Origin of the sequence: Nocardia rhizosphaerihabitans (genome assembly GCF_014646295.1) — a bacterium.
Classification (GTDB): Bacteria; Actinomycetota; Actinomycetes; order Mycobacteriales; family Mycobacteriaceae; genus Nocardia; species Nocardia rhizosphaerihabitans.
Window position 1 is genome coordinate 126754 of sequence record NZ_BMNE01000010.1, and the last position, 56150, is coordinate 182903.

Sequence of the window (56150 nt, forward strand, 5' to 3'; positions counted from 1 at the left end):
ATGCCGAAGAACAAGACCCACAGCGGCGCCAAGAAGCGATTCAAGGTGACCGGCAGTGGCAAGCTGCTTCGCGAGCAGGCGAACCGTCGCCACCTCCTGGAGCACAAGGCCACCCGCCGGACTCGTCGTCTGGAAGGCACGGAGTCCGTCGCTTCCGTCGACGTCCCCCGCGTGAAGCGGCTGCTGGGTCTCTGACCCGCAACCCATCATTGCGCGGCCGGGATATCCGGACGCCGACAACTACCAACCGGGCGCCAGCGCGCCCCAGATGATCAAGGACTGAAAAAGTGGCACGCGTCAAAAGGGCCGTCAACGCTCAGAAGAAGCGCCGTTCCATCCTCGAGGCCTCCAAGGGCTACCGGGGCCAGCGCTCGCGCCTGTACCGCAAGGCCAAGGAACAGCAGCTCCACTCGCTGACCTACGCCTACCGCGACCGCAAGGCGCGCAAGGGTGACTTCCGCAAGCTGTGGATCGCTCGTATCAACGCCGCCGCGCGTCTGAACGACATCACCTACAACCGCTTCATCCAGGGCCTCAAGGCCGCCGGTGTCGAGGTTGACCGCAAGATCCTCGCCGAGCTCGCCGTCTCCGACGCCGAGGCCTTCGCCGGTCTCGTCGCTGTCGCCAAGGCCGCGCTGCCCGCCGACGTCAACGCCCCGGCCACCGCTGCCTGAGCTTGACGACACACAGCGATCTGTCGGAACGACCCGTGGACGCGCTCTCCGAGCGCAATCCGCGGGTCGTTTCCGCTGTCAAGCTCCAGCGCGCCGCGCAGCGCCGCAAATCCGGCCAGTTCCTCGCCGAGGGCACCAACGCCGTGACCGCCGCGCTGGAGACCGGTCGGGTTCGTGAGCTGTTCTATTCGCTCGCCGCGGCCGAACGCGAGACCGCGCTGATCGCCGGTGCCGCCGCCGACGGCGTGCGCACCACGCTGGTCAGCGACCGCGCCGCCGAGCACCTCGGCGAGACCGTCACCGCGCCGGGTCTGGTCGCGGTGTGCGAGCTGCTCGATGTGCCGCTCGGCGAGGTCCTCGACCGCGGCCCGCGCATGCTCGCCGTCCCCGTCGAGATCGCCGAGCCAGGTAATGCGGGCACCCTGATCCGGGTCGCCGACGCGGTCGGCGCCGACGGCGTGATCCTCGCGGGGGAGACCGTCGACCCGCACAACGGCAAATGCGTCCGGGCCAGCGCCGGCAGCGTCTTCCATGTGCCGATCGCGCGCAGCCGCGATATCACCGCCACCCTCGACGCGATCTCCGCGGCGGGTGTCACGATCCTGGCCACCGCCGCGAACGGCGAGGTCGATCTCGACGATGCCGACGAGATCCTCGCGGGCCCGGTCGCCTGGCTGTTCGGCAACGAGGCGCACGGTCTGGATGCCGCCGTCGCCGCGCGCGCCGACCATCGCATCCGCATCCCCATTCACGGCCGCGCCGAAAGCCTGAATCTGGCTGCGGCAGCGGCGATCTGCCTTTACGCCAGCGCCCGCGTCCAGCACGCGAAGTAGCGCGCGGTCAGCACCCCGGCGCGGCGGAGCTCCGCAGATCGTCGAGGATTTCGGTGGCCCAGGGGAGCGGGATCGCCTCGCTCCCGGCGACCTGCATGGCCGTCATGATCGTCAGCAGCATGCCGGTGGCCACGAAACGGCGTGATTCGAGGGTGTCGGCGCCGGTGAGCTCGCCGATCAGGCGATAGATCCGGCCGAACCGCTCGCGCATGGGATCGCCGATCGCGGGATCGGCGCTGGCGGCGGCGCCGTGCAGCAGCATGAGCGGGAGTTCGCGTTCGGCCAGGAAGACGTCGAATCCCTGGCCCAGGGTGCGCAGCGCTTCGGCGGCATCGGCGTCCGGGGCGATCTCGGCCCCGCGGAACACCGCCTCGATCCGCCCGCACACCTCGTGCAAGGCGGCGAGGAACAGTTGCTGCTTGGTGCCGAACAGCCGGATCACATACGGCTGCGAGACACCGGCCAGCCGGGCGATCTCGTCGGTTTTCGTCGCGGCGTAGCCGGATTCGGCGAAGGCGTGCACCGCGGCCTCGAGCACCTGCGCGCTGCGCTCGGATGCGGTCATCCGGGTTCTCGTGCCGCCCATGAGTGTGTTCCTCCTCGAAGTTCCGTCGCCTCTTGACATGTTATCAGTCGATGCATAACCATAGTCGTTATTAGTTATCAGTGAATAACAACAGGGTTGGACATGACTCAGACACTCGAACCCGGCGATGCCGTTCTCGCCGACACGCAGCCTCCCGGCGGCACGAAAACCGCACCGCTCGGCGCGGTGATCGCCGCCGTCGGCATCCCGATGTTCATGGTGACGCTGGACAATCTCGTCGTGACGAACGCCCTGCCGGTGATCAAAACCGAACTGGGAGCGTCCCTTTCGGATCTGCAGTGGTTCATCAACGCCTACACGCTGTCGTTCGCCTCGCTGCTGCTGACCGCATCGGCCCTCGGCGACCGCATCGGCCGCCGCCGGGTGTTCCTCGCCGGCATCGCCGTTTTCGTCGCCGCGTCGGCTGCCTGCGCGCTCGCGACCGAACCGTGGATGCTGATCCTGGCCCGCGCGATCCAGGGTGCGGGCGGCGCCGCGGTGATGCCGCTGTCGCTGACCCTGCTCGCCGCGGCGGTCCCCGCACGGATGCGCAGCGCCGCGATCGGTATCTGGGGCGGTCTGGCCGGGCTGGGTGTCGCGGTCGGTCCGGTGGTCGGCGGCGCGGTCGTCGACGGGCTGAACTGGCAGTGGATCTTCTGGCTCAATGTCCCGATCGGCCTGCTGGCGCTGCCGTTCGCCGCGCGCGTTCTCGCCGAATCACGCGGCACCGCACGGCGATTGGATCTGATCGGGCTGGTGCTCTCGGCCGGTGGCGTGCTCGCGCTGGTGTGGGGTGTCATCCACGGCGCCGACGACGGCTGGACCGCACCGCGCGTGCTCACCGCGCTGCTCGGTGGCGGCGCGCTGCTCGTGGCGTTCGTCGTCTGGGAACGCTATGTCACCGACCCGATGCTCCCGCTGCGCATGTTCGCCTCGCGCGGGCTGAGCCTGAGCTACCTCGTCTCCTTCGGTTTCTCCGCCGGTGTCTTCGGCGCGATCTTCCTGCTCGCCCAGTTCTTCCAGGTCGTGCAGGGCTATTCGCCGCTGGAATCCGGCATCCGCACCATGCCGTGGACCATGGTCCCGATGGTCGTCGCGCCGCTGGCCGGGCTGGTCGTCGACCGCGTCGGACCGCGCGTCCTCATCGCCACCGGACAGGTCTTGCTGGCAGTCTCGCTGGCCTGGATGGCGTCGATCACCTCCACCGACGTCGCCTATGTCGCCTTCGTAGCCCCCTTCGTTCTCGGTGGCATCGGTATGGGCCTGACCTTCGCCCCGTCCTCCACCATCGTCATGGCCAGCGCCTCCCCGGCCGACCAGGGCATGGCCTCGGGCATCAACAGCACCGTGCGCGAAGTGGGCGTGGCCATGGGCATCGCCGTGCTCGCCTCGGTCTTCGCCTCGCACGGCTCCTACACCGACCCCCAGGCCTACGTCGACGGCCTCGTCCCCGCGGTCTGGGTGGGCGCGGCACTGGTCGCCGTCGCGGCGGTGGTGGCGGCGTTCCTGCCGCGCCACACCCGGCAGTCCGTCTGATCCGCATGGTCCGCGTGCCCGCCTCGGCACGCGGACCATCGATCTCCTACGAGCCCACCGCGGCGATCATCTCGGGCAGGGCGACGATCTGCTGCGGATCCTCGTACAGGATGACCCCCGGCTCATCGGAATCCAGCCGCTCCCAGGCGATCTCGTGCGTATCGAGGATCTCGAGGTAGCCACTGACCCGATCGATCATCGGCAGCGCCGTCGACTTGAACCACGCCGCCGCACCCGGATACCGCTCGCGGTCGTAGACCCGTCGATCCACCTCGTACGGATTCACCAGATGGTCGGCGAACCAGTCGTTGCCGCTGCGGCGGAACCGCTCCTGCTCGACGGTCAGCCGACCCTCCGACGACAGACCGTTGACCAGGGCGAACACGCCGGGAAACCGCCCGTGCCGGTTGGGCTGCGCGGCCTGGAACCGCACATACAACCGCCGCACCGGGGGCTCGGACCGACGATCCGGAAGTCGTCTCATACAAGGCCCTCCGATCGGCCGGGCCCAGGCTCGGGAGCACTCTCCGGCCGTCCGCACAACCCCGCCACCCGCGAAAAGGGGCGGCGCCCGGTGGTCCGGATACCGAGTCCACACAACGCCAAACCAATCCCTGGAGTCGTCCGCCGGGTGCGTCCGCCTTGCGGCGAGATCGAATCGCACATCTGTTCAGCCATCGAGTCATCCTGTTCTCGCGTCGAACACGCTGGTGTGTTCGAACAGTTGGACGTGGCGCGACCCCATTCGGTTCCCTCGAATCTCCACGGCGTCAGCGAAACACCGGGTCGCCGACGGATCTCCGCGCTGCGTGACCGTCCGATCAATCGGTCTCGTTGCCGTCGGTTGTCGTGCCGGAGTCCGGAGTGCTCTCGTCGGGTCGACTCTCCGGTCCTGGCGAGCACAACCCGGCCGCGCGCGGGAAGGGGCGGCCGCCGGTGGGCCGGATGCCAAGCCCGCACAGAGCCAGGCCGCTGCCCGGGGTGGTCAAGCGGGATCGCCGGCCCTGGGGTGGTGTCGAATCGCAAGTCTGTTCAGGCATCGAGTGGTCCTGTTCTCGAGTCGAACACGCGGGTGTGTTTGAACGGTTGGACGGAACCCGTGCCGATTCGGTTCCCTCGGGTTCCGGTTCGCCGCCGATCGTGATGCGAACCCTGCGAAGACCGGCCTGACCTGGACTTGTCGGTCCGCACCACGACCTTCCGGCGAGTGTTAGCACGGTTGCGGCCGCGTCGCCGGTAATCCGGATGAATCGCGCGAACCCGATCCCATAGGATTTATGCAGCACCGATACGGGTAGGCAATGACGCACCCGTGAACCGATCCCCAGGGGAGAGTCGAACGATCGTGGCCGACGACAACAGTGGAGTCGAGCAGAACGCCTTGCTGACCGAGGAGGCACTCGCGGCAGCGGCAGCGGAGGCCGAGAAGGCGTTCGCCGCTGCGGCTGATCTGGATGCGCTGGCGGTCGCCAAGACCGACTACATCGGCGGCAAGTCGCCGATCGCGCTCGCACAGCGCGGGCTGGGCGCGCTGCCCAAGGAGCAGAAGGCCGACGCGGGCAAGCGGGTCAACGTCGCCCGCAAGCGCGTGTCCGACGCGTTCGAGGCGCGCCGCGCGGCGCTGCTGGAAGAGCGCGATCAGGCCGTGCTGGTGGCGGAGAAGATCGACGTCACCCTCCCGGCCCGCCGTCAGCCGGTCGGCGCCCGTCACCCCATCACCGTCATCTCCGAGCAGATCGCCGACGTGTTCGTCGGCATGGGCTGGGAGGTCGCCGAGGGTCCCGAGGTCGAGACCGAGCACTTCAACTTCGACGCGCTGAACTTCCTGCCCGATCACCCGGCGCGCACCATGCAGGACACCTTCCACATCGCCCCGGAGGGTTCGCGCCAGGTGCTGCGCACGCACACTTCCCCGGTGCAGGTGCGCTCGATGCTGGAACGCGAGCTGCCGATCTACGTCGTGTGCCCGGGCCGCACCTTCCGCACCGACGAGCTCGACGCCACCCACACCCCGGTGTTCTCCCAGGTGGAGGGTCTGGCGATCGACAAGGGCCTGACCATGGCCCACCTGCGCGGCACCCTGGACGCGTTCGCGCGCGCCCTGTTCGGCCCCGACACCCGAACCCGCATGCGCCCCAACTACTTCCCCTTCACCGAGCCGTCCGCCGAGGTCGACGTGTGGTTCCCGGACAAGAAGGGCGGCGCGGGCTGGGTCGAGTGGGGCGGCTGCGGCATGGTCAACCCGAAGGTGCTGATCGCCAGCGGCATCGATCCCGAGGTGTACTCCGGGTTCGCGTTCGGCATGGGTATGGAGCGCACGCTGCAGTTCCGCAACGGCATCCCCGACATGCGCGACATCGTCGAGGGTGACGTGCGGTTCACCCTGCCCTTCGGTATCCGGTCCTGAGAGAGAGCGAAAAGTCACGTGCGAGTAGCGCAGTCCTGGCTGACCGAGATCCTGCAGCGCACCACCCCCGAATGGTCGGTGTCCTCGGCCGAGCTCGATGCCGGTTTCGTCCGCGTCGGCCTGGAGGTCGAAGAGGTCGACGAGCTCCAGCCGATCGGTGGTGACATCGACAAGCCGCTGGTCGTCGGCCGGGTCGCCGAGATCACCGAGCTCACCGAGTTCAAGAAGCCGATCCGCTTCTGCAAGGTCGATGTCGGCAACCCCGAGCTGCAGGAGATCGTCTGCGGCGCCCGCAATTTCGCGGTCGGCGACCTCGTCGTCGTCGTGCTGCCCGGTGGCGAGCTGCCCGGTGGGTTCAAGATCTCCTCGCGGAAGACCTATGGGCACACCTCCAACGGCATGATCTGCTCGGTCGCCGAACTCGGCATCGGCAAGGATCACGACGGCATTTTGGTGCTCGAGCCCGGCTCGGCGCAGCCCGGTGACGACGCGAACGTGCTGCTCGGCACCGACGACACGATCATCGAACTCAACATCACCCCCGACCGCGGCTACTGCTTCTCGGTCCGCGGCCTGGCCCGTGAACTGGCCTGCGGCTTCGATCTCGAATACGCCGACCCGGCCGTACGGACCCTGGCCGACGGCGACGGTGAGGCGTGGCCCGTTCGGCTGGAAGCCGACTCGGAGTGCACCCGTTTCGGCGTGCGCCGGGTCACCGGGATGAACCCGGACGCGGTGAGCCCGCTGTGGCTGCAGCGCAGGCTGATGCTGTCGGGCATGCGCCCGATCTCGCCCGCCGTCGACGTCACCAACTACGTGATGCTCGAACTGGGCCAGCCGCTGCACGCCTTCGACGCCGCGAAACTCCACGGCGGCTTGGTCGTTCGCTCAGCCAACACCGGTGAGACCCTGCGCACCCTCGACGATGTCGAGCGCACCCTCGACGCCGAGGACGTGGTGATCGCCGACGACTCCGGCGTCATCTCGCTGGCCGGTGTGATGGGCGGTGACAGCACCGAGGTCGGCGCAGGGACCACCGACGTGGTGCTCGAGGCCGCGACCTGGAACCCGTTGCGGGTGTACCGGACCGCGCGCAGGCACAAGCTGGTCTCGGAGGCGGGCAAGCGCTACGAGCGCGTCGTCGACCCGGAGATCAACATTGTCGCTCTCGACCGGGCGGCCACCCTGCTGGCCGAGATCACCGGCGGCACCATCGAATCCACGCTCACCGACATCCGCGTTCCGCTCGAGCCGGTCGCGCCGATCGCGATGGACATCGACCTGCCCGACCGCGTCGCCGGCGTCACCTACCCGGCGGGCACCGCCGTGCGCAGGCTCGCCCAGATCGGCGCCGGGGTCGAGATCGAGGTCAACGACGCGGGCAAGACCCAGCTGCTGGTGACCCCGCCGAGCTGGCGCCCCGACCTGTCCCAGCCCGCCGACCTGGTCGAAGAGGTGCTGCGGCTGGAGGGTCTCGAGCAGATCCCGTCGGTCCTGCCGTCGGCGCCTGCCGGTCGCGGCCTGACCGCCACCCAGAAGCGGCGCCGTGCGGTGAGCCGGGCGCTGGCGTTCGCCGGCGGCGTCGAGGTGCCCGCGCCGGTGTTCCTGCCCGCCGGTGTGTTCGACGTGTGGGGTCTCGACGTCGACGACCCGCGCCGCAACACCACCCGCGTGCTGAACCCGCTCGACACCGAGCGTCCCGAGCTGGCGACCACGCTGCTGCCCGGTCTGCTGGAAGTGGCCACCCGCAATATCTCGCGCGGCGCCCGCGACCTCACGATCTACGGCATCGCACAGGTCGTGCAGCCCGGCGCCGAGACCCACGCGGTCGCGGCGCTGCCGGTGGATCGTCGGCCCACCGACGAGCAGATCGCCGAGCTGGACGCCTCGCTGCCCGCGCAGCCGGTGCACGTGGCCGCGGTGCTCAGCGGCAAGCGTGACCCGCGCGGTCCATGGGGTCCCGGCCGTCAGGCCGAGGCCGCCGACGCGTTCGCGCTGGTCGACGCCATCGCCGACGCGGCGGGTGTCACCATCGAACGCCGCGCCGCCGCCTACCTGCCGTGGCATCCCGGCCGCTGCGCCGAACTGGTCGTCGACGGTGTCGTGGTCGGTCACGCGGGTGAGCTGCACCCGGCCGTGCTGGAGCGCGCCGGTCTGCCGCCGCGCACCTGCGCGCTGGAACTGGACCTCGATGCCCTGCCGCTGACCGAGGCCCGTCCCGCGCCCACGGTGTCGGCGTTCCCCGCCGTCCTGCAGGACGTGTCGATCAGCGTCGAGAAGGCTGTTCCCGCCGCGAGCGTCGAATCGGCGCTGCGCACCGGTGGAGGCGACCTGCTCGAGGACATTGCCCTGTTCGACGTCTACGAGGGCGCGCAGGCCGGTGAGGGCCGCAAGTCCCTGACCTACGCCCTGCGTTTCCGCGCCACCGATCGCACCCTCACCGAGGACGAGGCCAGTGCCGCGCGCGACGCGGCCGTCGCCTCGGCAGCCACCGCGGTAGGCGCCGAACTGCGCGGCTGACCCGCATCGCGAAGGCCGCCCGGGTATCCCACCGGGCGGTCTTCGTCGTCTTCCGCTGTCACTCAGGTCAGGAAACCAGGTTCTTCCGCAGTTTCATCAGGGTCCAGCCGTCGAGTCCGAGTCCGTCGGTGAGGTACTTGCCGAAGTCCCCGTACTTCTCCTCGATCTGCCCGAGCGCCACGTCGAGGTAGGCGACCCGCACTTCCTGCAGGGGAATCAGCAGGTCCGGATTCTGCATGATGCCTGCCTGCTTCAGCTGGGCCCGCAGTGCGGCATCCGCCGCCGCCCGATACTGATTCGACAGCAGGTAGTCCTGCCGAGCCACCGACTCCGGCACGCCGACGGCCCGCAGTGTCACGTAGGACAGCCATCCCGTCCGGTCCTTACCGGCCGTGCAGTGATACAGCGTGGCGTTCGCGGTATTCGCCAGATCCTTGACCGACTGTCCGAACTTCCCCAGCGCATCGGCGGTGAAGAAGTTGAGATACACGTTCTGCATGATCTGCTCGGCTTTGCCGTCACCCAGCATTTCCTGTTGCTGCACCGGATCTTTCGACGAGATTGCCTGGAACATCTTCGTGAACATGCCGCCGTCGTCGATCGGACGGGCCACCAGCGGAACTCCTGCGGGCAACTTGTCCGCCCCCATCGCCTGCACCTCGGCCGGCGTCCTGAGGTCGATCACAGTCTGGAGCTTCAACGCCGCCAGCTTCTGCACATCGGCATCGGTCAGCTTGGCGAGCGCGTCGGCCCGAACAAGCTTGCCCGTCTTGACCTTGGCTCCGTCGTAGGTGATGTACCCACCCAGGTCCCGAACATTGGCAGCACCCTGCAGTTCGATCTTGGTCGGACCCCCGGCAGGGGCTGCGCCGGCGGTACCAGCCAACCCCGCAGCCACCAACCCGACAGCCAGCAGCGGCACGGACACCAACGACAACCATGACTTCCGCTTCCGCGAAACAGATGAATTACTCATCCGCGAGACGTTATTGACGGCCTACGGCCCGGCCGCCGATTCCCGAATGTGGCACCGCCCAGCAGGACTCGCAACTCGGTCACCGAGACCGGTCGTTTCAGCGGGCCACGCGGCGGGGCGGGAGTGGGACGCGGTCCAGGTCGTGGGCGAGCACGGCGCCGGGGAAGTCCGCCTGCTCCAGGAACAGCGGGTCGTCGGCTTCGGCGTAGCGCTCGGAGAAGTGTGTCAGAACCAGGGTCCGCACCCCGCAGGCCCTGGCCACTTCGCCCGCCTGCCGCGCCGTCAGGTGACCCCGCTCGGCGGCCTGATCGGTCTCGGAGTCGAGGAACGTGGACTCGATGATGAGCATGTCCACGCCCTCGGCCAGGGCGAAGACGTTGTCGCACAGGCGGGTATCCATGACGAAGGCCACCTTCTGCCCCGGCCTCGGCACCGTGCATTCCTCCAGGAGCGCCCCCGACAGTTCCCGGACGGCCGCACCCGAGATGCCGTGCGCGCGTAGCCGTTCGGGCAGAAACGTGCGGCCGTCCGGCTCGGCGATCCGGTAGCCGTAGGTCGGGATGCTGTGGTCCAAGGGCAGCGCGGTGAGCGTGAAGCCGTCGCCCTGCAATGTCTCGCCCGGGCCGCTGACAGGGTGCTCGACGAGCGTGGGCGAACCGTAGTAGCTGGTCGCGAACTTCAGACGCTCCCAGTACTCGGCGCCCTCGGCGGGAAAGACCGCGTGGACATCGTGCGGCACCCCGTCGCGACCCAGCCGCTGCACGATGCCCGGCACACCCAAGGCGTGATCCCCGTGAAAATGAGTGACGCAGACCCAGTGCAGCTCGGTCGCGGAAGCCCCCGCGTGCGCCATCTGACGCTGCGTGCCTTCGCCCGGGTCGAACAGAATGCCCTGCCCGCCCCAACGCAACAGATATCCGTTGTGATTGCGGCGGCGCGTGGGCACAGCCCCAGCCGTACCCAGCACGATGAGCTCCCGTGTCGACATGGACCCATCCTCGCGGCTCGCGGCAAGGGTGTCAGGTCTATTTCGGGTCGAGCAGGGGTGACGGGTTGGGTCCGGTGAGGGGGCGGGATAGGTTGGCTGGTGTGTCGATGATGAAAGGCGCCAATGTCGCGGTGCCTGCTTCCGTGGTTCGCGTCGAAGTGGGTTGGCAGCCGGGTGCGGGGGTGCCCGATGCCGATGCTTCCGCGCTGCTCCTCGCCGGGGCGAAGGTGCGTTCCGACGACGACTTCGTCTTCTACAACCAGGCGGTGCACCCCTCGGGCGCGGTCCGCCACGAGGGAAAACAGCAGGGGCCCACCGTCATCGACGCGCTGTCGGTGAACCTGGCCCAGGTCGAGCCGCAGATCGAGACGATCGTGCTCGCCGCCTCCGCCGACGGCGGCACCTTCGGCCAGTTCCGCGGCCTCTACGTTCGGGTGATCGATGCGGTCGGCGGCGGCGAGGTCGCCCGCTTCGACAGCACGGGCGCCACCACCGAGACCGCGTTCGTCCTGGGCGAGCTGTACCGCCGCCAGGGTGCGTGGAAGTTCCGTGCCGTCGGTCAGGGTTACGACTCCGGATTGGCCGGTCTGGCAACAGATTTCGGCATCTCGGTCGACGACGCGCCTGCCACCCCGCCCGCACCGGCGCCGTTCACCCCACCGACCCCGCCGCCGTACGTCCCCGCACCCCAGCCGTACGCCTCGGCCGCGCAGCCGAGCCCGCCCCAGCCGTTCTCCCCGCCCCACCAGGGCCCACCTCCCGTCGCCCCGCCTGCCGCACCCCCGGTGAACCTCGCCAAGGTCTCGCTGACCAAGGAATCACCCTCGGTCTCGCTCACCAAGCACGGCGCGACCGGCGGCGTCCTGCGGGTGAACCTGAACTGGACGTCGATGGCCGCGACCGGCCGCCTGTTCGGCAAGCTGCGGGGTAGGAACATCGACCTCGACCTGTGCTGCTTCTTCGAACTGGTCAACGGCGCGATCGGTTCGGTCCGCGCCCTCGACCGCCGTTTCGGCGCACTGTACGAGCCGCCGTTCATCCACCTCGACCAGGACGACCGCACCGGCGCCAGCATCACCGGCGAGAACCTCTCGATCAACCTGGACTACACCCAGTTCTTCCGTCGGATCCTCGTCTTCGCCTCGATCTACGACGGCGCGAGCGACTTCCGCGGCGTGCACGCCACCGTCACCCTGAACCCGGTGAACTCCCCACCGATCGAGATGACCCTCGACGGCTGCACCGACAATTCCCGCGACGCGGTGCTCGCCGTGCTGGAGAACGTCGACGGCGAGCTGGTGGTCCGGCGCGAGGGCGCCTTCGTCCGGCCGCCCGCCGGTCAGCCGGGCGGGGGTGTCATGGAGATCGCCCGGTTGTACAACTGGGACTTCGGCTTCCAGGCGGGCCGCGGCAAGTGATACGACACCCCGCGACCAGGGCGCTGAACGCGCTGGTCTACCACCCGGACAAGCACGTCGCACAGACCCCGGCCGCCTACGGCCTCGACTACCGCGACCTGCACCCGCGGACCGCCGACGGCGTCGACCTGCACGGCTGGTTCGTGCGCGCCGACCGCCCCCGCGGCCACATCCTCTACGCGCACGGCAACGCGGGCACCATCGGCGACCGCGTGCCGATCATCGCGCTGCTGGTCCGGGCCGGTTTCGACGTCCTCGCCTTCGACTATCGCGGTTTCGGCCACAGCACGGGATCGCCGGGGGAGCAGGGCACCTATCTCGACGCCAGGGCGGTCCGCGCCGCCCTGCTCGACCAGCCCGGCGTCGACCCGGACCGGGTGCTGTATCTCGGCAAGTCGCTCGGCGGCGGTGTCCTGCTCGAGCTGGCCACCGAGCACCCGCCCGCGGGCATGATCCTGATGTCGACCTTCAGCAGCATGCGCGCCGCCGCCCGCTCGGTCTACCCGTTCCTGCCCGCGCCGCTGATCCCGAACGCCTACCCGAGCCTGCGCCGGATCGCCGCCCTGCGCGTCCCGGTGTTGATGTTCCACGGCGACCGCGACGAACTGCTCCCGCTGCGCCATGCCGAACGCCTCTTCGCGGCGGCGCGGGAACCGAAGGAGCTGGTCGTGGTGCCCGGTGCGGGCCACAACGACGTCATCGACGCGCTCGGCCCGCGCTGGCCGCAGCGCATCACGGAGTGGTCGGAGACCTTCCTGCCTGCGTAGCCTGGCGGTATGAGCGAAACGAGCGAGATCCTCGGCCGTCTGGCCGCGCTGCCCGACGCCGAGCTGGTGTCGGTGCTGCGGGCCGCGGTCGCCGGCCGGCCCGGGCTCGGCCCCGTCGCCGCCGCACTCGCCCAGGTCGCGGCCGGTCATGCGGAAACCGGATCACCTGTGACTCTGGACACGGACGTGGTGGACGCCGATGTGGTGTCCGTCGCATCGGACCAGGTAGGAGGCGCCATGCCGGTACCGCCGGTACCGCATGGCCTGCCCGGCACCGCCGCACCCACTGTGACCGGCGGCTATTCCACTTCCGGAGTGCCGACATTCGACGCGGTTCGCGATAAGGTCGAGCAGCGCTTCGGCACCGCGCAGGGAATGGGTGAGCTCGACCAGCAGACCCCGGCGGGTCGCAGCGTCGACGAACAGTGGGAGGCGCGGGAGAAAGCCGCGCGCGAGCGTCTGGCTCAGATTCGGAAATCGATGCAGGGCAACGATTCCGGCGCCGACGACAAGTAGCCGCAAGGCCTCCCGTCCGAGCAACGACCGTGATGGGTGGACCCAGATGACACAGGCGCGCCAGATCGCCGAACGACTGCTCGACGCGCAGGTGGACTTCCTGCTCGCCGAGGTGACCGGTGACCGGTTCGCCGAGGTGATCGCGCGGGACGTGGCCGCCGTGCTGGCCGTCGGCGACACCATCGTCTTCGGTGACGTCGTTTCGCTCGCACAGGGCGAGGAAACCGTGGCCACGGTGTTCGACCGCATCGGCGGCAGCCCCGTCATCGCCGACACCGTCGGCATCTTCTCCGACGCGATCTACGACCACATCGCGTCCAACACCGAGTACACCCTCGGCGATGTGGTCGACCGCGAGCCGGTGGAAGCGTTGCTGGAGAAGATCTTCGGCATGCACCAGGCCCAGGAGCGCATCCTGGACCGGCTCACCGAGAGCCCGCTCGTCGCCACCGTCGCCGCCCGCTTCGTCGACAAGCTGATCGGCGACTTCATGCAGGCCAACCGGGAACGCGCCGAGAAGATCCCCGGTGTCTCCTCGCTGATGTCGCTGGGCCAGTCGGCCGCGAACCGCGCCAAGAAGGTCGCCGACAGCACCTTCGTCGGCGATCTCGCCGGCAAGGGCGCGCTGTTCGCGCTCAAGCGCACCAACAACGCCATCCGCGACATGCTGCGCGACGCCCCCGTGCACTCGGCGGCGATGGAGTTCTGGGATCTGCACGCCGACGAGCCCGTGGCGGGCCTGCGCGAGTACCTCACGCAGAAGGATCTCAACGAACTGGTCCAGATCTGCTACGAGATCGCGGTGACGACCAGGGAGAAGGAATACTTCGGGATGCTGGTGCGCGAATGCGTCGAGGTGTTCTACACCAGGTACAGCAAGCACACGCTCTCGGCGATGCTGCCCGAGCTCGGGCTGACCGCCGACGACATCGGCGCCGAGATCCTGCGCTACGGTCCCGCCGTCATCGAGTCGGCCAAGGCCAACGGTGTGCTGGCCGGGCTGATCCGGGAACGCCTCGAGCCGTTCTTCTTCTCCGAGCAGGTGCTCGGCATTCTCGGCGGCAAGTAATCACCGTCGGGTCTCGAATTTCCGGAATACGCCGGGAATGTGTGGTTCGGGTCGCTATCGTTCATTTCTGATCGGTTGACCCGCCCACTTTTACAGCGTTGTCCTTCGCGCTGCCGGAAATTGTGGGCGGCATCACGTCGCTATTTCTCGGCTATGTATCGCGCATCGAACGGGCCGGTCACGCAATTGCCGTGCGGGCTGTGAGGTTTCGGATACAGAAACCCCCGTTGATTTCCGGCATGTTGAGATCACTGCACGAAACCCGTTCTTACACCGTCCCGGATTGACCGCGTGGACCGGGCAGTGCAAGTTGACACCTGACTTTCGTTGAGCCGCCGGAAAATTCACCCGGCGGTGTTACAGAGGAGCAGGTGGTGCGTTCACATTCCCGTCGGCAGCCCGCGGGTGGCAGGCTGATCCGGCCGCGCACCATCTCCGGGCAGCTCGCCCGGATCCTGGCGGTGTCGCTGGTGCTGGTGCTCGCGCTGCTCGGGCTGACGATGTCCACGCAGATCGGCGCCTTCCGCCGCAGTGGTGAGACGGTGGACGCGGTCGCGGTGGCACTGGCCGCCCAGGATCTGGTGCACCAGGTGCAGCGCGAACGCGGCCTGAGCAACGGCCTGCTCGGCGGCGACCAGCGCCTGCTGCAGCCCGTCACCGATCAGCGGGCGGGCACCGACGCGGCACTGCGGAATCTGGCCGCGATCGTGGCGGCCGACCCGCCGGGTGCGGGCGAGGTGCGCTCGGCGCTGGGCCAGCTGGCCGGTCTGCCGAGCTTTCGTTCGCAGATCGACACCCGCACCGTCTCGCGGCAGGCGGCCTTCCAGTTCTATTCCGACAGCATCGACGCGGTGAACCGCCTGGTCCTCGGTCTCGACCAGGCCCGCGACCCCGCGGTGCGCCACGGCCTGCAAGCCCTCTACGCCCTCGGCGACGCGAAGGAGTTCACGGCACGGGAACGTGGTTTCCTCAACGGTGTGTTCGCCGCCGGGGAGTTCGCGCCCGGGGAGTACGTGCAGTTCCTCGACATCCGCGCCGCCCGCAATGCCGCGCTCACCCAGTTCGACCGCGACGCCACCGCCGCCCAGCAGGATCGCCTCGACGCCGTCCTCGTCGGCGAGAGTGCTACGCGAGCAACCGAATCGGAGAACATCGCGATCGCGTCGACGGCCGGTCCGCTGGTCCGCGCGGTGGACCCCGCGGTCTGGTGGGCGCAGATGACCGACGTGATCGACGCCCAGCGCACCGTGCAGCAGGCCGTCGGCGACGATGTCCGCGCCCGTGCCGCCGACCTGCGCCGCACCGCCGCGCTGATCCTCGCCGGGTTCGCCCTGGCCGCCCTGCTCGCGATCGCCGCCGAGGTGGCGCTGGTGTTCGCGAGTATCAGGGCCATCGTGCGGCCGCTGGCCCGGCTCGCCGCCGAGGCCGACGATGTCGCCTCCAGCAGGCTGCCCGAGGTGATCGCCGCCTGGCGCGGCGCCGCCGACACCCAGCCGGAACCGCCCGCGCCCGTGCGCACCCCGCCCGGCGCGAGTGCCGAGATCGGCGCCGTCGCCGGCGCGCTGGACCGGGTCCAGACCACCGCCTTCGACCTCGCCTCCGAGCAGGCGCTGGTGCGGCGCAACACCACCGAGTCGATGGCGAACCTGGCCCGGCGCAACCAGAACCTCGTGCGCAGGCAGCTCGGCCTGATCAGCGAATTCGAACGCGAGGAACTCGACCCGAAAGCGCTGTCGAACCTGTTCGAACTCGACCACCTCGCGACCCGGATGCGCCGCAATGCCGAAAGCCTGCTGGTACTCGTCGGCGAGGCCAGCCCGCGCCGCTGGGCCGAACCGATCGCGCTCACCGACGTCATCCGGGCAGGTCTGTCCGAGGTCGACGACTATCGCCGGGTGGTGTTGCGCCGGGTCGACGACATCGCGATCACGGGTGCGGTCGTCAGCGAACTCGCTCACGTCCTGGCCGAACTCATCGAGAACGGCCTCGCCTTCTCCCCGCCCGACCTCGAGGTCGAGGTCTACGGGCGCAAAGTGGCGGGCGGCTACCTGCTCGCCGTCGTCGACCACGGCGTCGGCATGCCGCTCGACCAGCTCGCCGAGGCCAATGCGCGCCTGCGCGGCGAGCAGGACTTCATCGTGGCCTCCACGCGCTACCTCGGGCACTACGTGGTCGGTCGGCTGGCCGGTCGGCTCGGCATCGACGTGGAACTCAACACCTCGCCGGTCAGCGGCATCGTCGCGCGGCTGCTGCTGCCGCCGAGCATCCTGGTCGACGAAACATCGCCCCGCCCAGTGCAATCGGTTCCGACGAGTGCCGATGCGCGTGGCGACGCGGACGCGGCCGGTGTGGCGACAAGTCGGAAGTACCCGGGGATGGCGTCGAACGGCGCCGTCGGCCGAGCCGGACACAGCCGCGTCGAGAGGCCGGTGCACACCACCGACGGCGACGCCGCTGACGGGACCAAGGCACCGCGACGAACCGTCAACGGGCGTGCCTCGGACCACGCCGCGAGCGTGTCCCCTTACGCGCAGTTTCTCAGCGGGACAGGGAGTTCCGTCGACGGAGGCGGCCGGGCCGACAGCGTCGCACCCGCGGATTCCGGCACCGACCGGGGTCGCAACGGATCGGCGGCGCCCGCGCTCGACCCGGACCGGGCACACCACCCGGTGGCTGAATCGATCGGCTCCGCAGCGCTGCTCGCGGACCATGCCGACCGGCCCGTGGTCGAATGGATCGGCCGCACGGCCCCCGACCTGGAGCGTCCCGACCGGCAAGCGGTCGAACCGACCGGCCCCCCGGCCGTCGAACGCACCCGCAACGGGCTGGTGAAGCGCAGTAAACGCGCCAAGATCACCGGCTCCCCGGACCGTTCCCGTCGCGACCCGGCAACCCGTCAGGACCGCCCACCCGCCGTCGAACGAACCCCCGACCAGACACGCAGCATGCTGTCCTCCTTCCGCACCGGCCACGAACGGGGTGGCGACACCCGTTCAGGGCCGACCCCAGATCCGACCCGCTGATCGATCGGACCCGACCCCAGGAGCCCCCGGTGACCACCCATCTACCGACCGCAGACCCGCACACCTTCAACTGGCTGCTCGGCAACTTCGTCCGCAACACCGACGGCGTGCGCGACACCGTCGCGGTGTCCTCCGACGGGCTGCTCATCGCCATGTCCGACGGCCTGGACCGCGCCGGCGCCGACCGGCTCGCCGCCATGGTCTCCGGTCTGTCCAGCCTCGCCCGCAGTGCTTCGCGCAGTTACGATTTCGACGGCTTGAAGCTGATCATGATCGAGATGAAGCGCGGTTTCCTGCTGGTCTCGGCGCTCGGCGACGGCAGCTGCCTCGGCGTGATCGCCGACGGCGGATGCGATGTCGGCCTGGTCGGCTACGAGATGGCGGTGCTGGCCGAACGCGCGGGCGCGCTGCTCGACCCGATGTTGATCGGGGAACTGCGAGAGTCGTTGCGCAGATGAGAGATCCCGATCATCCCCGGCTGCCCGACCCACGCATGATCCCGATGAACCGGCCCACCGGCTGGCGCGACGAGCCGGCGCCGATCCCGGTGGCGCCGACCGGCAGCGCCGATCTCGAGGATCGCTTCGTCCGTCCGTTCGTGGTCACCGCGGGCCGCACCGTCCCGGTGCTGGACGGACTGCGCATCGAGACGCTCGTCCACGCGCCGCCGTCCGCGCTGTCGGCGCCGCTGCGGTTCGAGGAACGCACCGTCGTGCAGTTGTGCCTGCGACCGCACTCCATCGCCGAAGTCGGTGTCGCCCTGCGCGTTCCGGTCGGCATCGCCAAGGTGATCGTCAGCGATCTGGTGGCGGCGGGTCATGTGACCGTCCGCGACGCGCCGGAACTGTCGACCGCCGCCATCGAGAGGATCAGGGATCTTGTTCGGGCACTCTGAATTCCGGACCGCCGCGGCGATGCCGACGTCGGTCAAGGTCGTGGTCAGCGGCGGCTTCGGCGTCGGCAAGACCACCTTCATCGGCGCCATCTCCGAGATCGAGCCGCTGGTCACCGAGGCATCGATGACCGAGGTGTCGATCGGCGTCGACGACCCCGGCCGCCGCGCCGAGAAGACCGCCACCACCGTCGCTTTGGACTTCGGCCGCATCACCCTCGACCAGTCCCTGATCCTGTACCTGTTCGGCACCCCCGGCCAGGACCGCTTCGTCTTCCTGTGGGACGACCTCGTCGACGGCGCGCTGGGCGCGGTGATCGTCGTCGACACCGGCCGCGTCGAAGACTGCTACCCGGTCCTGGACTATTTCGAAGATCACAACACCCCCTTCGTCGTCGTGGTCAACCGCTTCGACGATGCCACCCACTTCGACCTCACCGAAGTCCGCGAAGCCCTCGGCCTCGACGACTGGATCCCCGTCCTCGACTGCGACGCCCGCAACCGCGACTCCGTCCGCGACGTCCTGGTAGCCCTCCTCGAACAAGTCCTCCTCCACCGAGCCCAACCTCGCCACCGGGAGGTGAGCTGACGACCGTGATCTAGGGCCCGCGCCCGGTGCTGCTGGTCAGCGTCGGTTCAGCGTGATTTCCCACACGGCGATGTGCAGGCGTGCGTCGGTGACGTCGACGGAGGTATCCGTGAAGCGGTTGCCGCCCAGTGTGTTTCGCACGAAATTCCGCACCGTGGCCGGTTGGGTGTCCAGCTCGGCGAGCAGCTGCTGGGGCACCTCGATGGTGCCGTCGAAGAATCGGGGCTGATCGGTGATTCCGGGCTGTTGTGGAGTCTGTCGCAAGCCGTCGACGGTGTGCAGGACGACGTCGAGTTCGGTGCCGTCGCCGAATTCGATACGCAGGGGGGTGGGGGAGACGGCCAGGTCGAAGGACTGCACACTGGCGGTCCAGCCTTGCGGCGAGACGCCCTGGTAGTCGTACGGTGACGGCGGGCTCAGCGTCTCCTCGGCACGGTTCACGGGCGAATTCTCCAGTGCCGCACCGGCGAGTGGCTGATCGGTGGTGACGAAGGTCCAGGCGTTCTCGGTGAGTGTCTTGCGCCAGAAACCGGTTCGCCCACCGTCACGGCCTTCGACCCGCAGTTCCCGTGCGGCGGAACCGGGTCCGGTGCGGTGGATGGAGATGCGGTCGGTGATCTCACCGGGCACCTTCGGCTGCGCGACCCAGTCGGGGGCGGGCAGCTGGATGGCGGCGTAGCGGCTGTCGATGCGCTCGGACAGCATGTCGGGGGCCTCGGGGAGTCCGCGCTGATCCTGGTAGGAGTAGCGGAAGAAGACCTTGTCCGCGCCGGAGATGTCGAAATCGTAGAGGCGCGTGTAGAAGTCGCCGAACCGGTTGACGATCAGCGAGGTCGACGCGCTGGTGGACAGCGCCACCGCCTGGAACCGGCCGCCGAACGGCAGTCCCATCTCGTAGCTGTGATCCACCGGCAGCCACGGGTCGACGTACTGGATCCGCTGACCGCCGTGGGTCAGGGCGAACACGTGCGACACTTTCGCCCCGCCGACCGGATGCTCGTTGCCCGCGGTGTCGGTCCACACGTGATCCTCGTCGGGCGACAATACCGACCACGACCAGGTCAGTGCGCCCGGCGGGAGGGTGTTGCCGGGGCCGGTCCACAGCGGGGTGCCGTAGCGGCTGCTCCAGTTCCAGTCCTTGGGTGCGCTCAGCGCACGGTCCATCGTGATGAAGCGGCCGTCGCGGTCGATCAACATCACTTCGTCGTCGTCGGCCGAGACACCGGCGATGGTGCCCGCCAGACAACCGGGCAGCGCCACGGTGCGCCAACTACCCTGGGCGGCAGCCTCTTTCACGTACACGTTGCCGTCGCGGGTGGCGAAGGTCCAGCGCCGGTTGAACGATTCGGTGGTGGTCCGGAAGTAGACCTGCTCGGGCAGCGCGACAGTAGCCGGGGCGAAATCCGACAACCCCGCGGTGGACTCGTCGACCGTCACCTCCGGCGTGCCGACCGTACCTACCGGCAGACATCCCGGATCGGCGATGGATGCCGATTGTGTTGTCACCCCGGCCAAGACCAGACCGGCCGCCGCGATCAACGCTCCACGCCGCACGGCGTGCCCGCGCCTCACAGCCACCCCGCCGCGCCGAAACCGATCAGGGCGACGGCATCGATGCCGAAGATCGTGCCGACAACCAGCGCCTTGCTACGCACGCTCGGCAGATCGTGCACGTAGAAACAGGCCGCGAAGAACGGCACATACCCGATGATCCAGATCAGGAACGGGAAACCGGGCTGCCACCACGACCAGTCCCAGGTGAGTACCCCTGCCTTGTTCAGCAGCACCTCGACACCCACCGCCGCGGCGGAGTTCGCCGCGATCAGCACCGGCCGGTTCGGCAGGCCGAGGATCCGGGTCTCCTTGGGCGGCAACATCTTCGCCGCCGCGATCCCCATGATGGCGAACATGAAGCAGATCTCGATATTCAGCCCGATCAGGATCTGATACGCCGTCGGCCCGCTCGCCGCCCACACCGGCGCACGCTCGGTGACATGGAAGACCAGCGCGTTCCAGATCTCGTTGAACCAGTCCATGCACCACAGCGCGAGCCCCGCGAACAGCACATTCCAGTTCCGCCGCTCGATCTCGACGGAATAGATGTAGATGACCATCAGTAATAGCGGAATGACATACCACTTGAACTGGTCCGCATCGCGAAGTAATTCCAGCGCAGCCCGTGCATTGTCGGTCAACGGGGCCCTCCTGCTCATGATCGACGAACCCGGCGAGTATGATACAAATCAACAGAGAACGTCAATATGTATCGCCGAGTGGCGTCGACCCTGAATCAGCGTGTGCGCGAACGTGACCGGGGCATGGTCGTCGACCACGCCCCGGCAGCGGACCTCAGTGGGAGCCCAGCGGCACGCCGAAGAGGGTGGCGAATTTCGCGGAGAGAGTCTCGCCGAGGAAGTCGAGCGCGCCCGGAGTGGCCGCCATGGTGCCCGCGTCGGACGTGGTGCAGCCGGCGGGAGCGGGGATGCCGTCGAGACGGTCGCGCAGCCACAGCAGCGCGGCCGGGCCGCCGACGACCTCGGCGACGATGTGCTCACTGGCGTGATCGCGGGTGTAGGTGAGCGAGGTCTTCGGGTCGCGGCAGTAGGTGTCGACCAGCGTGTCGGTGGCGGCCAGCGGGAGGATTTCGTCCCAGGCGGAATGCCAGACGAACAGGGGCATGTCGGGCACGGACTTGCCCATGCGGGTGTCGTCGAGCATGGCCGCGACCGGCGGATCGTCGAGCGGATTGCCGTCGGAGCCGATCATGCCGATCATGTTGAGGAACGGCAGCAGCGCCGACTGGTACTGCACACACAGGGGTGACTTGATCGCGGACAGCCCCTTGCCTACCGGGTCCAGTCGCTGATCGAGGTAGGCCGCGAAGTCGGGGTACTCGCGCGTCAGCCCGAGGACGGCCGCGAAGACGAGACCCGAGGTCGCCTGGTTGTTCGCCATGCTCAGTGCCGCACCGAGATCGGCGCCGACCCCACCCTCGGCCGCGCCGACGATGTTCAGTTCGGGTGCGTAGGAGGCCTTCAGTTCGGCGGCATGCCCGGTCGCGATCGAGCCGCCGGAGTATCCGTACAGCCCGACCGGCGCGGTAGCGCCCACCTCGAGCGGCGCGAACGAGGTCGCCGCGCGAATTCCGTCGAGGGTGATCCGGCCGGCCAGCGGTCCCGCCGCATAGGCCGAATTCGGGCCCTGGTGATCGGGAACGACGACCGCCCAGCCCTGCGCCAGCGCGGCCTGCGCGAAGAGGAACTCGGCGGGAACGACGACCTGACCCGCCAGGGGCGCGACCGAAAGATGTTGCAGCGCATACGAGGGCGCGCAGTAGCCCGCGGTCGAGTCCTCGGCCAGCTGCACCGACAGCAGCTTGCGCGGCTCGGGCGCCTGCCCGCGCGGCTTGATCACGGTGGCGACCGCCGGGATCGCCTCGTCGCGGCTGTTGTTGGAGCGATACGACACCTGCCAGGCATCCACATCGATCGGCAGCAGGCCGAAATCGGCGATCCGGACCTGGCGGGCCGCGATGATCGCACCCGGCGCCGTGGCCGCCACGATGTCGGCGGACGGCAGATAGAAGCCCGGATCCAATTCGGGCGGCAGCGGAACCACCGGCGCGGGCGCCACCGCCGCGGGTTCGGCGGCCACCGGCCCGGCCACCACGACCGTAGCGGCCGCGAGCACACCGGTCGCCAGGGCGAACCATCGCAGAGCGAGGGGAGATCTCATCGTGCACAGTCCTCACGTGAATTGAGACGCCTTCGTCTCAATGACGGCTACTATGGCACGGGTGTGGCGTGGATCGCAATCAGCGGCCGGGAGGCTCCGCGGTTGTCAGGGCGTTGAGCAGGGTGGAGAACACCTCTACCAGCTCGTCGACGGGCGGGCGCGGGTCGTCCAGGCTCCACTGGTGCACGGCGCCGTTCACCGCGCCGATGAATGCCGCCATCGACACCCGCCAGCCACCGGGCGGCGTTCGCGCTTGCTCCCGCCCGGCGGCGATTGCGGCAACCACCTCACCCCACCGGTCCCTGACCTGCGCGCGATGTTCCTCGATCGCGGGGCTCACGCCGACGATCTCCACGAAAGCGACCTTGGCGCACCGGATGTCGTCGGTGATCGCCGTCGTGTACGCCCGCACCGCGGCGTCGATCAGCGCGCGCAGGTCGTCGGTCTCGGCTGCCGCCAGCGCCGCGGCCACCGCGTCCCTTGCCTTGCCCTGCACCGTGTCGTACACCGCGACGAGCAATTCCTCGCGCCCGGCGAACTGCTCGTAGAACTGCCGTCGCGACAGCCCCGCCGCCGCACACACATCGGTGAGCGAACTGTTGGCGAACGACTTCTCCGCGAAAACGGTCAGCCCCGCCTCGATGAACAGCGCCCGGCGCTCGATCTGCCGTTCGGCGACCGAGGTACCGGTGTAGTTGTGTCGGGTCCGCGCTGTCGTCACGACTCCGACCCTACTTTCACGCCGTCGCCGACGCCCCCACGGTGCTCAGTCTTTGCGTCCGGTGAAGGCCAGCGAGGTGCCGAGGCCGATCATCACCAGCCCGCTGGTGCCGCCGACCGCGGCGAGGCGGCGCGGAGTGCGGGCGATCCAGCTGCGCACGGAGTCGGCCGCGAGCGCCCACAGCGAATCGAACACCATCCCGAACAGGGGGATGCAGATGCCGAGCACCAGCATCTGCTGCGAGACCGAGCCCCGGGTGGGGTCGACGAACTGCGGCAGCAGCGCCGCCAGGAAGACGATGGTCTTCGGGTTGGCGAAGCCGACGACGAACCCGTCGCGGAGCACGGCGATGGTGGAGAAACCCGACGTGGCGTGCTCGGGCTGGAGTGCCCTGGCCAGGTCGGCGCGGTGCCTGATCGCCTGGACTCCCAGATAGACGAGATAGAGCGCGCCGACCAGTTTGACGGCGGTGAACACCGCCGCCGAGGTGGCGACAAGGGCGCCGAGCCCGATGGCGACCGCCACGACCTGCACGTATACGCCGACCGAATTGCCGACCACCGTCAACAGCGCCGCCCGCCTGCCGACCGTGAGCGCCCGGCTGATCGTGAACAGCACACTCGGGCCGGGTACCACCACGAGCAGGAAGGACAGTCCCGCGAAGGACGCGAGATGCGTCATCGACACCATGCCGACCCACGCTATCCACCGGAGCGCCGGGAGGCAACGGCGCGCCACGCCCCGAACCTCGCCCATACACTCGGCGCAATGGGCGAACAGAAGCAGCGGATGCTGAGCGGGCAGCTGTACAAGGACAGCGATCCCGAACTGGTGACCGAACGGCAACGGGCGCAACGGTTGTGCGACGAGTTCAACCGGACCGGCCCCGACGAGACCGGGCGCCGATCCGAGTTGCTGGGCGAGCTGCTGGGGAAGGTGGGGGAGGGGTCGTGGGTCATGCCGCGATTCCAGTGCGACTACGGCTATCTCATCGAGATCGGCGCCAACAGCTTCCTCAACTACGACGCGATCCTGCTCGACTGCGCGCCGATCGTCATCGGCGACGACTGTTCGATCGGCCCGCGCTGCCAGCTGCTGACCGCGCTGCACCCGATGGACGATCACGAGAAGCGCAGGCAGCGGTGGGAATCCGCGGCGCCGATCCGGATCGGGAACAACGCGTGGTTCGGCGGCGGCGTGATCGTGTGCCCGGGGGTGAGCATCGGTGACGACGTTGTGGTCGGCGCGGGCAGTGTGGTCACCCGCGACCTGCCGGACCGGGTGTTCGCCGCGGGCAACCCGGCGCGGGTGATCCGGCAACTGTCGGCCTGATCACTCCCGCGGGGCGCGTCGCCGGGTCGCGTCGCGGGGACGGCGGCAATACTGTCTTTCCATGGGCGAATCGCGAACCGTGCAGGAGCAGGAAGCGACCCGGCCGCTGCGCGAGGACATCCGGTTTCTCGGTGGCATCCTGGGCGACACCATCCGCGACCACGAGGGTCCCGAGGTCTTCGACCTGATCGAGCGGGTGCGGACCGAGGCGTTCGCGGTGCGCCGCGAGGAGGTCGAGCGCAGCGCGGTCGCCGACATGCTCGACGGCACCCCGACCGAGGTCGCGATCCCGCTGATCCGGGCGTTCAGCTACTTCGTGCTGCTGGCCAATCTCGCCGAGGACATCCAGCGTGACCGCCGCCGCGCCGCCCACATCTCGGCGGGCGAGCCGCCCCAGGATTCCTCGCTGGCCGCCACCTACGACAAGCTCGACGCCGCCGCCCTCGACGGCTCGACGGTGGCCGAGCTGCTCACCGACGCCCTCGTCTCGCCGGTGATCACCGCGCATCCGACCGAGACCCGCAGGCGCACGGTCTTCGACGTCCAAGCCAAGATCACCGCGCTGATGCGGTTGCGGCGCAGGCTCGAGCCCGGCGACCCCGGCTTCGACGACTCCGAGTTGCAGATCCGCCGCGAAGTCCTCACCCTGTGGCGCACGGCACTGATCCGGTTGGCGCGCTTGCGGATTCAGGACGAGATCTCGGTCGGCCTGCGTTACTACGACCTGACCCTCTACGACGTGATCCCGGCGATCAACGCGCAGGTGCGCGCCGCGCTGCGCTCGCGCTGGCCCGATGCCGAGCTGCTGCCCCGCCCGATCCTGCGCCCCGGCTCGTGGATCGGTGGCGACCGGGACGGAAACCCGTATGTGACAGCGGAAGTCGTGCACACCGCGGCCGAGCAGGCCTCGGCCTACGCGTTCGGCCGGTATCTGGACGCGCTGGTCGACCTGGAGAAGACGCTGTCCCAGTCCGCTCGGTTGGTGCAGGTGACGCCCGCGGTCGCCGCGCTCGCCGAGGCGGGCTATCCCGATCCGGCCGTGTTCGCCGACGAGCCGTATCGCCGTGCGCTGCACGCGATCCGGGCCCGGCTCAGCGCCACCGCGGAACTGGCGCTCGGCGAACTGCCGGACAACGGCCTCGAGACCACGGCCGCGCCGTATGCCACCCCGCAGGCGGTGCTCGACGACCTCGACGCCGTCGACGCCTCGATGCGCGCCAGCGGCGACGCGCTGCTGGCCGACGACGGCCTCGCCGCCCTGCGCCACGCCATCGAGACCTTCGGCTTCCACCTGCAGAGCCTGGACATGCGCCAGAACTCCGAGGTGCACGAGCAGGTCGTCACCGAACTGCTGGCCTGGTCGGGCGTGCATGCCGACTATCCGAGCCTGTCCGAAGCCGACCGCGTCGAGCTGCTCGCGAACGAACTGCGCACCCGCAGGCCACTTCTCGGCCCGCACGCGCAGCTGAGCGAACTCGCCACCAAGGAGCTCGGGGTGCTGCGGGCAGCCAAGGCGGTGATCGACACCTTCGGCGCCGCCGCCATCCCGCATTACATCATCAGCATGTGCACCTCGGTCAGCGACATGCTCGAGGCGGCCCTGCTGCTCAAGGAAGCGGGGATCCTCGATCCCGGCACCGCCGAGGGCACACCGAGCAGCCCCGTCGGGATCGTTCCGCTGTTCGAGACCATCGAGGACCTGGGGGCGGGCGCCGCGACGCTGTCGGAGGTACTGGAGGTTCCGGTGTACCGCGAGCTCGTCGCCGCGGCGGGCATGCGGCAGGAGGTGATGCTCGGCTACTCCGACTCGAACAAGGACGGCGGCTATCTCGCGGCGAACTGGGCGCTGTACCGGGCGGAACTCGATCTGGTCGAGGTGGCCAGGAAGTCGGGAATCCGGTTGCGGCTGTTCCACGGTCGCGGCGGCACCGTCGGTCGCGGCGGCGGCCGCAGCTACGACGCCATCCTGGCCCAGCCCGCCGGCGCGGTGCGCGGTTCGCTGCGGCTCACCGAACAGGGCGAGGTGATCGCCGCGAAGTACTCCGAACAGGGCGCGGCCCACCGCAACCTGGAGTCACTGATCGCGGGCACGCTCGAATCGACCCTGCTGGATGTGGAAGGCCTCGGCGACGACGCCGAACCGGCCTACGAACTGCTCGACGACCTGGCCGCCCGCGCCCGCGCCGCCTACGCGCGCCTCGTGCACGACACCCCGGGCTTCGTCGAGTACTTCCGCCAGTCCACCCCGGTCGCCGAGGTCGGCGACCTCAATATCGGCAGCCGCCCGGCCTCGCGCAAACCCACCAATTCGGTCTCGGACCTGCGCGCGATCCCATGGGTGATGGCCTGGAGCCAGGCGCGCGTCATGCTGCCCGGCTGGTACGGCACCGGCACCGCGCTCGAGGAATGGGTGGGTGCGGACCCGCAGCGTCTGGCCAGGCTCACCGACCTCTATCAGCGCTGGCCGTTCTTCCGCACGGTGCTGTCGAACCTGGCGCAGGTGATGGCCAAGAGCGATCTCGACATCGCGGCGCGGTATGCGGACCTGGTCGAGGACGCGACGCTGCGCGCCCAGATCTTCGGGATGATCCGCGACGAACACGCCCGCACCATCCGCATGTACCTGGCGGTCACCGGCCACGACGAGTTGCTCAGCGACAACCCGTCACTGGCGGAATCGATCCACAATCGTTTTCCCTACCTGGAGCCACTCAACCAGCTCCAGGTGGACCTGCTGCGTCGGTTGCGCGGCGGTGACGATTCCGAACTCGTGAAGCGGGGCATCCTGCTCACCATGAACGGCCTGGCCACCGCCCTGCGCAACTCGGGTTAGCCGCTAGATACAGACGCTGACGACGACCGGCCCGACTGGAACGCCGACGCAGACTGTCACCGAACCGACGACCGGCTGCGCGGTGGCCGCCGAGGCGGGGCCTGCGCCGATGGCGGTGACGGAGAGAGCGAGAGCGGCGATGGCGAGCGGACGGGCGGTTTTGGCGAACATGAGCTGCTCCTCGGTAGAACGGTGAAACTGCTCCCTCGCGGGAGCTGCCCCATCTCAACACGGGGTAGTGCGCGATGTCGGAGACATCACCGGAATCGCCGTTCAGTCCGTGACGACGGCGATCGCGTCGATCTCCACCAGCATCTCCTCGCGCGGGAGACCGGTGAAAACGGTCGTGCGCGAGGGCAGGACGCCGTTGGTGGTGTGCTTGACGACGAATTCACCATACGCTTCGTTCATCACCGCGAAATCGTCTCTTTGAGTGAGGTAGACGCGCAGCATCACCACATCGTCGAAGGTGGCGCCCGCGGCCTCCACGATCGCCAGCACGTTCATCAGGGTGCGGGTGGTCTGGGCGGCGACATCGCCGGGGTGCAGGTACTCATTGGTCGCGGGGTCGACTGGACCCTGGCCGGAGACCTGGACGAACGGTCCCTTGCGCACACCCTGGGAGAACGTATGAGCCGGGGCGGGAGCGTCGGTGGTGCGCACGGCGATCTTGTCGGACATAGGGTTCAGCCTTTCCTCGCGGTGGCGTCTCGGCGGGGGTCCCAGCCGAGTTCGGTGGAGATGGCATCGGCGGTCGCCCTGACCTGCGGCAACAGCGCCAGCACCTGATCGTAGTCGAGCAGCACATCGGGGACCGAGACCGAGACGGCGGCAACCACGGCGCCGATCCCGTCGCGGACCGGCACGCCGATGCAGTTGACGAAGCTCTCGTGTTCCTCGTGGTCCTCGGCGAATCCCTGGGCCGCGACGAGGTCCAGCTCGGCGAGATACTGCTCGGGCGTGCGCAGGGTGCGGGTGGTGAACGGGTGGTAGTCCAATCGCGCGGCGACGGAACGCCATTCGGCGCGGGGCAATGCCGCGACCAGTACCTTGCCGACGGCGGTGCAGTGCAGGGGGGCGGGACGGCCGATCCGCGAGTACATCCGCACCGCCTGCTCGGCGTCGACCTTGTCGATGTAGACCGCGTCACCGGATTCGTAGGCGGCCAGGTGCACCGTCTGCCCGGTGGCGGCGCCGAGCGCGCTCAGATGCGGCCGGGCCACGGTGCGGACGTCACGGTTCTCCAGTGCGCGACTGGCCAATTCGAACATGCGGGTGCCCAGGGAATACCGGTGCGCGCTGTCGCGCACGACGAACCGTTCGGCCTGCATGGTCTGTAGCAGTCGCAGCACCGTCGACTTGTGCACGCCGAGCCGTGCGGCCAGTTCGTCGAGGGACTGCGAGTCCTCGCCGAGGGCGATGAGAATGGACAGGGCCCGCGACACGCTTTGACTCATCGGCTGATCGTCCCATCCAGCGCGTCCGGGTAGCGCAGCCCGGTCCATTCGGTCTCCGGCAGTGCCGCCAGGCGTCGGATGTCCTGCGCCGGAGGCAGTTTCGCGACATCGCCGGTGGCGGTGAGTGCGGCAGCAGCGCACAGATGGCCGTAGCGCAATCGGGTGCGCAGGTCGGCACCGTGCAGCAGGGCGGCCAGGTAGCCGCCGGCGAAAGCGTCACCGGCGCCGATGCGCTCGGTGATGTCCAGCGCCAGCGCGGGCACGTCGACGAAGGCGTCGCCGTCGAAGCCGGTCACGGTGTGCTTGTCGTTCTTGACGATCAGCTGGGCGGGCTCGGGGAACAGCGCGCGCAAGGCGGCCGGGTCACCGGTGCCGAAGATCTCCTCGGCTTCGTCGGCGCCCAGCAGCACCACATCCGCGCCACGGACATGGGCGGCGAGTTCGTCGGCGGCCTTCTCCACGCGTGAACCCCACAGTGCCGGACGGTAATTCAGGTCGAAACTGACCAGCCGTCCGCGCCGTGGCAGGGCGATCAACGTGCGGGTCAGTTCGTTCGCCGACTCCGACAGCGCCGGCGTGATACCGGTGAAGTGCACGAGATCGGTGCGATCGAGCAAGCCGGCGGCCGCCCGCGGCGCGAGGTCGGCGGGGGACAGCGCGCTGGCCGCCGATCCGGCGCGGTAGTAGTGCATGCGGCTGGCATGGGCGGGCAGATCGTGCGGTGCGCCCGACCCGCTGCCGCGCTCCTTGATGTAGACGCCGGTCGGGCGCACTGGATCGACGGCGACCGCGTCGACATCGACACCCTGGGCGGCCAGCTGGGTCACCAGGTAGCGCCCGAACCCGTCGTCGCCCACCCGGGAGAGCCAGGCCGCCGAGATGCCGAGCTGGGTCAGCACCATGGCCACATTCGCCTCGGCCCCGCCCGCACTCCGATCGAACTGCGCGGACTGCTCGAGCGGTCCCGGCCGGGCCACGAGCACGGCCAGCCCCTCGCCCACGGTGACCGCCCTGGGCGTCGCCGCTGTTGCCTGAGTCACCTTGTTCGCCCTTTCGTGCTTGCGGTCACTGTCGTCGAGATGCACAATAACGAGCATGAACATGCAGTGCAACCAACGTTGCACATTATGCAATGCCAATCCGATATGACCGACCGGCCCGGGTAACCTCCGCGGCGATCGACGGAAAGGGAAGCTGTGACGATCGACAACGCCGTCGTGGACGCGCTCGCCGACGAGGTGCTCGGGCCGCAGGACAAGAGCGTGCCGCCCGCCGCATGGGGGCGCACCGTGCGCGACTACCTCGCGACCGCGCCGGACCTCGCCCCGTGGCAGACGCCGCTGCTCACCCTCGATCGCGGCCTGCTCGATGCCAATCTCGCGCTGATGGCGCGGTGGACCGCCGCGGCCGGTGTCGCGCTGGCCCCGCACGGCAAGACCACGATGGCGCCGCAGCTGTGGCGCGAACAGCTCGCGGCAGGTTCGTGGGCGATCACGCTGGCCACCGGCTGGCAGGCCCAGATCGCCCGGTCGTTCGGCGTCGGCCGGATCGTGCTCGCCAACGCGCTCGTCGATCCGGCCGGATTGGCCTGGGTCGCAGCGGAATCGGCGCGCGATGCCGCATTCGAGTTCTACTGCTGGGCCGACAGCGTCGCCACGGTCGAGCTGATGGACAAGATCCTGCGCGACACTCCGCCCGGCCCCCCGGTGCGGGTGCTGGTCGAACTGGGCGGCCCGCACGGTCGCACCGGGGCGCGCACCCGCGCCGAAGCGCGGGCGGTCGCGGCAGCCATCCGGGACAGTGAACGGCTGGTCCTGGCCGGTGTCGCCGGCTACGAAGGCGCGCTGGCCCACGATCGCAGCACCGCGGGTATCGCGGCCGTGCGTGGCTACCTCGGCGAACTCGCCGCCCTGCACACCGAACTCGCCGCCTCCGGCGCCTACCCGGGCCGGGCGATCGTCACGGCGGGCGGCAGCGCCTACCCCGAACTCGTCGTCGACGAGCTGGCACGCCTGGCCGACGACACCACCACGGTCGTGCTGCGCAGCGGCGCCTACCTCGTCCACGACGACGGCTTCTACGCGAGCATCTCCCCGCTGACCGCACCCGCCGTCGAACCCGGCCTGCGCGCGGCGATGCACGGCTGGGCCAGGGTGGTCTCCCGGCCCGAACCGGAACTGGCCCTGCTCGACGGCGGCAAGCGCGACTTCCCCTTCGACGAAGGCTTGCCGGTGCCGCAGCTGGTGGTCGGCGGCGGTGCACTGCCCGCTACCGCGCACGTGACCGCACTCAACGATCAGCACACCTTCCTGCGCTTGCCCGGCGCCGCTGCCACCGATCTCCCGATCGGCAGCATCGTGCGGCTCGGGTTGTCGCATCCGTGCACGGCATTCGACAAGTGGCGGCGCATTCCGGTGCTCGACAGCGCCGCGACGGACCGGCCGCGCGTGGTCGACCTGATCCGCACCTACTTCTGACGGACGACCATGACGGACTTGCTGTTTCGTGACATCGATATCGTCGACGGCACCGGCGCCCCGCGCCGTCGCGGCGACGTACTGATCCGCGCCGGGCGCATCGCCGAGACGGGACCGGCGGGATCGATCACCGCTGACGCGAGAGTGGTTCCGGCGCAGCCGGGTTCGGTCCTCGCACCCGGATTCATCGACATGCACGCGCATTCGGACCTCGCCCTGCTCACCCACCCCGAGCACTTCCCGAAGATCACCCAGGGCGTGACCACCGAGGTGATCGGCCAGGACGGCCTGTCCTACGCGCCGATCGACGACGCCGCGCTCGCGGTGGTGCGCAAGCAGATCGCGGGCTGGAACGGTAACCCCGCCGATTTCGACTTCGCCTGGCACACGGTCGCGCAGTACCTGGACCGGCTCGACGAGGGCATCACGCCCAACGCCGCCTACCTGGTCCCGCAGGGCACCCTGCGGCTGCTCGTCGTCGGCACCGAACAGCGACCGGCCACCACCGCCGAGATCGACCGGATGTGCGCGCTGCTGGCCCAGGGTCTCGACGAGGGCGCGGTCGGCATGTCGAGCGGACTCACCTACACGCCCGGAATGTATGCCGACACAGGCGAACTCGCCGCGCTGTGCTCGGTCGTCGCGTCCTACGGCGGCTTCTACGCGCCGCACACCCGCTCCTACGGCGCGGGCGCGCTCGAGGCCTACGCGGAAATGATGGGCCTGGCGAAGGCGACCGGCTGCGCGCTGCACCTCACTCACGCCACTATGAACTTCGGCGTGAATCGTGGTCGCGCACCGGAATTCCTGGCGATGCTCGCGCAGGCCCGCGCCGACGGCTGCGACATCACCCTCGACACCTACCCGTATCTGCCCGGCTCGACCACGCTGTCGGCGCTGCTGCCCAGCTGGGCGATGTCGGGTGGACCCGACGCCGCGCTGGCCCGGCTCGACGATCCCGCCGAGCGCGCGCGGATCACCGCGGATGTGAACGTCAACGGGTCCGACGGCTGCCACGGCGTCACCGTCGAGTGGGAGACCATCCAGATCAGCGGTGTCGGCGACGATGCGCTGTCCGCGTACGTGGGACGGACCGTCGACCAGATCGCGGCCGAGGAGGGCAGAGCGCCGGTCGAGGTGTTCTTCGACCTGCTGCGCCGCGACCAGCTGGCCACCACCATCCTCCAGCACGTCGGCCACGAGGAGAACGTGCGCGCGATCATGGTCGACCCCGGCCACATGGGCGGCAGCGACGGCCTGCTCGTCGGCGCGCGGCCGCATCCGCGCGCCTGGGGCACCTTCCCCCGTTACCTGTCGCGCTACGTCCGCGAGCTCGGCGTCCTCGGGCTCGAGGAGTGCGTGCACCACCTCACCGGCCGCCCGGCCGCCCGGCTCCGGCTGGCCCAGCGCGGACTCGTCGACACCGGCTACGCCGCCGACCTCGTCGTGTTCGATCCGGCGACGATCCACGACACGGCAACCTTCGAGCATCCCCGACAACAGGCCCGTGGCATCCAGCACGTGCTGGTCAACGGCGCATTCGCGCTGGAGAACGGCACCGCGACAGGTGTGCGCGCCGGACGCGCCCTGCGGATGGACGCCACGCGAGAGGAGACCCGATGAACCCGCTGCTCAGCTCGTCGTCCGAGGCCATGGAGGTGATCCGCGCCGACCGCGCGCTCACCGTTGTCCGCGCGCCGGCCATCCCCGACCCGGTCGCGCTCGCCGAAGCCCTCGCCGGGTCCGGCATCCGCGCCGTCGAACTCACCTTCACAACCCTCGGCGTGCTCGACGCGATCGGCAAGGCCTCGGCGGTCGGCGGCGCCGTCATCGGCGTCGGCACCGTGACCACCCGTGATCAGGCCGAAGCGGCGATCGAGGTGGGTGCCAAGTTCCTGGTGACGCCTGCGCTGCGTCCCGAGGTCGCCGAAGTGGCTGTCGCCCACCAGATCCCGGTCATCATGGGCGCGTTCACCCCCTCGGAGGTGCTGGCCGCGGTCGAGATGGGCGCCGCGGCGGTGAAGATCTTCCCGGCTCGCGCGCTCGGCCCTGCCTATCTCAAGGATCTGCTCGGTCCGTTCCCACACGTGTTCCTTATTCCCTCCGGTGGCGTCAGCTCCCACAACGCCCGCGAATTCCTGCAGGCGGGGGCGATCGCCGTCACCGCGGGGACCGAGGTGGTCGCCCCACTGGACGTCGCGAGTTCGCGCTGGTCCCACATCGGCGCCAAAGCCGCACGCTTCGTCCATTCGCTTGATTGAGAGGTATCCCATGGGCGCCACTGTCGACTGGTTGCGCACCACCACCCCCGGGTTGCTGGTGCTGTGCGGTCTCGCGATCGCCGTGCTACTCATCGCCATCATCAAGGTCAAACTGGAGCCGTTCGTCGCGCTGCTGCTGACCGGTCTGTTGCTGGCACTCGCCGCGGGGCTACCGGTCGCCCAGATCGTCGGCACACCGCTGAAAGCCGGTGAGTCACTGCTGGAAACAGGCTTCGGCGGCATCCTCGGGCACATCGCGGTGATCATCGGTCTCGGCACCGTACTCGGCGCGATCCTCGAACGATCCGGCGGCGCAGACGTTCTCACCGACAAACTCTTGAAGTCGTTCGGCGAGAAGGGTGCTCCCGTCGCGATGGGTCTGCTCGGCCTCATCTTCGGCATCCCCGTCTTCTTCGACATCGGCATCTTCGTCCTCGCGCCGCTGGTGTATGTCGCGGCCAAGCGCGGCGGTCGCTCGCTGGTGCTCTACGCCATGCCGATGCTGGCCGGTCTGTCGATGACGCACGCGTTCCTGCCCCCGCACCCCGGTCCCGTCGCGCTCGGCGGTCTGCTCGGGGTGAGCCTGGGCTGGCTGATCCTCATGGGATTCGTCTGCGGCATCCCGGGTTTCCTCGCCGCGGGCATCGCCTGGGGTACCTGGATCGGTAAGCGGGTGCAGGTCGAGGTGCCTGCCGAGTTCGTGCCGCTCGAGCCAGAGGGCAACGGCCTGAACAAGGCTCACGACAACGGTGAGATCGGGGGAACCGGCGGGATCGCGGTGGTGACGAAGTCGCCGCCGTCGGTGGCGCTGATCGGGTCGATCATCGCGATTCCGCTGGTGCTGATCCTCGGCGCGACCTTCGGTTACCAACTGCTGGACAAGGATTCGGCCCTGCTTCAGGTGCTCACCTTCTTCGGCACGCCCGCGGTCGCGCTGCTCATCACGGTGCTGGTGGCGTTCTACCTGCTCGGCATCCGGCGCGGCTCGACGGTGCAGGAGCTGAGCACCATCACCGCCGAATCGCTCAAGCCGGTCGGCATGGTGCTACTGGTGGTCGGCGCGGGCGCGTTCTTCGGCAAGGTCATCTCCGCCACCGGTATCGGCACCGCGCTGGCCGACACCATGTCCGCGGCCGGACTGCCGGTGATCGTGCTGTCCTACCTGATCAGCTGCGGCCTGCGGATCGCGCAGGGCTCGGCGACCGTCGCGATCGTCACCACCGGCGGCATCGTCGCGCCGCTGGTGGCCGAGCAGGGCTACTCGCAGATGTCGATCGCGCTGATCGCCATGGCGATCGCGGCGGGATCGATCATCGCCAGCCACGTCAACGACGGCGGTTTCTGGATCATCGCCAAGTACTTCAACATGACGGTCAAACAGACGCTCCAGACCTGGACCGTGCTCGAAACCATCTTGTCGGTGGTGAGTTTCGCGGTGGCGGCGGTGTTGTTCGGCGTCGTCAGCTGAGGTCGGCGGTCAGCGCGCCGACCAGTCGTTCGAGTGCGGCGCGTGGATCGGTTTCGGTTCCCGCGCCGCCGAGCCGGTGCACGACGACGCCGTCGAGGTAGTCGACCAGGATTGTCGTGTCCCCGGCGGCGATGCCGACTTGGGCTGCCATCTCGATCGCCCAGTCCCGGAGCCGCCGATGCCCGCGTTGCAGTGATTCGTGCAGCGCGGGCATTGTCTGTGCCTCGCTGAACAGCGCGAATCGTGCCAGGGTTCGCGCACGATCGGGGCCGGTGGCATGCAGGATGAACCGGGCCAGGCCCTCGACGAGGTGCTCGACGGTGACTGGGCCGAGCAGGCGGTTCAGTGCCTCCCAGTCGGCGCGGTCACGGTCCTCGAGCCGTTCGGCGACGCCGATCAGCAAGGCCTCGCGCGTACGGAAGTAGTTCGAGGTCGATCCGGTGGGGACAGCGGCGGCCTCGTCCACCGCGCGGTGGGTCAGCGCGCGCAGACCGCGGGTGCCTAGCAGGTCGATCGCGGCGTCGAGAATCTCTTCACGTCTGGTGGCCACGCGAGTCATACTACGCCCGTAGTGACACGCACTACATCAGTAGTGAATCTCACTACAACAGTAGTACGGTGAGCCGGTACCTGCAACGAGGGAGTACGCGATGTCCACAGCAATCGTCGTCGGTGGCGGAATCGGGGGACTGGCTACCGCGCTGGCCTTGACCCGCAGGGGCTGGTCCGTCGAGGTCTTCGAGCGTGCACCCGAGGTCGCCGAGGTCGGCTCGGGAATCTCGTTGTGGACCAACGCGTTGCGGGCGCTCGACGCGCTCGGTGTCGGTGCGGCGGTGCGCGAGCAGGCGATCGAGGATGTCTCGGCCGGGATTCGGACCGCACGGGGCCGGTGGCTCTCGCGCACCGATGTGGCGACGATGCGTGCGCGATTCGGTGCTCCCGTGGTGATCCACCGCGCGGCCTTGCTCGACATCCTGCGCGCTGCGATCCCCGATCGTGTGGTGCGGACAGGCATTTCGGTGACGGAAGCGGGAACCGACGGTTCGGTGGTCCATTCCGGCGGTGTGGCGACCGCGGATCTGGTCGTCGGCGCGGACGGCATCCGCAGCGTGGTCCGCCGCGCGGTCTGCGGCGATGTGCCCGCTCGCTACGCCGGCTACACCGCGTGGCGTGCGGTGGTCGATATCGACGAACCGCTGACCGAGTTCGGTGAGACATGGGGTCGTGGAGCGCGTTTCGGGATGGCACCGCTCGCCGACGGGCGGGTCTACTGTTTCGCCGTCTACAACGCGCCCGAGAACGCTCCGGGCTCGTTCGCAGAGGTTCGTGCCCTCTTCGCCGACTGGCATCACCCGATCCCCGCACTGCTGGCCGCCGCGGACGAGAACGCGGTGCTGCACAACGACATCTACGAGCTACCTCCGCTGCGAACCTTCACGGCCGGTCGCATCGCCCTGGTCGGCGACGCCGCCCACGCGATGACGCCGAACCTCGGGCAGGGTGGGTGCCAGGCGCTCGAGGATGCTGTGGTGCTGGCGCGGCTGGCTGGGAAACCCGACGGGTTGGCGCGGTATGACCGGGAACGTCGTCCGCGGACGCAGATGATCGCCGCGCGGTCCGCTCGCATCGGCACAATCGGTCAGTTGTCCGCAGCACCGCTGGTTGCCTTGCGCGACACGGCATTACGGATCACGCCGACATCGGTTTCCCTCCGTGCGATGGGCGAGATTCTGGACTGGACCTGCTGAGACGCCCGACCGTGCCGGTCAGGCCGACGGGTGGTAGCGCGCGTGCATCGCGGCCGCCGTACCTGCCATCGCGGTGCGCAGTTCGGGTGGATCGAGGACTTCGATGTGTTCGCCGAGGGGCAGCAGCGCGTGCGCGAGGATCTCGTACGACTCGCCGGGGACGGTGATATCCACCCAGCCATCGGCGTCGGGCGTGCCGATCGACGTGAGCGCCTGGCGCACCGCGGCCGGGTCGTTCATCAGCCGGAGCAGGGTCAGGTGGTCGGCCGAGATCCGGCACCGCGCGCTGACGCGCAGGATGGACCGGGCGAATTCGTCGGCCGACTCCTGCCAGTGCGCGGCCAGTTCGAAATCGGCAGGGCGGGTGAAGGATTCGCCGGTCGGCACGGCGGTGGCGATGCGGCTCACCCGGTAGGAGCGGATATCGGCGCGGTCGCGCGCGATCAGATACCAGGTGCCTGCCTTCATGACCAGGCCCAGCGGGTCGAGGACACGGTCGGCGGCTTTGTCGTGCCGGCGGTAGCTGATGGCCAGGCGGCGGTCGTGCCAGAGCGCATCGGCCACAGTGGCGAGCGTGGGCGTTTCGTCCGGGCGGTGGAACCAGCCCGGCATATCGATATGGACGCGTTCGGCGATGCGGGTCGCGCGGCCACGCAACTCGGGTGGAAGCGCGGCGAGCATCTTGAGCTGGGCGGTGGCGAGGACAGTGCCGAGCCCGAGGTCGGCGGCCGCGCCGGGCAGCCCGGCCAGCAGGACGGCGTCGGCTTCGTCGGAGGTGAGACCGGTGAGCCGGGTCCGATAGCCGTCGATCAACCGGACGCCACCACCGCGCCCCGGCTCGCTGTACACCGGAACGCCCGCCGACGACAGCGCCTCGACGTCGCGGTACACGGTGCGCACCGACACCTCCAGCTCCCGCGCCAGCTCGGCCGCGGTGGCCCCGCCGCTGGCCTGCAACAGGAGCAGCAGTTGCACCAGCCTGCTCGCTCGCATGTTCTCGAGACTAGCCGGTGAACTTGACACAGGATGTCAACGTTTGGTCGTACCGTTCGAGCTATGACCACGTGGAGCCAGTTCACCGAGGAAGCGCCGAGTATCTCCGCCCTGTTCCTGCGCAGGCACCAGGCGACCGGCAACCTGTGCATGCTCGGCACCCTCCGGGCCGACGGATCACCGCGGATCAGCCCGATCGAGCCGACCGTCTTCGAGGACATGCTGGTCCTGGCCGGCATGCCGAACACCCGCAAATTCGACGACCTCGCCCGCGACCCCCGCTTCTGCCTGCACACCGCCACCGTCGACACCAATGTCTCCGACGGCGACGCCAAACTGTTCGGCACCGTCACCGACCTCCCGGACGAAGCCGTCCACGCCCGCTTCGCCCAGAAACTGTTCGACGACAAAGGTTTCGACATCCGCGGCATGAAGTTCGATCACTTCTACATCGCCGACCTCACCGGCGCGTCGACGGTCGAAGTCGAGGACGACCACCTGAACATCACCGTGTGGAAGCCGGGCGCGGGCGAACGGGTCGTACGGAAGGACTGAGCTCGCTGCGAGCGGCCCGGATTATGTTCTGGCGGGGCCGGGATCGGCAACGGGGGTGTTTGCCTCCGCGAGGACAGCCTGGATCCTCTGATAGTCGGGTGCGGTCGACAGCTCGCCGGTGTCTCCGCGCAGAGAGCGGGCCAGGCCGATCGCGGCGCCCAGCGCGGCACGGTAGAGGGCCGACCCGGTACTGATCCGGCGGACACCCAGCGCTGCCAGGGCGTCGACGTCCGGTCCCACGGGCGAATAGAGGGTGTTCAGGGGGAGCGGGGTCGCGCCGACCAGCGTGGTGAGCGTGGCGGAGTCGGTGACTCCGGGAACGAACAGTCCGTCCGCGCCCGCCCCGGCATACAGCCGCGCACGGAGCAGCGTCGACTCGCGGTCGACGCCGAACCAGTGCGTGTCTGTGCGGGCGTTGACGAACAGCTGCGGCACACGTGCCTTGACGGTGTGAATGAGATCGGCCTGCCGCTCAGGCTCCGCCAGTTCGGTATTGCCGCGCCCGTCTTCGATGTTGATACCCGCGACACCGAGCTCGGCCAGCCGCGCGACATAGTCGGCCACTTCCTCGTGGTCGTCGGCGAATCCGGCCTCTATGTCGATACTCACCGGCACCGGGAGCCGCGTCAATCGTGCAGCCAGAGTGAAGGTTTCGTCAGCGGAAGCGGCTCTGCCATCGGGCAGTCCCGCGGCCGCGGCAACGCCCAGACTGGTGGTGGCGATCGCGGGGAACCCTGCGTCGACGAGCAGCGCGGCCGAGGTGAAGTCCCACGCGTTGGGTAGGACAAGGGGGCGGTCACCGTGATGGAGGGGGTCCGCGGAAGAACGAGAGATCGGCGTCCATGAGTTCCTTCCAGGTCGTGCCCGCTTTGGTCCGGCCGAGCCCGTGGTAGACGAGTTCGATGAACAACTGTGTCTCGTCCTGGTCTCCGGCTTGCCGGAAAGCCTCGGCCACAGATTTCAGTATCGCACCGATGTGCGGTTGGCGGGCGTGGGTAATGGCGGACAGCGCTGCCAGCGGCGATGCATCGCCTCATGCCGAGCGCTGACCATGCGCGGCACCGTACCGCCGATCGAATAGTTGTTCGAAATCCCAGGCGATTCCCCGAATCTGGGCATGTCGGGCCTCGCGAGCGTGTCCATGTCGCGCGATCAAATGTATGAGCTCGGTAGCGAATTCCTGCTGCGGCGCAGGAATTCGCGTTCGACCTCGTTGGCGGTAAGGGCGATGGCCGCGTCGTAGGCGGCTGCCGCTTCGGTGAAACTTCCTTCGCGGCGGAGGAGATCGGCGCGGATGGCGTGGAAGCGGTGGTGGTTCGGGAGGTCGATGGTCGACAGTTCGCGCAGGGCCGCGGTGGGGCCATGGACTTCGGCGAGGGCGACGGTGCGGTGAAGGGCGACGACGGGGGTGGGGGTGAGGGTGTGGAGGTGGGTGTAGAGGGCGAGGATCTGGGGCCAGTCGGTGGCGGCCGCGGTGGGGGCGTCGGCGTGGACGGCGTTGATGGCGGCCTGGAGTTGGTAGGGGCCGGGGGCATTGCGGCGCAGGCATTCTCGGAGCAGGGACTGGCCTTCGGCGATCAGGTCGCGGTTCCAGCGGGTGCGGTCCTGATCGCCGAGGAGCACGAGGTGATCGCCGTCGGTGCGGGCCGCGCGGCGGGATTCGGTGAGCAGCATGAGGGCGAGCAGGCCGAGGACCTCCGGTTCGCCGGGCATGGGTTCGGTGAGCAGGCGGCCGAGCCGAATCGCTTCGGCGCACAGGTCGGCGCGAATGAGTTGTGGGCCCGCAGTGGCCGAATAGCCTTCGGTGAAGACGAGATACACGACCGCCAGGACGGCGGGCACTCGCGCGGGAAGCTCGGAATCGGCGGGCACCCGGTAGGGGATCCGCGCGTCGCGGATCTTTCCCTTGGCGCGCACGAGCCGTTGCGCCATCGTCGATTCCGAGACCAGGAACGCGCGCGCGATCTCATCGGTGGTCACACCGCCGAGCAGCCGCAGCGTCAACGCCACCCGCGCGGCCGGAGCCAGCGCCGGATGGCAGCAGGTGAAGATCAGCCGCAGCCGGTCGTCAGGGAAGCTGTCGGTGGGCTGGCCCGGATCCGAGTGCAGAAGAGCGGCTTCGGCGTGGCGGTCGGCGCGGGTGGCCTCGCGGCGCAGCCGATCGATCGCACGATTGCGGGCGGTGGTGATGATCCACCCCGCCGGGCTCGGCGGGACACCGTCGACCGGCCAGCGCACGACCGCGGCGGCGAACGCCTCCTGCACCGCGTCCTCGGCGACCCCGATGTCACCGAAGACGCGGATCAGGGACGCGACCGCACGGCCGTAGTGCTCGGCGAACACGGCCCCGATCACCGGGGTGTCCATCTAACTGTGCGCCACCGGTCGCACCTCGATCGGCAAGGTGAGTACCGCGGCCAGCTTGCCCGCCCACTCCAGCGCCTCGTCCAGATCGGCGGCCTGGATGAGGGTGAAGCCGCCGATGTGCTCGGTGCCCTCGGCATACGGCCCGTCGGTGATCAGCACGTCACCCTCCTTCGCCCGCACGACGGTCGCGGTGCTCGGCTCGTGCAGGCCGACCGCGAACACCCACGCCCCGGCGGCGCGCATGTCGTCGTTCAGGGCGGCGAGATCGTCCATGATCGCGTCGATAGTGTCCGGCGCGGGTCCGTCGGGCTGATAGATGGACAGCAGGTACTGCTTCATGATCGTCCTTTCGTCGATGGTGCCGGTGCGCGACCGGTTCATCTCCTATACGAACGCGATGCCGCCGAATCGACAGCACGGGTGACCCGATTCTCGCCCGGACGCCAGCGAGGTTTCCGGGATCGGCCGATCCGCTGTGCCACGATGAGGCGATGGAGCTGCTCGCTTCCGCCGCCGTGGACGGTCCGTCGCCGATCGTGTCGCTGTTCTGGATCGCACTCGTCGCGGTGGCGGCTCCGCTGCTCTCGCGCGCACTGCGCGGCTATGTGCCGGACGTGGTCATCCTGCTTGTGGCGGGCACGATTCTGGGACCCTTCGCGCTGGGCTGGGCCACCGCCGAGGGCGGCGTCGACCTGATCAAGGAACTCGGCCTCGGCATGCTGTTCCTGCTGGCCGGGTACGAACTGGACCCGAAGTTGCTCGGCGGCCGCTCGGGACGCGTGGCCTGGCTGGTGTGGCTGGCGGGTCTGATGTTCGCGTTCGGGCTGGTCACCGTCCTCGCGAGCAGCGAATCGACCACCAATCACATCGCCGTCGCCATCGCGATGACCTCCACCGCGCTGGGCACCCTGCTGCCGATCGTCAAACAGGCGGGCCTGCTCGACACCCCACTGGGCCGCGCGGTGCTGGCGCACGGCGCGGTCGGCGAGCTCGGCCCGATCGTGGCCATGTCGGTGCTGCTGAGCAGCCGCAATGTCGGCGCCGCACTGATCGTGCTCGTGCTGTTCGTCGTGGCGGCCCTGCTGGTCGGGCTGATTCCGCTGCGCCTGTTCAGTCGCGTCCCCGATCTCGGCGCGGCGCTGGCCAGGATGGACGGCGGCACCTCCCAGCTGCCGGTGCGCGGGTCGATCCTGCTGCTGCTCGTGCTCATGGTGGTCGCCGAACGCTTCGACCTGGACGTGGTGCTCGGCGCGTTCGCCGCGGGCATGGTGCTGCGCAGGCTCATCGCGGCGGGTCATCCGCGCGTCGACGAGCAGCTGGAGACCATCGGCTACGGCCTGCTGATCCCGGTATTCTTCGTGGTGTCGGGGATGGGGATCGATATGTCGGCGGTGGCGGGACAGCCGCTGCTGTGGGCGTCGTTCGTGGCCGCCATCGCCGTCGCCCGCGGCCTGCCCGTGTGGTTGAGCGAACGGTACGTCCCGCACGGGCGCAACCTGGAGTCACCGCGGGAGCGGGCTCAGCTCGCGCTGTTCGCGGCCACCGGCCTGCCGATCATCGTCGCCGTCACCCAGGTGGCCGTCTCGACGGAGCTGATGACCGGCGACACGGCCTCGGTCCTGGTCGCCGCCGGTGCGACGACGGTTCTGGTGTTTCCCCTGGTAGCGCGGCTGATCGGGCCCAAGGTGCCGGTCGCGACCGCACCTGCCCATGAATGAGCTTGCACAATCGTGCATAATCATCACATGGTTGATTCGTCGGGAGGACCCGCCTTGCGGGTGGCGGTTGCCGGTGCGAGTGGATACGCCGGTGGCGAAGTGTTGCGTCTGCTGCTGAACCACCCCGAATACCGAGCCGGGCGCCTCGAGATCGGGGCGCTGACCGCCGGATCCAACGCGGGCACCGCGCTGGGCGCGCTCCAGCCGCATCTGCTGCCGCTGGCCGACCGGATCCTGCAGGAAACCACCCCCGAGGTCCTGGCCGGCCACGACATCGTCTTCCTCGGCCTGCCGCACGGCCAGTCCGGCGCCATCGCGCAGGCGCTGCCCGAGTCCACGGTGATCATCGACTGCGGTGCCGACTTCCGGCTCACCGATGCCGCCGCCTGGGAGAAGTACTACGGCAGCGCCCACGCGGGCAGCTGGCCGTACGGTCTGCCCGAGCTGCCCGGCGGCCGGGCGGCGCTCACCGGCGCGCGGCGGATCGCCGTGCCCGGCTGCTACCCGACCGTGTCCAGCGTCGCGCTGGCCCCGGCCGTCGCCGCAGGCATCATCGAGCCGGCCGTGAACGTGGTCGCCATCAGCGGCACCTCCGGCGCGGGCCGCAAACTCGACGTCGGCCTGCTCGGTTCCGAGGTGATGGGCAGCGTCCGCGCCTACAGCATCGCCGGCGCGCACCGGCACACCCCCGAGATCGCGCAGAACCTGAAGGCGGCGGGCGGCGTCGACGTCGCGGTGTCGTTCACCCCCGTCCTCGCCCCGATGCCGCGCGGCATCCTCGCGACCTGCACTGCCCCGGTGAAGGTGGACGCGGCCGAAGCGCGCGCGGTCTACGAAAAGGCCTACGCCGACGAGCCGTTCGTGCATCTGCTGCCCGAAGGCGTACTGCCGCAGACGGGTTCGGTGCTCGGCTCCAACGCCATCACCCTGCAGGTCACCGTCGACACCGACGCGGGTCTGCTCGTCGTGATCGGCGCGATCGACAACTTGACCAAGGGCACCGCGGGCGCCGCGGTGCAATCGATGAATCTGGCCGTCGGATTCGACGAGACCGCAGGACTTTCCACCGTAGGAGTGGCACCGTGACGACCCCTGATCCGCACACGACGGACCATGGCAATTTGATCCACACCCAGGGCGTCACCGCCCCGCTCGGCTTCCGCGCCGCGGGTATCGCGGCGGGCATCAAGGCCAGCGGCAAGCCCGACCTCGCGCTGGTGCTCAACGAGGGCCCCGAATACGCCGCGGCGGGCGTGTTCACGAGCAACCAGGTCAAGGCCGCGCCGGTGCTGTGGTCGCAGCAGGTGCTGAAGTCGGGTCGCGTGCGCGCGGTCATCCTGAACTCGGGCGGCGCGAATGCGTGCACCGGCCCCGGTGGCTTCCAGGACACCCACCAGACAGCCGAGGAACTCGCTGCGGCACTGAGCAATTGGGGCACCGAGACCGGCGCGGGCGAGATCGCGGTCTGCTCGACCGGCCTCATCGGTGACCGGCTCCCGATGGACAAGCTCATCCCCGCCGTCACCGAGATCGTGCACGAGATGGGCGGCGGCATGTCCGGCGGCTCCGATGCCGCTCACGCCATCATGACCACCGACACCGTGCCGAAGGAATCGGCGTTCCACCACGAGGACAAGTGGAACGTCGGTGGCATGGCCAAGGGCGCGGGCATGCTCGCCCCGTCGCTGGCCACCATGCTCGTCGTGCTCACCACCGACGCCGTGGCGACCCCCGAACAGCTCGACCAGGCGCTGCGCAAGGCCACCAAATACACCTTCGACCGGCTCGACGTCGACGGTTCCTGCTCCACCAACGACACCGTGCTGCTGCTGGCCAACGGCGCCAGCGGCGTCGCGCCGTCGCAGGAGGACCTCGACGCCGCCGTCTTCACGGTGTGCGACGACCTGGCCGCCCAGCTGATGGCCGACGCCGAGGGCGTCACCAAGCGGGTGCGGGTCACCGTCACCGGCGCGGCGTCCGAGGAGGAGGCGCTGACCGTCGCCCGGGCCGTCGCTCGCGACAGCCTGGTCAAGACCGCGCTGTTCGGCTCCGACCCGAACTGGGGCCGGGTGCTCGCCGCCGTCGGTATCGCCCCGGTGACGCTGGACCCGAACCGGATCGCGGTGTCGTTCAACGGCAATCCGGTCTGCGTCGACAGTGTCGGCGCGCCCGGCGCCCGCGAGGTCGACCTGTCCGGCGAGGACATCGACGTGCTGATCGAGCTCAATGTCGGCGAGGGCACCGCGATGGTGCGCACCACCGACCTCTCGCACGCCTACGTCGAAGAGAATTCGGCCTACAGCTCATGAGCAGCGGTGTGGTGCAGTCCCTTTCGGCGCTGGACAAGGCGCATGTGCTCGCCGACGCGCTGCCGTGGCTGCAGAAGTTCCGCGACAAGATCGTCGTCGTGAAGTACGGCGGCAACGCCATGATCGACGACGAACTCAAGGCCGCCTTCGCCGCCGACATGGCGTTCCTGCGCACCGTCGGCGTGCATCCGGTGGTCGTGCACGGCGGTGGCCCGCAGATCAACGCCATGCTGAAGAAGCTCGGCATGGCGGGCGAGTTCCGCGGCGGCTTCCGCGTCACCACCCCCGAGGTGATGGACGTGGTGCGGATGGTGCTGTTCGGCCAGGTCGGGCGCGAGCTCGTCGGGCTGATCAACGCGCACGGGCCGTACGCGGTCGGCATCTCCGGTGAGGACGCGCATCTGTTCACCGCGACCCGGCGCACCGTCACCGTGGCGGGCGTCGCCACCGATATCGGCCTGGTCGGCGACGTCACCGAGGTCAACCCCGGTGCCGTGCTCGACCTGATCGACGCGGGCCGCATCCCGGTGGTCTCCACCATCGCCCCCGACGCCGACGGCGTGGTCCACAACATCAACGCCGACACCGCCGCCGCCGCGCTGGCGGAGGGGATCGGCGCGGAGAAGCTCGTCGTCCTCACCGACGTCGAGGGCCTCTACACCGACTGGCCCGACCGGTCCTCGCTGACCAGTGAGATCGACGCGACGGCGCTGGCGGAGTTGCTGCCGCGCCTGGACGCGGGCATGGTGCCGAAGATGGAAGCGTGCCTGCGCGCCGTCCAGGGCGGGGTGCCCAGCGCCCACGTCATCGACGGGCGCGTGCCGCATTCGGTACTACTGGAGTTGTTCACCGGAGAAGGAATCGGAACGATGGTGACCGCATGAGTGAAGTAGAGAAGCTGCAGCAGCGGTGGTCGGCCGCGATGATGAACAACTACGGCACCCCGAAGGTCGCGCTGGTGCGCGGCGCGGGCGCGGTGGTCTACGACGCCGACGGCAAGCGCTACGTCGACTTCCTCGGTGGCATCGCGGTGAACAGCCTCGGCCACGCCCACCCGGCCATCCTGGAAGCGGTCACCCAGCAGCTGGGCACGCTCGGCCACGTGTCGAACATCTATGCCAGCGAACCGGTGATCGAGCTGGCCGAGAAGCTGCTCGCGCACTTCGGCAACGGTGAGGGCAAGGCGTTCTTCTGCAACTCCGGAACCGAGGCCAACGAGGCCGCGTTCAAGATTGCCCGGCTGACCGGCCGGTCCAAGATCGTCGCCGCCGAGGAGGCCTTCCACGGCCGGACCATGGGCGCGCTCGCGCTGACCGGTCAGCCGTCGAAGCGGGAGCCGTTCGCGCCGATGCCGCCCGGCGTCGTGCACGTGCCCTACGGTGACGCGGACGCGCTCGAGCGGGTCGTCGATTCCGACACCGCCGCGGTGTTCCTCGAGCCGATGATGGGCGAGAGCGGTGTGGTCGTCCCGCCGTTCGACTACCTGGCGCGGGCGCGCGAGATCACCTCGCGGGCGGGCGCACTGCTGATCCTCGACGAGGTGCAGACCGGAATCGGCCGCACCGGAACGTTTTTCGCGCATCAGGCGGCGGGCATCGTGCCCGACGCGATCACCCTGGCCAAGGGCTTGGGCGGTGGCCTGCCGATCGGCGCCGTGCTGGCGCAGGGCCGGGCGGCCGAACTGCTCACCCCGGGCCTGCACGGGACGACCTTCGGCGGCAACCCCGTATGCGCCGCCGCGGCCTTGGCGGTGCTGCGCACGATCGACTCCGAAGATCTTCTCTCCCATGTGGAATGGGTCGGCAAGAAGCTCAGCGACGGCATCGCGCTGCTCGAGCATCCCGAGATCGATTACGTGCGCGGCGCGGGTCTGCTCATCGGCATCGTGTTGAAGAACGACATCTCGGCCTCTGTGGACGAGCGGGCGCGGGAGGCGGGCTACCTGATCAACCCCGCCAAGCCCAACGTGATCCGGTTGGCGCCGCCCCTGGTGCTCACCGAAACCCAGGCCGACAACTTCGTCGCCGACCTGCCCGAGATTCTCGACAAGGCCGCCGCCGATGCCGACGAACGAGCCGAGCAGCACCGCAGCCCGGATGCGAAGGGAGCGAGCAAGTGACCCTGCGCCACTTTCTGCGCGACGACGACGTGACACAGGCCGAACAGGCCGAAATCCTCGCCATCGCGGCGGAATTGAAGAAGAATCCGTTCGCGCACCGGCCGCTCGACGGCCCGCGCGGCGTCGGGGTGATCTTCGAGAAGAACTCCACCCGTACCCGGTTCTCGTTCGAGCTCGGCATCGCCCAGCTCGGCGGGCACGCGGTCGTCGTCGACGGCCGTGACACCCAGCTGGGCCGCGAGGAAACCCTCGGCGACACCGGCAGCGTCCTCTCGCGCTATGTGGACGCCATCGTGTGGCGGACCTTCGAACAGTCCCGTCTCGACGAGATGTCCACCACCGCGACGGTTCCCGTGGTGAACGCGCTGTCCAACGAGTTCCATCCCTGTCAGGTGCTCGCCGATCTGCAGACGATCACCGAACGCAAGGGCGCTCTCGCCGGCCTGAACCTCACCTACTTCGGCGACGGCGCCAACAACATGGCGCATTCGCTGCTGCTCGGCGGTGTGACGGCGGGCATGAACGTGACCGTCGCCGCGCCCGCCGGGTTCGAGCCGCTGCCGTGGATCCTGGACGCCGCCGCCAAGCGGGCCGCCGAGACCGGGGCGACCGTGACGGTCACCCACGATCCGGTGGCCGGTGCGACGGGCGCCGACGTGCTCGTCACCGACACCTGGACCTCGATGGGCCAGGAGAACGACGGCCTCGACCGCGTCGGCCCGTTCCGGCCGTTCCAGGTCAACGAGGCACTGCTCGCCGCCGCCGACCCGGAAGCCATCGTGATGCACTGCCTTCCGGCGCACCGCGGCGAGGAGATCACCGACGAGGTGCTCGACGGCCCGCACAGCGTGGTCTGGGACGAAGCCGAGAACCGGCTGCACGCCCAGAAGGCGCTGCTGGTCTGGCTGCTCGCGAAAGCCGCCGCATGAGACCGCGAACCGGGGCCGGCGCGGAGGGCTGGCGATGAGCACGGCGCCCGAGAAGGGCTCGCCCGCCATCGCCCGTACCCGCGCCGGCCGCCAATCGCGCATCGTGGAACTGCTGTCCGCGCATTCGGTCCGCAGCCAGACCGAACTCGCGACGCTGCTGGCCGCCGAGGGCATCGAGACCACCCAGGCGACCCTGTCACGTGACCTCGACGAACTCGGCGCGGTGAAACTGCGCGCCGCCGACGGTGGCGCCGGCGTCTACGTCGTCCCCGAGGACGGCAGCCCCGTCCGCGGCGTCACCGGCGGCACCGGCCGCCTCTCCAAGCTCCTCGGCGACCTCCTGGTCTCCACCGACGCCAGCGGCAACCTCGCCGTCCTGCGCACCCCACCCGGCGCCGCCCACTTCCTGGCCAGCGCCCTCGACCGCGCCGCCTTGCCCTACATCGTCGGCACCATCGCCGGCGACGACACCATCGCCGTCATCGCCCGCGAACCCCTCACCGGCGCCGAACTGGCCGCGAAAATCGAACGCCTGGCCTGACCGGGGCATTGTTCGGCAGCCGGTCCTGGTATCCAACGATGGACGCATAAAGTTAAGTAACGATGCTGCTTAGCTAACGCTGACGGCTCAGCGGCCTCGCCGGTTATTCCCTGGCGGCGCCCGGGGGCCAGACGATGTCGACGGGGATGGCTCGGGTGTGGGCGAGGGCTACGACGGTGGCAGTGCCGCCGCGGGCGCCGTGGTCGCCGTCCCAGACTGCGATGAGGCGGTCGCAGTGGTCGAGGAGGACTTTGTTGGCTGCTTCGTAGGCGGCTCGGCCTGCGTCGTCGAAGTCCATTACGCGCGCCGTGTGGGCTTTGGCGAGGAGGTTGTCGAAGCGGGGGAGGTCGTCGGGCTTTACCTGGGCTGTTCGATAGTTTCGGGAGGGCAGCACAACCTCCAGTCGGCCGCCGTGGTCCAGGACCGCCTCCGCGAAGACCGAGTCTGCGCCGCGGGCGAGGCAGGTGATGCCGACCAGGTCGGGGATATCGGCGAGGAGGGCCGACAGGGCGTCCCGGACCAGGGGTTCGGTGGCGGCGGTGATATTCATGTGTCCGGTCACGCTGATCCGCATTCGTCCATCATGCCGGGTGTGCGACGGCTGGCGTCGCCGTGCCGGTCCGTGGCTGTGTCAGCGCGCGATGAGGCGCCGTCATGACATGCCAGAGCAGCAGAGAGATCGTCCAGGTGAAGCCCATGCCCTGGGCTGCGCCGACGATCGTGTGGCGGATGAGGTCGTAGGTGCTGGTTCGGGTGACCGGGTTGTCGGCGGCCGAGGCGGCAGCGGCGACGGGTGTGAGAAGAAGAATGGTGAGGACCGCGCGGCGCCACGGGGCGGGCATGGTTGGTGGGTGCCGGCGAGTGCGGCGAGCGAGGACATAGGCGAGCACTGCCGTGCCGACCAGCGACGAGGCGTAGCCGAGCACGTTGTAGGCCTTGTGTGGTTCGAAAATCGGAGCGCGCAACAGATCCCAGTGCTGAACCGCGAAACCTCCTGTCTGCGTGAAGGAATCCCACACAATGTGGGTCGTCGCGCCGAGAGCGAGGGCGATGATCGTCGACGATGCTCGATGCCAGGCGCCGCGATGAACCGGTGCGGACAGTGCGACGCGATAGGGGAGTAGGGCGGCAGCAGGCCCGGCGGAGAGTCGGAAGGCCGACAGCAGCGCGAGCCCGATCACCAGATCCCAGCCGAGGACGCCGAGCGGCGAGTGGGTTGTGCTGCCGCTGACCGGAATCGGCAGGTAGTAGACGGCATCCGGGGCCACCGATCCGGCGATCAATGCGGGCAGTGTAAGGAATCGGCGACACGGCAGCACAGCCAGCGGGTGGGCGAGCGTGAACGGCACCGGCTCAACGTATTCCGCGGATGCAGAGGAGCTGTGGCGCTCGTGCGGAGAGTTTGTCGCGACGCACGTGCCCACAACCCGCTCAGTTCCGTGCGTGGTCCCTGGCGGGCAGGGCGACTCTGGTCAGGCGTACGACTGTCCACGCGCCCGCGCCCGCTGCCAGCGCCGCGCAGGCCAGGAGGATGGCCGCGGTGACACCGTAGGCCACCCACGAGGGCACCAACTGCTCCAGCCCACGTACCAGTGCGGCCAGGGCGAAGGCACCGCCGATCACCGCGGCGACGGTGGCGACGGTGAGCGTCAGGGCCGCAGCGATCGCCAAGCGCAGCCGTCCCGCGAGGATCGCGGCAATGGTGGTGGCCTGACGGCGTATCCGGCGCGCGACCGGCGTGCGCAGCACATTGTGGAGGGTGGAGTCCGGTCGCGGCAGGGTGGTCTGGTGGCTCATGGCGAAGTCCTGTCGATCAGTGGGCGAGCATCGGGGAGCTGACTTTGCTGACCAGCCAGCGGTCGGCGTCCTTGCGGAGTGACATCGTCACCGAGAGCTGGCCGGGCGCGGGTACGCCCTTGGTGCCGAGGCTGGTGATCGTCTGATTGATGACGGCGACGGCCTGGGCGGTGGTCTCGTCGGCGGATTCGATGGCGCACTGAACGTTGCCGACGGTGGAGACGACTTGCCCCTGGGTCAGGACATCGCGCAGATCCTTGCTGGTGGCGTCGAATTCGGTCTTCCAGTCGCCGGTGGCGCCCGCCAGGACCGCGGCGAAATAGGTGTCGAGATTCTTGGCGTCGTAGCGGGCCAGGACCGGGGCGTAGGCGCAGGCCGCCTGCTGGGCGGCGGCGCGAGCGTCCTCCCGCGAACGGATCCGGTGATTGTCCACGGCCAAGTAGGAGGCGACACCGACCGCGACCAGAGCGACCATCGAGACCAGGGTGACGGTGCGGCCCAGCGTGATTCGACGCGTGATGCCCGCCTGGTCGATCCTCGACTCGGCACCGGCCTCGGGCACGATCGGCTCATCGGCGGCGACCGGTTCGCTGTCATTACGTTCGGTGATGATCGGATCGTCGGTCGACTGCTCGTCGGTGGTCATCGGTACGTCCTCGGTAAGTGGATTCATCTGGCGGGCAGGGGAACAGACAGCTCGTTGCCGGTGACGCCGGGCGGCGGACCCGACCCGTTGTCGCGGCCCGCGGGCCGTGGCGCATTGGCCGAGCCACGGATCTGGAGTTCGGGTTGGCTGGTGACGCAGTAGTTGTAGAGCCGCGTGCGGCCGTCGGAAACCTCGACGGGGGAGACCGGGATCGACTCGTATTCACAGGTCGGGCGCGGCCACGCCTCCGCCAGCGTGTGGAAAGCGTTGTCGTGGGCCGGGATACCGACGGCGATGACACCGGTGCGCAAGGCGGGGAACAGCGCCGTCATCGCGGGCGTGCGCAGGCGCGCGGCCTTGGTGATCGCGACGAAGTTGGTCACCAGGTTCGTCAGCGGATCGGTGGTGTCGGCGAGCACACCGCCCAGCGAGGCGAGCCGCCCCGGCCCGAGGTCGAGTAGCTCGCGGACCTCCTGATCGGCGGCGCTCATCTGGTCGAACAGCGTGCCCGAACCGCGCACGAGGGTGGCGAGGTCGGGTTGCGCGTGGCTGGTCGTCTCCGCGATGACCTGGAGATTCCGGATCAGCTCGGTGGTCTGCGGCAGCAACCCGGTGAGCCCGGCCATCGCCTGACTGAGTCCGCTGATGACGGTGCGCAGCACATCCGGCCCACCGCCGAGCGCGCGATCGAGCTCGTCGACGATCACGGTGAGCCGCTCCGGATTCATCCCGGCGACCAGCGCCCCGGTGTTCGACAGGAACGAGTCGATGGTGACCGGGGTGCTCACCTGATCCGCCGACACGACGGCACCGTCGGCGAGATAGGGACCGTCGCCGGTACTCGGCCGGAAGTCGAGATACTGCTCGCCCGCCGCCGACAACCGGCCCACCGCCACGGGTGAGCCGACGGGAATGCGTGCGGCACTGTCGATGTCGGCGTCGGCGCGAATCCCGGTGCCGTCGATTCCGATCGCGCGCACAGACCCTACCTTCACGCCGCGAACGGTGACGGTGCTGTGCGGCAGCAGGCCACCGGAGCGGTCCAGGTGCACCCGCACAGTGTAGGTCGTGCGCAGCGGCCGCACCCCGACCACATCGACGGCGATGTACCCGGAGCCGACGACGAGCAGCCCGACCATCCCGAGCATGGCGAACACCGTCCGCCTCCCGTGGGCCCAACGAGCCAGGCGGACAACGAGTCCGGCACCTCGATCGATCATCGGTGTCCTCCCTGCAACCGGCCGAGCACCCGCGCCAGCACCTGGGACAGGCTGCCGATGAACGCGGTCACATCGGTGCCGTCGGGCAATCTGCTGCCCGACGGATCGGTCAGCGCGCCGACGTCCAGATACGACACGGTCGCGGCGACAGCCAGACTCGACCCCTGGGTGCTGGCCTGCACCGCGGGGGCGAGCGCGTTGAACTGGTCGAGGGTGCCCGCGAGATCGTCGCCCATCCGGGTGAATCCCTCCATCAGCCGCTGGACGCTGTCGAACAGGCTGAGGAATTCGGGTCCGGTGGTGGTCGTGAAGTCGCCGAGTGCGGCGGTCACGGTGGATACCTTCGTCGTGAGATCGGCGATGGCCCTGTTGTTCTCGGCGATCACCGCGATCAGATCGGGGAACGTGTCGGCGGCCTGCCCGAGTTCGGTCTTGCGGGTCCGCAGGGTCGAGGTGAGGCCGTCGAGACCGTGCAGGACCGAATCTATCTGGCCTGTCCGCTGATTCAGCGCACCGAGGACGGCGGTGAGTTCGGTGAGCAGATGCGACAGTTGCGGTCCGCGGCCGCCGACGATCGAGTTCAGCTCCGAGGTGATGCGCGCGACCTGGTTCATCGCCCCACCGTCGAGCAGCATCGACATCGCCATCATCAGCTCCTCCACCGAGGCGCCCGCGGAGGTGTGCTCGCGGTCGATGACGTCACCGTCGCCGAGCAGCGGCGCACCGGGCCGGTGTTCGGGCAGGGTGACGGCGACGTGGATGTCACCCAGTGGCGTCGACTGCCGCAGTTCGGCCCGGGTGCCGCGGGGCAGCGCGATGTCGCGACGCACCTCGAGCTCGACATCGGCCAGGAAGTTCGTGGTGTCGATCCCGGTCACGACGCCGATGTCGATGCCGCCGATCTTCACCCGCGCCCGTTCCGGGAGATTGAGCGCGTTGTCGAACACCGCGTGCAGCCGATAGGACGGGCCGTCCACGCCCGGCCTGGGCAAGGGAACGGTGTCGACGGTGCACGAAGCGAGACTCAACGTGGCCAGAACCGTGACGGCGACCCGGGCGGTGCGGCCGTTCATTCGGTGAGTCCCAGCAGCGCGGCGGTCAGACCGAAGTCCGGGCCGAAGTCCATCAGCTTGCCGGTGCGGCAGCCGTCGGCGCGCAGGGCGAGCCGCTCGCACAAGGTCGACAGGATCTCGTTGTCCAGCACCGATTTATCGGTGAGCAAGTGCAACCGCATCGCCTGATGTTCGGTGCTGACCGACCGGCTGAGGTTTTCGAACAGCAGCGGCGCCACGTCGACGATCTCGGTGAGCCCCCGGGCATTGTCGCGCATCTGCGCGGTGATGCCGACGAGACGGTTCACCGCGTCGGTCAGCGGCACGCGGTTCTCGGTGAGGACGGTCGAGGTGTTGGCGATGAAGTCGTTGACCTGGGCGAGCACCGCCGCCAACCCGGGCGCCTGCTCGGCGAGCAGGGTCACCAGTTCGGTGAGGCGGGCGCTGAAGTCGCGCACCGTCTGATCGTTGCCGGCCACCACCGCGGTGAGTTCGTTCAATTCGACGATGGTGCTGGAGATCTGGTCACGGTTGGCCAGCGTCACCTCGAAGGCGCCTGCCAGTGCGTCGAGGGTCTCGCGAATGCGGTCGCCGTTGCCGTCGAGCATCGGGAACAGGACACGGCTGGCCATCGGGCCGTCAGTGTTGTCGCCCTTCAACGATGCGCCGAGCTGCTCGAAGTTGCGCAGGATGCGGTCGAGTTCGACGGGAGTTCTGGTGCGCGCCAGGGGGATATGGGTGCCATCGGTCAGTGTCGGACCCTCACCGGTGTAGGCGGGAGTGAGTTCCACGTGCCGATTGGTGATGAGCTGCGGGGAGACCAGCGCTGCCATCGCATCGGCAGGCAGCTCGGTGCCCTCCTCGATGGTCATCCGCACCTCGACGAAGGCTCCCCGCTGTTCGATCGCGTCGACCCGGCCCACCGGAACGCCGAGCACCGAGACCTCGTTGCCGACGAAAAGACCGGCGGCACTGTCGAAATCGGCGCTGATCTGCATCGTGTCCGGCCGCAGCGACATCGGGATCGACGAGCATCCGGCACCGGCCGCGGTCAGTGCCACCAGAACGGCGGCTCGAATTGCTCTGCGCATCATCGGCACCCCTCGACAACCTGGGCCAGGCACAGCCAGTTGTCCGGGAACAACCACGGCATATAGACCTCTCCATACGGACCTTGGCCGAAGCCGTTGTTGAACTGGCGCATCGTCACCGGCATCATCTGATACAGCGCGTCGAGGTTGGCGCGGTTCTTCTCCAAGCCCTGTGACATGGTGTTCAGGCTGTGGATGAGCGGACCGAGCCTGCCGCCGTTGTCGACGCCCATGTCCTGCAGGATCTTCGACGCGGCGGCGACATTGTCGAGCAGTTCGCGAATCAGGTCCCGGCGGCGGGTCACCGCGTCACCGATCGCCTGCCCCCTGGTCAGCAGCAGGAGCACGCTGTTCTGGTTGTCGGCGATCAGCCCCGACACCTGGTCCATGCTGGTGAGCAACTGGTCGACCTCGTCACGGCGCGTGGCCACGACCTTCGCCAGCGCACCGACGCTGTCGAGCGCCTGCGCGGTGAGATGCGGTGAGTCGCCCATCTGCTTGCTGACCGCATCCAGGCTGTCGCGCAACGCGTTCGGGTCCAGCCGCTCGAGATGTTCGAAGGAGTTGCGGTACTTCGGATCGTTCACGACCTTCGCCAGGTTGTAGGGAACGGTTGTGGCCGACAACGGAATCCGGTGGCCGTCGAGGTCGGTGCCCTGGCCGGGATCGAGCTCGATGTGCATCTTGCCGAGAATCGTCGACATCTTGATGGCGGCCTCGGCGTCGCGACCCAACTCCACCTCCGAGCGCAGACTCATCGCCACCACCACGCGATCACGCTCCAGCCGAACCGATTTCACGGTGCCCACCTCGATACCCGCGATGTCGACACTGTTGCCCGTCCGCAGGCCGGCGGCCTGGGCGAACTCGGCGTGCACCGTCGCCTTGCCGAGTTCGGCGCGGGCGAGCACGCCGGAGCCGAGGACCAGCGCCACCACGGCGGCGCCCGCCGCCATGCCGAGCCACAGGTTCCGGCTGCGGGTCGACGCGCGCACCGCGGCTGTCACGCGCGCGAACAGGGACGCGATCATCTGCACACCTCCGTGTGGGAATTGCCGCCGACCTGCGAGAACAGGCCGCGCGGGAACAGCACGCCCCACAGCGACAGGTCCAGACTGCAGATGTGGGCATTGATGTAGGTTCCGTTGCCCGCGATCCGGGCCAGCCCGGCCAGCACCAGCGGCAGCTCGATCGCCGAACGGTCCAGGCGCTCGCCGTTGGACAGCAGCAGCTCGACACCGGTGCTCGCCTGCTGCTGGGCCAGCGCCATGCCGGGTGCGACCCGGCCGATCAGGTCGGTCAGCGCGGTCGTGGACTCTGCGATGCCGGTGACCGCTTCGCTGAGCACCGCGCCCTGCTCGTACAAGCCCGTCACCAGCGCACGCGACTGGGTGATGAGGGTCTCCAGCTCGCCGCTACGGTGGGCCAGACTGGCGATGACGTCGCTCAGATTGCTGATCACCGCGCCGAGAATCTGATCGCGTTCCCCGAAGGTGGCGGCCAGCGCCGCGGCCTGGGTGATCAAGGCCGACAGCGAGACCCCGTCGCCCTGCAAAGCCTGGACGAGGGTCTCCGACAGCGAGTTCACCTCGTCGGGCTGCAACAGGCTGAACAGCGGCTCGAAACCGGAGAGCATGGTCGAGACGTCGAACGAGGATTCGGTGCGCTCCAAGGGAATCGATCCGCCGGCAGGGAGCGGTTCACCCGCCGATTCGCCCACCGCCAGCGCGACATAGCGCTGACCGATCAGATTCTGATAGCGGATGAGCGCCTTCGTGGTGGTGCTCAGGTGCTGGCGGGACTGCACGGACAGGGTCACCCTGGCATGCCTGCGATCGACCAGGTCGATCGCGTCGACCCGGCCGACCCGCACTCCGGCGATCCGCACGTCGTCGCCTTCGCGCAGGCCGAGCACCTCGGTGAAGGTGGCGCTGTAGCGGTGGGTGTCACCGGGAACGGAGCGCTGCAGGGTCGACCAGATCGTGTA

Annotated in this window: 57 protein-coding genes (1 of these 57 running past the window's edge); 29 read left to right on the forward strand and 28 right to left on the reverse strand. The window is 69.0% G+C overall.

Annotated features, from left to right (window positions below; genetic code table 11):
* The 3 genes from rpmI (at nt 1) to IEY60_RS30890 (ending at nt 1507) form a co-directional block, all read left to right on the forward strand.
* Nucleotides 1–195 carry a 50S ribosomal protein L35 gene (rpmI, locus tag IEY60_RS30880; RefSeq protein ID WP_189034041.1) on the forward strand — a complete coding sequence of 65 codons (195 nt, stop codon included), beginning with the start codon at nt 1–3 and terminating at the stop codon, nt 193–195.
* A 92-nt stretch (nt 196–287) separates the two neighbouring features.
* The gene (gene rplT / locus IEY60_RS30885; RefSeq protein WP_019046423.1) at nt 288–674 is read left to right on the forward strand and encodes a 50S ribosomal protein L20; all 387 of its coding nucleotides are present in this window, start codon (nt 288–290) and stop codon (nt 672–674) included.
* Between the two features lie 35 nt (nt 675–709).
* Nucleotides 710–1507: a TrmH family RNA methyltransferase gene (locus IEY60_RS30890; protein WP_189034042.1), complete on the forward strand. Its 798-nt coding sequence runs from the start codon at nt 710–712 to the stop codon at nt 1505–1507.
* A gap of 7 nt (nt 1508–1514) precedes the next feature.
* On the opposite strand, the gene IEY60_RS30895 is transcribed toward IEY60_RS30890, so the two are convergent.
* Entirely contained in the window at nt 1515–2072 is a 558-nt protein-coding gene (locus IEY60_RS30895) for a TetR/AcrR family transcriptional regulator (RefSeq protein ID WP_189034043.1), read from the reverse strand.
* Nucleotides 2073–2195: 123 nt separating this feature from the next.
* Here IEY60_RS30895 and IEY60_RS30900 point away from each other — a divergent pair, with 123 nt between their 5' ends.
* Nucleotides 2196–3629 carry an MFS transporter gene (locus tag IEY60_RS30900; protein WP_229740277.1) on the forward strand — a complete coding sequence of 478 codons (1434 nt, stop codon included), beginning with the start codon at nt 2196–2198 and terminating at the stop codon, nt 3627–3629.
* Nucleotides 3630–3675: 46 nt separating this feature from the next.
* Here IEY60_RS30900 and IEY60_RS30905 read toward each other — a convergent pair whose 3' ends face one another.
* Entirely contained in the window at nt 3676–4113 is a 438-nt protein-coding gene (locus IEY60_RS30905; protein ID WP_189034044.1) for a hypothetical protein, read from the reverse strand.
* A gap of 861 nt (nt 4114–4974) precedes the next feature.
* Here IEY60_RS30905 and pheS point away from each other — a divergent pair.
* Complete coding sequence (pheS, locus tag IEY60_RS30910; protein ID WP_189034045.1) at nt 4975–6036, forward strand: phenylalanine--tRNA ligase subunit alpha; 1062 nt, start codon at nt 4975–4977, stop codon at nt 6034–6036.
* Nucleotides 6037–6054: 18 nt separating this feature from the next.
* Complete coding sequence (gene pheT, locus IEY60_RS30915) at nt 6055–8556, forward strand: phenylalanine--tRNA ligase subunit beta (RefSeq protein WP_189034046.1); 2502 nt, start codon at nt 6055–6057, stop codon at nt 8554–8556.
* A gap of 67 nt (nt 8557–8623) precedes the next feature.
* Here the strand turns inward: pheT and IEY60_RS30920 are convergent, their stop codons facing one another.
* Complete coding sequence (locus IEY60_RS30920) at nt 8624–9484, reverse strand: tyrosine-protein phosphatase (protein WP_189034047.1); 861 nt, start codon at nt 9482–9484, stop codon at nt 8624–8626.
* A gap of 145 nt (nt 9485–9629) precedes the next feature.
* Nucleotides 9630–10520: a ribonuclease Z gene (locus IEY60_RS30925; RefSeq protein ID WP_189034048.1), complete on the reverse strand. Its 891-nt coding sequence runs from the start codon at nt 10518–10520 to the stop codon at nt 9630–9632.
* A gap of 107 nt (nt 10521–10627) precedes the next feature.
* Between IEY60_RS30925 and IEY60_RS30930 the strand changes: the two genes are divergently transcribed.
* The 8 genes from IEY60_RS30930 (at nt 10628) to IEY60_RS30965 (ending at nt 18794) form a co-directional block, all read left to right on the forward strand.
* Entirely contained in the window at nt 10628–11938 is a 1311-nt protein-coding gene (locus IEY60_RS30930) for a TerD family protein (RefSeq protein WP_189034134.1), read from the forward strand.
* On the forward strand, nt 11935–12705 hold the full coding sequence (locus IEY60_RS30935; protein ID WP_229740278.1) for an alpha/beta hydrolase: 771 nt from the start codon (nt 11935–11937) through the stop codon (nt 12703–12705). The genes IEY60_RS30930 and IEY60_RS30935 overlap by 4 nt, the downstream gene beginning before the upstream one ends.
* A 9-nt stretch (nt 12706–12714) precedes the next feature.
* Nucleotides 12715–13221: a PspA/IM30 family protein gene (locus IEY60_RS30940; RefSeq protein ID WP_189034049.1), complete on the forward strand. Its 507-nt coding sequence runs from the start codon at nt 12715–12717 to the stop codon at nt 13219–13221.
* 46 nt (nt 13222–13267) lie between these two features.
* Nucleotides 13268–14290 (forward strand): hypothetical protein, encoded by a 1023-nt coding sequence (locus IEY60_RS30945; protein WP_189034050.1) that lies wholly within the window; start codon nt 13268–13270, stop codon nt 14288–14290.
* 374 nt (nt 14291–14664) lie between these two features.
* Entirely contained in the window at nt 14665–17313 is a 2649-nt protein-coding gene (locus tag IEY60_RS30950) for a sensor histidine kinase (protein WP_229740279.1), read from the forward strand.
* Between the two features lie 29 nt (nt 17314–17342).
* Nucleotides 17343–17771: a roadblock/LC7 domain-containing protein gene (locus IEY60_RS30955; protein ID WP_189034051.1), complete on the forward strand. Its 429-nt coding sequence runs from the start codon at nt 17343–17345 to the stop codon at nt 17769–17771.
* Entirely contained in the window at nt 17768–18208 is a 441-nt protein-coding gene (locus tag IEY60_RS30960; protein WP_189034052.1) for a DUF742 domain-containing protein, read from the forward strand. The genes IEY60_RS30955 and IEY60_RS30960 overlap by 4 nt, the downstream gene beginning before the upstream one ends.
* 19 nt (nt 18209–18227) lie before the next feature.
* The gene (locus IEY60_RS30965) at nt 18228–18794 is read left to right on the forward strand and encodes a GTP-binding protein (RefSeq protein ID WP_189034137.1); all 567 of its coding nucleotides are present in this window, start codon (nt 18228–18230) and stop codon (nt 18792–18794) included.
* Between the two features lie 36 nt (nt 18795–18830).
* Here IEY60_RS30965 and IEY60_RS30970 read toward each other — a convergent pair whose 3' ends face one another.
* From IEY60_RS30970 to IEY60_RS30990, 5 genes are all read right to left on the reverse strand, one after another.
* Nucleotides 18831–20300 (reverse strand): hypothetical protein, encoded by a 1470-nt coding sequence (locus IEY60_RS30970; protein WP_189034053.1) that lies wholly within the window; start codon nt 20298–20300, stop codon nt 18831–18833.
* A 62-nt stretch (nt 20301–20362) separates the two neighbouring features.
* Nucleotides 20363–20989: an AF_1327 family membrane protein gene (locus IEY60_RS30975; RefSeq protein WP_229740280.1), complete on the reverse strand. Its 627-nt coding sequence runs from the start codon at nt 20987–20989 to the stop codon at nt 20363–20365.
* Nucleotides 20990–21143: 154 nt separating this feature from the next.
* Nucleotides 21144–22529 carry a lipase family protein gene (locus tag IEY60_RS30980; RefSeq protein ID WP_229740281.1) on the reverse strand — a complete coding sequence of 462 codons (1386 nt, stop codon included), beginning with the start codon at nt 22527–22529 and terminating at the stop codon, nt 21144–21146.
* A 79-nt stretch (nt 22530–22608) separates the two neighbouring features.
* A complete protein-coding gene (locus IEY60_RS30985; protein WP_189034055.1) occupies nt 22609–23250 on the reverse strand; it encodes a TetR/AcrR family transcriptional regulator in 642 nt (213 codons plus the stop codon).
* Between the two features lie 45 nt (nt 23251–23295).
* The gene (locus IEY60_RS30990; RefSeq protein ID WP_189034056.1) at nt 23296–23940 is read right to left on the reverse strand and encodes a LysE family translocator; all 645 of its coding nucleotides are present in this window, start codon (nt 23938–23940) and stop codon (nt 23296–23298) included.
* Nucleotides 23941–24018: 78 nt separating this feature from the next.
* Here IEY60_RS30990 and IEY60_RS30995 point away from each other — a divergent pair, with 78 nt between their 5' ends.
* The gene (locus tag IEY60_RS30995; protein ID WP_189034057.1) at nt 24019–24582 is read left to right on the forward strand and encodes a sugar O-acetyltransferase; all 564 of its coding nucleotides are present in this window, start codon (nt 24019–24021) and stop codon (nt 24580–24582) included.
* 61 nt (nt 24583–24643) lie between these two features.
* Nucleotides 24644–27415, forward strand: a complete 2772-nt coding sequence (ppc, locus tag IEY60_RS31000; RefSeq protein ID WP_189034058.1) for a phosphoenolpyruvate carboxylase — start codon at nt 24644–24646, stop codon at nt 27413–27415.
* 3 nt (nt 27416–27418) lie between these two features.
* On the opposite strand, the gene IEY60_RS31005 is transcribed toward ppc, so the two are convergent.
* From IEY60_RS31005 to IEY60_RS31020, 4 genes are all read right to left on the reverse strand, one after another.
* Nucleotides 27419–27586: a hypothetical protein gene (locus IEY60_RS31005; RefSeq protein ID WP_189034059.1), complete on the reverse strand. Its 168-nt coding sequence runs from the start codon at nt 27584–27586 to the stop codon at nt 27419–27421.
* A 102-nt stretch (nt 27587–27688) separates the two neighbouring features.
* Nucleotides 27689–28096: a RidA family protein gene (locus tag IEY60_RS31010; RefSeq protein ID WP_189034060.1), complete on the reverse strand. Its 408-nt coding sequence runs from the start codon at nt 28094–28096 to the stop codon at nt 27689–27691.
* Nucleotides 28097–28101: 5 nt separating this feature from the next.
* Nucleotides 28102–28872 carry an IclR family transcriptional regulator gene (locus IEY60_RS31015; protein WP_189034061.1) on the reverse strand — a complete coding sequence of 257 codons (771 nt, stop codon included), beginning with the start codon at nt 28870–28872 and terminating at the stop codon, nt 28102–28104.
* Nucleotides 28869–29969, reverse strand: a complete 1101-nt coding sequence (locus IEY60_RS31020) for a sugar kinase (protein WP_189034062.1) — start codon at nt 29967–29969, stop codon at nt 28869–28871. Before IEY60_RS31020 ends, IEY60_RS31015 begins: the two co-directional genes overlap by 4 nt.
* Nucleotides 29970–30068: 99 nt before the next feature.
* On the opposite strand from IEY60_RS31020, the gene IEY60_RS31025 reads away from it, so the two are divergent.
* From IEY60_RS31025 to IEY60_RS31040, 4 genes are read left to right on the forward strand one after another with little or no spacing between them, the layout of a single operon-like run.
* Nucleotides 30069–31349: a type III PLP-dependent enzyme domain-containing protein gene (locus tag IEY60_RS31025; protein WP_189034063.1), complete on the forward strand. Its 1281-nt coding sequence runs from the start codon at nt 30069–30071 to the stop codon at nt 31347–31349.
* A gap of 9 nt (nt 31350–31358) precedes the next feature.
* Nucleotides 31359–32972, forward strand: a complete 1614-nt coding sequence (locus IEY60_RS31030) for an N-acyl-D-amino-acid deacylase family protein (protein ID WP_189034064.1) — start codon at nt 31359–31361, stop codon at nt 32970–32972.
* Nucleotides 32969–33610, forward strand: a complete 642-nt coding sequence (locus IEY60_RS31035) for a bifunctional 4-hydroxy-2-oxoglutarate aldolase/2-dehydro-3-deoxy-phosphogluconate aldolase (protein WP_189034065.1) — start codon at nt 32969–32971, stop codon at nt 33608–33610. The genes IEY60_RS31030 and IEY60_RS31035 overlap by 4 nt, the downstream gene beginning before the upstream one ends.
* 10 nt (nt 33611–33620) lie before the next feature.
* Entirely contained in the window at nt 33621–35078 is a 1458-nt protein-coding gene (locus IEY60_RS31040; protein WP_189034066.1) for a GntP family permease, read from the forward strand.
* Here the strand turns inward: IEY60_RS31040 and IEY60_RS31045 are convergent.
* Nucleotides 35071–35628 (reverse strand): TetR/AcrR family transcriptional regulator, encoded by a 558-nt coding sequence (locus IEY60_RS31045; protein WP_189034067.1) that lies wholly within the window; start codon nt 35626–35628, stop codon nt 35071–35073. The two genes, IEY60_RS31040 and IEY60_RS31045, sit on opposite strands and share 8 nt — an antisense overlap.
* Nucleotides 35629–35728: 100 nt before the next feature.
* Between IEY60_RS31045 and IEY60_RS31050 the strand changes: the two genes are divergently transcribed.
* Nucleotides 35729–36826, forward strand: coding sequence for an FAD-dependent monooxygenase (locus IEY60_RS31050; protein ID WP_189034068.1), 1098 nt, complete (start codon nt 35729–35731; stop codon nt 36824–36826).
* Nucleotides 36827–36844: 18 nt separating this feature from the next.
* Here IEY60_RS31050 and IEY60_RS31055 read toward each other — a convergent pair whose 3' ends face one another.
* The gene (locus IEY60_RS31055) at nt 36845–37819 is read right to left on the reverse strand and encodes a helix-turn-helix transcriptional regulator (protein WP_189034069.1); all 975 of its coding nucleotides are present in this window, start codon (nt 37817–37819) and stop codon (nt 36845–36847) included.
* Nucleotides 37820–37882: 63 nt separating this feature from the next.
* On the opposite strand from IEY60_RS31055, the gene IEY60_RS31060 reads away from it, so the two are divergent.
* Nucleotides 37883–38374 (forward strand): pyridoxamine 5'-phosphate oxidase family protein, encoded by a 492-nt coding sequence (locus IEY60_RS31060; protein WP_189034070.1) that lies wholly within the window; start codon nt 37883–37885, stop codon nt 38372–38374.
* 21 nt (nt 38375–38395) lie between these two features.
* Here IEY60_RS31060 and IEY60_RS31065 read toward each other — a convergent pair whose 3' ends face one another.
* From IEY60_RS31065 to IEY60_RS31080, 4 genes are all read right to left on the reverse strand, one after another.
* Nucleotides 38396–39208, reverse strand: coding sequence for an isocitrate lyase/PEP mutase family protein (locus tag IEY60_RS31065; RefSeq protein WP_189034139.1), 813 nt, complete (start codon nt 39206–39208; stop codon nt 38396–38398).
* The gene (locus IEY60_RS31070; protein WP_189034071.1) at nt 39171–39329 is read right to left on the reverse strand and encodes a hypothetical protein; all 159 of its coding nucleotides are present in this window, start codon (nt 39327–39329) and stop codon (nt 39171–39173) included. The genes IEY60_RS31065 and IEY60_RS31070 overlap by 38 nt, the downstream gene beginning before the upstream one ends.
* A gap of 197 nt (nt 39330–39526) precedes the next feature.
* Complete coding sequence (locus IEY60_RS31075) at nt 39527–40741, reverse strand: RNA polymerase sigma factor (protein WP_189034072.1); 1215 nt, start codon at nt 40739–40741, stop codon at nt 39527–39529.
* The gene (locus IEY60_RS31080; RefSeq protein WP_189034140.1) at nt 40742–41080 is read right to left on the reverse strand and encodes a YciI family protein; all 339 of its coding nucleotides are present in this window, start codon (nt 41078–41080) and stop codon (nt 40742–40744) included.
* A gap of 152 nt (nt 41081–41232) precedes the next feature.
* Here IEY60_RS31080 and IEY60_RS31085 point away from each other — a divergent pair, with 152 nt between their 5' ends.
* Genes IEY60_RS31085 through IEY60_RS31115 form a run of 7 tightly spaced genes read left to right on the forward strand, consistent with a single transcriptional unit; the run spans nt 41233 to nt 48357 of the window.
* Nucleotides 41233–42459 carry a cation:proton antiporter gene (locus IEY60_RS31085; protein WP_189034073.1) on the forward strand — a complete coding sequence of 409 codons (1227 nt, stop codon included), beginning with the start codon at nt 41233–41235 and terminating at the stop codon, nt 42457–42459.
* A 27-nt stretch (nt 42460–42486) separates the two neighbouring features.
* Nucleotides 42487–43545: an N-acetyl-gamma-glutamyl-phosphate reductase gene (gene argC, locus IEY60_RS31090; RefSeq protein WP_189034074.1), complete on the forward strand. Its 1059-nt coding sequence runs from the start codon at nt 42487–42489 to the stop codon at nt 43543–43545.
* The gene (gene argJ, locus IEY60_RS31095; protein ID WP_229740283.1) at nt 43542–44768 is read left to right on the forward strand and encodes a bifunctional glutamate N-acetyltransferase/amino-acid acetyltransferase ArgJ; all 1227 of its coding nucleotides are present in this window, start codon (nt 43542–43544) and stop codon (nt 44766–44768) included. Before argC ends, argJ begins: the two co-directional genes overlap by 4 nt.
* On the forward strand, nt 44765–45652 hold the full coding sequence (gene argB, locus IEY60_RS31100; RefSeq protein ID WP_189034075.1) for an acetylglutamate kinase: 888 nt from the start codon (nt 44765–44767) through the stop codon (nt 45650–45652). Before argJ ends, argB begins: the two co-directional genes overlap by 4 nt.
* Complete coding sequence (locus IEY60_RS31105; RefSeq protein ID WP_189034076.1) at nt 45649–46887, forward strand: acetylornithine transaminase; 1239 nt, start codon at nt 45649–45651, stop codon at nt 46885–46887. The genes argB and IEY60_RS31105 overlap by 4 nt, the downstream gene beginning before the upstream one ends.
* Nucleotides 46884–47816 carry an ornithine carbamoyltransferase gene (argF, locus tag IEY60_RS31110; RefSeq protein WP_189034077.1) on the forward strand — a complete coding sequence of 311 codons (933 nt, stop codon included), beginning with the start codon at nt 46884–46886 and terminating at the stop codon, nt 47814–47816. The genes IEY60_RS31105 and argF overlap by 4 nt, the downstream gene beginning before the upstream one ends.
* Nucleotides 47817–47850: 34 nt before the next feature.
* A complete protein-coding gene (locus tag IEY60_RS31115) occupies nt 47851–48357 on the forward strand; it encodes an arginine repressor (RefSeq protein WP_189034078.1) in 507 nt (168 codons plus the stop codon).
* A 103-nt stretch (nt 48358–48460) separates the two neighbouring features.
* Here IEY60_RS31115 and IEY60_RS31120 read toward each other — a convergent pair whose 3' ends face one another.
* From IEY60_RS31120 to IEY60_RS31160, 9 genes are all read right to left on the reverse strand, one after another.
* Entirely contained in the window at nt 48461–48931 is a 471-nt protein-coding gene (locus IEY60_RS31120) for a hypothetical protein (protein ID WP_189034079.1), read from the reverse strand.
* A 7-nt stretch (nt 48932–48938) separates the two neighbouring features.
* Nucleotides 48939–49706, reverse strand: a complete 768-nt coding sequence (locus IEY60_RS31125) for a DUF4184 family protein (protein WP_189034080.1) — start codon at nt 49704–49706, stop codon at nt 48939–48941.
* An 82-nt stretch (nt 49707–49788) separates the two neighbouring features.
* Nucleotides 49789–50154, reverse strand: coding sequence for a hypothetical protein (locus IEY60_RS31130; protein WP_189034081.1), 366 nt, complete (start codon nt 50152–50154; stop codon nt 49789–49791).
* A 16-nt stretch (nt 50155–50170) separates the two neighbouring features.
* Nucleotides 50171–50800 carry an Rv1363c family protein gene (locus IEY60_RS31135; RefSeq protein ID WP_189034082.1) on the reverse strand — a complete coding sequence of 210 codons (630 nt, stop codon included), beginning with the start codon at nt 50798–50800 and terminating at the stop codon, nt 50171–50173.
* A gap of 23 nt (nt 50801–50823) precedes the next feature.
* Complete coding sequence (locus IEY60_RS31140; protein WP_189034083.1) at nt 50824–52020, reverse strand: MCE family protein; 1197 nt, start codon at nt 52018–52020, stop codon at nt 50824–50826.
* Nucleotides 52017–53093 (reverse strand): MCE family protein, encoded by a 1077-nt coding sequence (locus IEY60_RS31145; protein WP_189034084.1) that lies wholly within the window; start codon nt 53091–53093, stop codon nt 52017–52019. Before IEY60_RS31145 ends, IEY60_RS31140 begins: the two co-directional genes overlap by 4 nt.
* Complete coding sequence (locus IEY60_RS31150; RefSeq protein WP_189034085.1) at nt 53090–54166, reverse strand: MCE family protein; 1077 nt, start codon at nt 54164–54166, stop codon at nt 53090–53092. The genes IEY60_RS31145 and IEY60_RS31150 overlap by 4 nt, the downstream gene beginning before the upstream one ends.
* Nucleotides 54163–55194: an MCE family protein gene (locus IEY60_RS31155; RefSeq protein WP_189034086.1), complete on the reverse strand. Its 1032-nt coding sequence runs from the start codon at nt 55192–55194 to the stop codon at nt 54163–54165. The genes IEY60_RS31150 and IEY60_RS31155 overlap by 4 nt, the downstream gene beginning before the upstream one ends.
* Nucleotides 55191–56150 carry the 3' portion of an MlaD family protein gene (locus IEY60_RS31160; RefSeq protein ID WP_189034087.1) on the reverse strand. Its footprint extends 63 nt past the window's final position, so only the last 960 of its 1023 coding nucleotides appear in the window; the start codon falls outside the window, past its right edge; it ends in the stop codon at nt 55191–55193. Before IEY60_RS31160 ends, IEY60_RS31155 begins: the two co-directional genes overlap by 4 nt.

What these genes read in the sequence shown, in the direction of transcription:
- rpmI (WP_189034041.1), top strand. Translation starts at nt 1, where the DNA reads ATGCCGAAGAACAAGACCCACAGCGGCGCCAAGAAGCGATTCAAGGTG.
- IEY60_RS30895 (WP_189034043.1), bottom strand. Translation starts at nt 2,072, where the DNA reads ATGACCGCATCCGAGCGCAGCGCGCAGGTGCTCGAGGCCGCGGTGCAC.
- IEY60_RS30900 (WP_229740277.1), top strand. Translation starts at nt 2,196, where the DNA reads ATGACTCAGACACTCGAACCCGGCGATGCCGTTCTCGCCGACACGCAG.
- IEY60_RS30905 (WP_189034044.1), bottom strand. Translation starts at nt 4,113, where the DNA reads ATGAGACGACTTCCGGATCGTCGGTCCGAGCCCCCGGTGCGGCGGTTG.
- IEY60_RS30925 (WP_189034048.1), bottom strand. Translation starts at nt 10,520, where the DNA reads ATGTCGACACGGGAGCTCATCGTGCTGGGTACGGCTGGGGCTGTGCCC.
- IEY60_RS30930 (WP_189034134.1), top strand. Translation starts at nt 10,628, where the DNA reads ATGATGAAAGGCGCCAATGTCGCGGTGCCTGCTTCCGTGGTTCGCGTC.
- IEY60_RS30940 (WP_189034049.1), top strand. Translation starts at nt 12,715, where the DNA reads ATGAGCGAAACGAGCGAGATCCTCGGCCGTCTGGCCGCGCTGCCCGAC.
- IEY60_RS30945 (WP_189034050.1), top strand. Translation starts at nt 13,268, where the DNA reads ATGACACAGGCGCGCCAGATCGCCGAACGACTGCTCGACGCGCAGGTG.
- IEY60_RS30960 (WP_189034052.1), top strand. Translation starts at nt 17,768, where the DNA reads ATGAGAGATCCCGATCATCCCCGGCTGCCCGACCCACGCATGATCCCG.
- IEY60_RS30965 (WP_189034137.1), top strand. Translation starts at nt 18,228, where the DNA reads ATGCCGACGTCGGTCAAGGTCGTGGTCAGCGGCGGCTTCGGCGTCGGC.
- IEY60_RS30980 (WP_229740281.1), bottom strand. Translation starts at nt 22,529, where the DNA reads ATGAGATCTCCCCTCGCTCTGCGATGGTTCGCCCTGGCGACCGGTGTG.
- IEY60_RS30990 (WP_189034056.1), bottom strand. Translation starts at nt 23,940, where the DNA reads ATGGTGTCGATGACGCATCTCGCGTCCTTCGCGGGACTGTCCTTCCTG.
- IEY60_RS30995 (WP_189034057.1), top strand. Translation starts at nt 24,019, where the DNA reads ATGGGCGAACAGAAGCAGCGGATGCTGAGCGGGCAGCTGTACAAGGAC.
- ppc (WP_189034058.1), top strand. Translation starts at nt 24,644, where the DNA reads ATGGGCGAATCGCGAACCGTGCAGGAGCAGGAAGCGACCCGGCCGCTG.
- IEY60_RS31005 (WP_189034059.1), bottom strand. Translation starts at nt 27,586, where the DNA reads ATGTTCGCCAAAACCGCCCGTCCGCTCGCCATCGCCGCTCTCGCTCTC.
- IEY60_RS31010 (WP_189034060.1), bottom strand. Translation starts at nt 28,096, where the DNA reads ATGTCCGACAAGATCGCCGTGCGCACCACCGACGCTCCCGCCCCGGCT.
- IEY60_RS31015 (WP_189034061.1), bottom strand. Translation starts at nt 28,872, where the DNA reads ATGAGTCAAAGCGTGTCGCGGGCCCTGTCCATTCTCATCGCCCTCGGC.
- IEY60_RS31020 (WP_189034062.1), bottom strand. Translation starts at nt 29,969, where the DNA reads ATGCTCGTTATTGTGCATCTCGACGACAGTGACCGCAAGCACGAAAGG.
- IEY60_RS31030 (WP_189034064.1), top strand. Translation starts at nt 31,359, where the DNA reads ATGACGGACTTGCTGTTTCGTGACATCGATATCGTCGACGGCACCGGC.
- IEY60_RS31035 (WP_189034065.1), top strand. Translation starts at nt 32,969, where the DNA reads ATGAACCCGCTGCTCAGCTCGTCGTCCGAGGCCATGGAGGTGATCCGC.
- IEY60_RS31040 (WP_189034066.1), top strand. Translation starts at nt 33,621, where the DNA reads ATGGGCGCCACTGTCGACTGGTTGCGCACCACCACCCCCGGGTTGCTG.
- IEY60_RS31050 (WP_189034068.1), top strand. Translation starts at nt 35,729, where the DNA reads ATGTCCACAGCAATCGTCGTCGGTGGCGGAATCGGGGGACTGGCTACC.
- IEY60_RS31055 (WP_189034069.1), bottom strand. Translation starts at nt 37,819, where the DNA reads ATGCGAGCGAGCAGGCTGGTGCAACTGCTGCTCCTGTTGCAGGCCAGC.
- IEY60_RS31060 (WP_189034070.1), top strand. Translation starts at nt 37,883, where the DNA reads ATGACCACGTGGAGCCAGTTCACCGAGGAAGCGCCGAGTATCTCCGCC.
- IEY60_RS31075 (WP_189034072.1), bottom strand. Translation starts at nt 40,741, where the DNA reads ATGGACACCCCGGTGATCGGGGCCGTGTTCGCCGAGCACTACGGCCGT.
- IEY60_RS31080 (WP_189034140.1), bottom strand. Translation starts at nt 41,080, where the DNA reads ATGAAGCAGTACCTGCTGTCCATCTATCAGCCCGACGGACCCGCGCCG.
- IEY60_RS31085 (WP_189034073.1), top strand. Translation starts at nt 41,233, where the DNA reads ATGGAGCTGCTCGCTTCCGCCGCCGTGGACGGTCCGTCGCCGATCGTG.
- argC (WP_189034074.1), top strand. Translation starts at nt 42,487, where the DNA reads ATGGTTGATTCGTCGGGAGGACCCGCCTTGCGGGTGGCGGTTGCCGGT.
- argB (WP_189034075.1), top strand. Translation starts at nt 44,765, where the DNA reads ATGAGCAGCGGTGTGGTGCAGTCCCTTTCGGCGCTGGACAAGGCGCAT.
- IEY60_RS31105 (WP_189034076.1), top strand. Translation starts at nt 45,649, where the DNA reads ATGAGTGAAGTAGAGAAGCTGCAGCAGCGGTGGTCGGCCGCGATGATG.
- IEY60_RS31115 (WP_189034078.1), top strand. Translation starts at nt 47,851, where the DNA reads ATGAGCACGGCGCCCGAGAAGGGCTCGCCCGCCATCGCCCGTACCCGC.
- IEY60_RS31120 (WP_189034079.1), bottom strand. Translation starts at nt 48,931, where the DNA reads ATGCGGATCAGCGTGACCGGACACATGAATATCACCGCCGCCACCGAA.
- IEY60_RS31130 (WP_189034081.1), bottom strand. Translation starts at nt 50,154, where the DNA reads ATGAGCCACCAGACCACCCTGCCGCGACCGGACTCCACCCTCCACAAT.
- IEY60_RS31135 (WP_189034082.1), bottom strand. Translation starts at nt 50,800, where the DNA reads ATGACCACCGACGAGCAGTCGACCGACGATCCGATCATCACCGAACGT.
- IEY60_RS31140 (WP_189034083.1), bottom strand. Translation starts at nt 52,020, where the DNA reads ATGATCGATCGAGGTGCCGGACTCGTTGTCCGCCTGGCTCGTTGGGCC.
- IEY60_RS31145 (WP_189034084.1), bottom strand. Translation starts at nt 53,093, where the DNA reads ATGAACGGCCGCACCGCCCGGGTCGCCGTCACGGTTCTGGCCACGTTG.
- IEY60_RS31150 (WP_189034085.1), bottom strand. Translation starts at nt 54,166, where the DNA reads ATGATGCGCAGAGCAATTCGAGCCGCCGTTCTGGTGGCACTGACCGCG.
- IEY60_RS31155 (WP_189034086.1), bottom strand. Translation starts at nt 55,194, where the DNA reads ATGATCGCGTCCCTGTTCGCGCGCGTGACAGCCGCGGTGCGCGCGTCG.